This window comes from Streptomyces kronopolitis, from assembly GCF_050953795.1.
Taxonomy (GTDB): Bacteria; Actinomycetota; Actinomycetes; order Streptomycetales; family Streptomycetaceae; genus Streptomyces; species Streptomyces kronopolitis_A.
On the sequence record NZ_CP191850.1, the window covers coordinates 4,450,565 to 4,507,574 of the forward strand.

A 57,010-nucleotide genomic window follows, 5' to 3' on the forward strand; every position below is an offset into this window, starting at 1 on the left:
TGTTCCCGGTGGCCCCGGTGACCAGGATGGCGCCACGGGCCGACTCGGCCGGGGGCGGTGTGGGCTGGTCGTTCATGAGACTCCGTCAGGGTGTGGGGCCGGGCGCATGGTGGGTCGGGGGCGTGGTGTGCCGCCCGGGGAGGTGCGGGACTTCGCGGCGTCCATGGAGGCCGGTACGCCCAGCGGGTTCCAGTAGTCGCGGTAGCGGGTGATGCGCCCTTCGGCGGCCGTCATCACGACGACGTAGTCCCCCTCGTACGGAGCCCCGCTCGCCATGATCCGGCCGGTGGCATGCATCTCGACCACGATGGTGTCCGGGCGCCCCGTCCGGTGGATCTCGACGTACGGAAAGGCGTGCAGATCGATGGGGTCGGGGTAATCCCGCAGATACGCGGCGACCGCCGTCCTGCCCTCCAGCCGCTTCGGATAGCGCTCCGGCGCGAACGGAAACTCGAAGACGGCGTTCTCGTCACACAGCGCCACCCACCCCTCGATGTCCTTGTCCAGCAACATCCGCAGCCCACGCCGAAAGAGATCCGCCGGGCCGGTGGTCGATGGGGCGGCGGCTGGTGGGTCGGTGGCCGGTGGAGAGGCGTCCGGTGGGGGCGCGACGGGGGAGGCGGTGTCCGGCGGGGACGCGGCGGGGGAGGCGGTGTCCGGCGTGGGGGATGTCGGCGTTCGGTGCGCGGTGGGTGGCGCCGGCGCTCGGGACGCGGTGGTCGGCCTCGGCGGTCGGGATGCGTCGGGTGTCCTGCGGTCGTGGTGGGCGGCGTCGTTCATGGGATGCCTCGCCTCTACACTGACGGGGATGCGATGCGGACCATCGGTCCGTTTCCTGTCGTCGTGACTATACGGACCGCCGGTCCGTTTCGTAAAGGGGAGGTCGGAGGCCGTCATGCCCGAACGCAAGGCGCGCGCGGACGCGCTCCGCAACCGTGAGGCCGTCCTGACGGCAGCCGATGAGCTCTTCGCCCGCAGCGCCAGCCCCCGGAGCGTGTCGATGGACGACATCGCGGCGGCGGCCGGCGTCGGCAAGGGCACCCTCTTCCGCCGCTTCGGCGATCGCACCGGTCTGATCCGCGAGGTGTTCGAGGCACGCATCGAGCCGCTGCGGCATGCCGTGGAGGAGGGGCCGCCGCCGCTCGGCCCCTCGGCCGCACCACAGGACCGGGTGCCCGCACTGCTCGACGCCCTCCTGCGCTTCAAGCTCGACCACCGCCATCTCTCCCTCGCCCTGGAGGAGGCAGGCAGCGGCAGCCCGTACGAGGGAGCGTCCTACGCGTGGTGGCACGGCGTCCTCCGCGAAACGCTCGAGCGGCTGCCGGGGCTGCCGGGGCTGCCGGGGCTGCCGGAGAGGCCGGAGAGGCCGGAGGCCGCTGAGGGTGCGGGGTCCGCTGAGGGCATGGGGGCGGCTGAGGGCGTGGGAGCCGCTGGGGGGCACGGTGAGGCGGGCGCCGAGAGCGGCGACGCGGACAAGGACGCACGCGGAGACGCGTCGCGCGACCCGGCGGGGAACTGCGACTTCACCGCGCACGCCCTGCTGGCCGCCACCCGCGCCGACCTGGTCGAGTACCTCACCGACCAGAAGGAACTGACGCCCGACCAGATCCGAGCCCGCCTGGCCGCTTACGTGGGCCGGGTACTCGGCGAGGGGCGGACGGGCTGACGTTGCCCTTCCTGCCGCACGCGGCCTTTCCTGCCGCACGCGGCCTTTCCTGCCTAACGAGGCTGTCTCGGGCTGACGTGGTTGGTTCGGGCCCGGCGCAGCCTTCCCGGCCCGACGCGGCCCGACCGCTCTTCAGCCGGGCGGCATCAGCCCGGACAGCGTCGCCTCCACCAGGCCGCGGGCGTACGACGCGTCCAGCGGGCCCGGCCGGAACACCAGCCGGTACATCATCGGCGCCACGATGTGGTCCATGACCACCTCGGCGTCCGGCGCCGGTTCGCCCCGGTCGGCCGCGCGGGCGAGGATGACTCCCACCTGCTCGGCGGCGTAGGCCGAGCACTGACCCGCGTTGCTGCCGTCCGGATCACCGGCGAGCGCGTCACGGATGTAGGCACGGCCCGGGGGCGAGGCCATCTCCTCCAGGAACTGCTCGGCCCAGGCCTCCAGGTCGGTGCGCAGCGCTCCGTGATCGGCGGGCTCCGTCTCCGGGCGGAGGCGCTCGACGGCCACGTCGGACAGCAACTCCTGGAGGTCCCCCCATCGTCGGTAGATCGTCGACGGGGTGACACCGGCGCGGGCGGCGATCAGGGGAACGGTCAGCGCGTCACGGCCCTGTTCGGCCTCGAGGTCACGCACGGCGGTGTGCACCGACTCCTGGACGCGGGCGCTGCGCCCTCCGGGGCGGGTCATCGGCCTGGGGCTCATGTCTCCACCTTACGGCTTAAGGCGAAGGAGTTGCTTCAAGGGGGCCGCGGGGGCCAAGGGAGACAAGGGGGCCAAGGGAGCCACGTATCCCGGGAGCGAATGCTGAGGCCCACAGCTCCCGCTCCCCCGAACCCGCACCGCGGCCCCACCCCGCGACGCACCACGGCACCCACCCTGCGACCCGCACCGCGGCACCCTCCCCGGGTTCCGCATCGCGGCACTCACCGCCCTGGAGCGAACGGAGCTGCCCCCTACCGGAGCACGGGCCCAGGCACTCACCCCCAGCGCCCCCACCTGATACTTGGGCGCGTCGGTGCATCAGGCGGCCACCGGAACGGTTCGGCCGGCACCGTCGGACGCGGCCTCGTAGGCGCGGCCCACCCGCAGCACCGTGGCCTCGTCGAAGGGGCGCCCCATCAGCTGGAGACCGGTCGGCAGCCCCGTGCCATCGGGGCCGACGGGCAGGGACAGCGCGGGTATGCCGGTGATGTTGGCAGGTGCGCAGAGCCTGACGTAGGCGTCGGAGACCGACTCCACCGAGCCGTCCGGCCACTGCACCGTCTCCTGTCCGGCCCTGACGGCGGGTATCGGCACGCTGGGCGCGGCGACCACGTCGACCTGCCGGAACAGCTCGGCCCAAGCCTCGCGCATCAGGGCACGGGAGCGCTGGGCGCGCAGATAGTCGCCCGCCGGGAAGAGCGTGCCGGCCTCCAGCAGGACCCGGACGTCCTCGCCGTAGCGCTCCGGCACCGAGCGCAGCGTCCGCTCATGGGCGGCGGTGGCCTCGGGCACCATGAGCCCCCACTGCGTCGCCTGGAGGTAGCGGACCATCGGGATGTCGATGTCCACGAGCTCGGCTCCCTGCGCCCGCAGTTGCTCGATGGCCGCCCGCACCGAGGCCTCCACGCCGGGGTCCACGCGCTCGAAGTAGTGCTGACGGGGGATGCCGATGCGCAGCCCCGCCAGATCGGTGCTCTCGGGGGACGCGAGGTAGGGCGGGTACGAGGCCGGAGTGCCGGTGCGGGCGGCGGGGCCCGGTATGCCCGCCGGGCCGGGGCCGCCGGGTGGGCTGTGGTGGCCGACCAGGGCGGTGAGTACGAGGGCGGCGTCCTCGACCGTGCGGGTCAGCGGGCCGACGTGGTCCAGCGACCACGAAAGGGAGGTCACGCCCTGGAGCGGGAGCAGGCCATAGGTGGGCTTGAGGCCGACCACACCGTTCAGCGCCGCCGGGACCCGGATGGAGCCGCCGGTGTCCGTACCGAGGGCGAAGGTGGCGGCTCCCGCGGCCACGGCGACGGCCGAGCCGCCGCTCGACCCGCCGGCGACGCGGGTGTGGTCCCTGGCGTTGCGGGTCTGCGGTGTCGTCAGGCCGTAGCCGAATTCATGGGTGTGCGTCTTGCCGACCAGGACCGCGCCGGCATCCGAGAGCCGGGCGGCCACGGCGCTGTCCGTGGCCGGCGGGTGCGGTGCGCCCACCCGCGAACTTGCCGTGGTGGGCAGCCCGTTGGCGTCGATGAGGTCCTTGAGTCCGAACGGGATGCCGTGCAGAGGGCCGCGGTGGAGGCCCGCCGCGATCTCCCGTTCCGCCTGCTGGGCCGACCGGCGCGCGGTGTCAGCGGCGAAGGTGACATACGCGCCCAGGTGGGCCTCCACCGCGTCGATCCGGTCGAGCACCGACTCGGTCAGTTCCACGGGGGAGAGCTCTCCCGTCCGGATCGCGCCGGCCGCGCCGGCCAGGGTCAACTCATAGGGCTGCACGGGAGGTTCCTCCAGCCTGGTAGACGGGGGCGGGTGGCGTCTGCCCGAGGTCCAGCTCACGCAGCACGCCGACGACGGAGTGGATGTGGTTCGCCGTGGCGGTCACGGCGGCGAGGCGGTCGTCTGTCAGGGGGAGTCCGGCGCGGAGGGCCCAGCGGGCGCCTTCCTGTGGGGTGAGTTCTGCGGCGGTCATGCCCGGCCTTTCGTGGTTCTGCGCGTGCCTTCGCGGGCTGCGCACACTTCTCGTTCCGTCGCGGGGCAGGGAGTTGGGAGGCGGCGGTGATGTCTCGGAAACGGCTAAAGCTAACCTTTTGCTTTAGTTCACCATAGACTCCGGGCCCGCTTAACGCAACGGGTTCGCTTTTATTTGTGGAGGGAGGGGGTCGGGCCTCGCCGGCCGGGGCGCCGTGGCTCAGCTCGTCAGGAGCTGCCGGCGCCGGTACGACCCGGCGAGCCCGTCCGCGCCGACGACGGTCACCTGCACCTTGTCCGGGTGGGTGCCGTGCGCCAGCACCTCGGCCCGGGCGGGCGACGGTGTCGCCAGGGCGCCCCGGAGGGCCGCGGCGTGCACGGCAGGACCGCCCTCCGAGGGGATGGGTGAGGCGCGGTGACTGGCGGTGCACGGTGCCCGCTGCCGGCGTGGTGGCCGAGGGTGTGCCATCACGCAACGCTGTGTGAGGCCACGACTTGCGAGCCGACCAAAGCCCGGCGGCACGGTCGGCTGCGGGGCCCCCACCGCCCCCACCCCGCCAGTCTCACCCGCGCCCACCCCCGCCCCGACCAGCCTCGACTTCCCCTCAACTGGCCACTCGTGACTGGGTGAAATTCCGGTCGCGGGGGCTCCGCGGCCTCGCTGACGGCTGTCGGAAGGTGCGGTAAATCGGTACCCGGAGAGTAGCCGCCCAGCACCCTTTGTGATGTTTGAGAAGAATATTGGCTTATGTCTGAATTTTCACGCAAATCGGCTTGTTGGAGACAGGTGAGCGTCGTAGCTTGGGAGTTGTCGTAGCCGGTATCGGTTCGACAACAAGGAACACACTACGAGGAGGCGAAGATGAGCTTCCGTAAGGTCTTCCCGAGAAGGCGTAGGCGTGACCACGACCGCCGTGGCCGCGGCCGCGGATACGACGACTGCGGGCGCGGACGCCGCAGGCGCAATGGACGAGGCCGGGACCGCAGGCGCGGTTACTGACTCAAACCCCTGAGTTCGAGGCTGGCTCGCGTACCGCGCGGGTCCGCCTCGTTGGTTAGGGGGCCGTGCCACGTGGCCCCGGTCAACAGCCGAAGCAGCAGCGACGAGACGAGTCGCGACCATGCATCTGCGCAGCTCACGCCGGCGCCGAGAGCGCCTCGAAGCGCCTCAACGAGGTGCGGAACCACCACCCATGGGAGGGGAATCCCCTCTGCCGGACAGCGATTCTCCGGCCATCTACGCTCCGGACAGCGATGCTCCGGGCAGGGGCACGCCGGGCAGCGAAGCCGGCGACAGAGCCTCTCCGAGCGGGCCTCTTCCGGACCGTGACGCTGACGACTACGGAGACCGTGACGACTCCGGGCTCCCAGGGGCCGCCGCACGAACCTGGCGGCGACCGCCCTCGGACACGGACAACGTGTTCCACCAGCTCGTCGTCGACACCTCGATCAGCACCCGGCGAGTGGGCTTCAAGGAGTCCGTACGCCGCTTCTGGCCGCTGACCCGCGGCGACCGGCGCTGGATCGTGCTGGTCTGCCTGAGCGCCATCGTGGCCGCGCTCGCGGAGACCGCGGCCATCCTGCTATTCGCCGAACTCACCGACAACGCCCTGCAGAAGGGCTCGGTCAGCGCCTTCTGGGGCCCCGCCGGCCTGTGGCTCGCGGTGGCCGTGGCCGGCGCGATCGTGGGATATCTGGGCAACTCGCTCGCCGCCTGGACGGCCGAACGCTTCGTCATGCGGCTCAGGGCACGGGTCTTCGCCCATCTGCAGAAGCTGCCCCCGCACTTCTTCCAGCGCAACCGCCGGGGTGACCTGGTCGAGCGCATGACCGGCGACGTGGACGCCATCGAGCAACTGGTGGTCACCGGGCTCGTGCAGGCGGTCTCGGCCGGCTTCGCCGTCCTCTTCTACGCCGGTGCCGCGCTCTGGCTGCGCTGGGACCTGGCGCTCGCCACCTTCGCCCTGGTCCCGCTGTTCCTGATAGCCGCCAGCCGCTTCACCGGCCGGGTCAAGGAGGTCTCCCGCCGGGAACGCGTCGCGGACGGCGCCATCACCTCCGTGGTGGAGGAGGGGCTGGTCAACGTCGTCCTGACGCAGGCCTACAACCGGCAGCGCGACGAACAGGCACGGCTCCGCCGGGAGGCCCGCCGCTGGCTGCGGGCCTCGGTGACCAGCGCCCGCCTCAACGAGCTGTACAGCCAGCTGGTCGAGGTCCTCGAAACGCTCTGCGTGCTCGCCATCATCGGCCTGGGCGCCTGGGAGATCTCCGCCGACCGGATGTCCCTGGGCCAGCTCCTGGCCTTCGCCGCCTTCATCGGCTACCTCTACCCGCCGATCCGCGGACTGGGCCAGCTCGGACTGACCGTCACCGAGGCCACCGCCGGAGCCGAGCGACTGCTGGAGATCCTCGACGCCCGGCCCGCCGTCACCGACCCGGAGCCCTCCGACGTCGTGCCGGCGCCCAAGCGCGCGGTCGGCGCCGTCGAGGCCTGCGGGGTCGGCTTCCGCTACCCCGGCAATACGGACGAGGCCCTCCACGACTTCTCGTTCAGCGCGGTACCCGGGGAACTCGTGTGCATCACCGGCCCCAGCGGCGCCGGAAAGTCGACCCTGGCCGCCCTGCTGCTGCGCTTCTACGACCCGGACACCGGCAGCGTCCGGCTGGACGGCATCCCCCTGAACCGGCTGCCCCTCGCCCAGATACGCAGCAACATCACCCTGCTGCCCCAGGAGACCCTGGTTCTGCACGACACCGTGGAGGAGAACATCGCCTGCGGGCGCGACGTCACCCACGACGAGGTCGTCCGCGCCGCCCGGGCCGCCGACGCCCACACCTTCATCACCGACCTCCCCGACGGCTACGAGACGGTCATCGCCCCCGGCACCTCCCGGCTCTCCGGCGGTCAGCTGCAACGCGTCGCCATCGCCCGCGCCATGCTGCGCAACGCGCCCGTACTCCTCCTCGACGAGCCCACCACCGGCCTGGACACCCTCGCCACCCAGCGCATCCTCGGGCCGCTGCGCCGCCTGGCCGAAGGCCGCACCACCCTCGTGATCACGCACGACCTGGCGCTCGCCGCGGACGCCGACCGCGTTCTGGTCCTGGACAAGGGGCGCCTGGTGGAATCCGGCACCCACGCCCAACTCCTGTCCCGCCGCGGCCTGTACGCCACGCTGTTCCACACCCGTCCCCCACAGCGCAACGGCACCACGCACGCCTCACCCACCGTCCGCCCCGTCGCCGACGGAGACCGACAGGCCGGGTGACGGGCGGGCCGGGGGACGGCTGAGCCTGCCATTACCCACCGTCCCGCGCGTCCCACCCCCTCCGTCACCCGTGGTACACGGGGTGACACCCAGCGCGTCGGTCCCACCGGCCCCGCCCGCCGGGCCCAAGATGGTCCCGTGAACCAGGAGCGCGCGTGACGAGGCCGGCCACAGCCGGGAGTGACAGCGCCGCTGGAGCCCGCCACCTCCGCCGGGCGGTCGGGTTCTGGGGGCTGATGTTCATCTCCCTGGGATCGATCATCGGTTCCGGCTGGCTGCTGGGTGCCCTCACCACGGCCGCCATCGCCGGACCGGCGTCCCTGGTCTCCTGGGTGCTCGCCTCGGCGATGCTCGCCGTGCTCGCACTGGCCCACGCGGAGCTGGGCGCCACCTACCCGATCGCGGGCGGCACCGCCCGCTTCCCCTTCTTCGCCTTCGGCCCCCTGGTGGGCTTCACGGCGGGCTGGATGTCCTGGCTGCGCTCGGTCCTGATCTCACCGATCGAGGTCGAGGCCACGCTCTCCTACCTGGACCGCATCGGCTGGGTCCGCGACCGGGTGCAGATGCTGCACCCGAACGGCACCCTCACCGCCGCGGGCCTGGTCGTCGCGACCTGCTTCATGCTGCTGTTCACCGTCATCAACGTCCTCGGCGTACGCCTGCTGTCCGGGATCAACTCGGTCACCGCCGTGGTGAAGACGGCGGTACCGCTGCTGACCGTGGTGGTGCTGATGACGCTCGCCTTCCACGGCTCGAACTTCACCGCGGGCGGCGGCTTCGCACCCCACGGGGCGCACGGCGTCTTCGCGGCGCTGCCCGCCGGAGTGGTGTTCGCGCTGCTGGGCTTCGAGCAGGCCATCCAACTGGCCGGTGAGGCCCGCAATCCGCAGCGGGACGTCTCCCGCGCGGTGATCGTGGCCATGGCGGTCGGCACCGGCCTCTACCTCCTGCTGCAGATCGCCTTCATCGCCGCCCTCGACCCCGGCGTCCTCATCCACGGCTGGGACAACCCGGTGGGCAAGGGCAACTTCGGGCCCTACGCCACCCTCGCCACCACCATCGGGGCCGGCTGGCTGGCGACCATCCTCTACGTCGACGCCGTGATCTCCCCGGCGGGCACCGGCCTGGTCTACATGGCCGGCGCCGCCCGGCTCACGTACGCCATGGGCCGCGAGCGGGTCCTGCCCCAGCCCCTCACCCAGCTGGGCCGCAGCCGGGTGCCGGTCGTCTCGACGCTCCTCGCCTTCGTGGTCGGCGAGCTGGCCTTCCTGCCCTTCCCCAGCTGGCAGGCCTTGGTCGGCCTGGTCACCTCGGCCGCGGCGATCATGTACGCGTTCGCGCCGGTGTCCCTGCACGCGCTGCGCGTGCGCGACGGCGGCCGCCACCGCCCCTACCGCCTGCCCCGCGGACCCCTCATGGCCCCCGCGGGGTTCGTCTTCGCCAACTTGATCTTCTACTGGTCCGGTTACGAGGCGGACTGGAAGCTCGGCCTCGCCGCCCTGCTCGGTTTCGCCGTCCTCGCGCTCACCCGCCGCGGCATCCCGGTGGGCGAACGCAGCGGCCTGCGCGGCAGGTCGGCCGCCTGGATCTGGCCCTGGCTGGGCGGCATGGTCCTCATCGGCCGCCTGGGGCGCTACGGCGGCATCCGCGCCCTGCCGGACTGGTGGGACCTGGTCATCGTGATCGTCTTCAGCCTCGTCATCCACTACACCGCCGTGCGCCTCGCGATGCCGCCCGAGGCGGTGAACGCGGCCGTCACACGCGAGGAGGAGGGCGAGTCGGTACCCCCGCAGGCCGCCCCCGGGCGCTGACCGGCCGGACTCAGCCCCCCTCCGCCCGCGTCACGCGCTCCTCGGTCCGCTCCGAGCACGCATCGCAGGCCGCCTCGGCGCCCAGGCCGTCGAACGCTGCCGCTACCGCCTCGGCAGGCGGCGCTGCGCCCACAGCTTGACGTCCTTCCACTCGCGCGAAAGCCCGGCGAAGACGTCCCGGCCGTCGTCCGCCGCCTCCGCCACGAGGGCGGCCAGATCCGGTGTCCGGCTCAGGAACAGCGGATCGCGGGCCCGTACGGCGGCCCGCACGGCCAGGAACGGGACCGGCGGCTCCGGGACCATGCGGCCGCGGTGGTCGGTGACCTGATCGCCCAGCGGGAACTTCCCGAACATCACCCCGACCGGGCCGTAGAGGTTCTTCAGCGCCCAGTGCGGCCACGCCAGCACCTCCCGGCCGGCGCCGAACACCGCGAGGTTCTCGCAGACCAGCGCACCACGGGGGCGGCTCAGCTGCGTCCGGACCCACTCCGCCGCGCGCACCCCGGCCCGGAAGATCTCCGCCTCGACATCCGCCGGATCCCCGGCCGCCTCGTACACCGTCCACGCCGTCAGCCCGTGCTCCACGGAGGGGCTGAGGTAGGGGCAGTGGACGGACATCGCCCGCACATAGTCGGTGATCTCCACCGTCGTGGGGCGGGTGGTGCGGCTCTCGACGAGCCGGAGCGCGCCGGCGGCGGGGCGGCGTGTTCCGTCCGTGTGCACGGCGGTCATCGGGCGGCCACCTCCGGCCGGGGGAGAGGGAGGGTGTGCACGGGATCAGCCCTTCGGTCGTCGTGGAGGAACGGGGGTGTCCGGGCGGGCCGCCGACGGTGCGGCGGGGCGGCGTTCAGCGCTCCTCGGCGCCGGCCGGGGCGCGGGGCGGCACGGTCAGCAGTGGCTTGAAGTAGTCCTTGGGGTGCGGCTCGCCGATCAGCCGGCCGTCGGCCTCGACCCAGGCGTGGGCGGCGAAGGGATGGGTGCGTACGCCCGTGCACCAGGTGGGCCACACCCCGCGGGCCCGGCACAGCAGCGCGGTGGCGAGGGAGCGCTGCAGACAGTTCTGCCCGGCACAGCGCAGGCTCACCGCCACGACCTGGTCGCGAGCCCGCCGGGCCTGGCCGGCATCGGCCGGCGCCGCCCCGCGGCGGGCGAATTCGAGGACGGTGCGCAGCCGTACCGGTTTCAGGCGGGCCAGCGGCCGCGCGATCCCGACGGCGAGCAGCGGCAGCAGGCGGCGCCGCAGGGGGAGCCGGGCGCGCCGGTCCAGCGCCATGGACTGGCTCATGGGGCCACCGTCAGCTCGGCGCCGCGCAGTTGCCCGACCACCGCGTCGACGTCGTGCCGGGCCCGCTGCGGGTCGATGCCGTGGGCGGCGGCGAGGCCGTCGGCGATCGCCTCGGGCGTGTCCCCGTCCAGCAGGCGCTGCAGTACGCGGCTGCCGGTGACGTTGAGCTGCCAGTAACGGCCGGTGCGCTGATGCAGCAGCACCGTGCCGTCGTCGGTGTCCGTCATGGAGACGTCGGGATGAAGCCGCATACGGGTCAGACCTCCGAGGTGACAGTGCCGTTGCCGGCACGGGGAGCGGTGCCGGGGCCGCCGGCGGTGCGCAGCCAGGTCTCGCAGCCGAGCAGGCTCTCCAGCGCCTGGGCGGTGGTGTTGTCCGGCTGCGGCCCGCCCAGCCGCAGCCGGAGCGCGGCGGTGTCGATCAGCCCGCGGGCCGCCAGCGCGGAATCGTCGAAGAGGTCCAGAACGGCGGGCAGGTTACGGCGCAGCCCCCGTCTGATGTCCTCGCCGAACTCGCCCTTGGTGGACCGCGCCCGGATCGCGTCCGGCACGAGACCGTCCGTGGCATCGGCCAGCAGGGGCTTGTACCGCCAGGGCCCGGCGTGCCGGTGCGCCGGGACGCGCAGCACGGCGTCGAGGACGGTGTCGTCCAGATACGGCATGTCCAGCTCCACCCCGGCCTCGGCGTACAGCCCGGCCAGCAGCCGGTAACTGGCCGTATTGGAGCGGATCATGAGCACCATCGTGTGGGTGGCGAGGTCCTCGGCGAGCGGGCGCGCACCCTCGGCGGCGCGGCGCAGCGCGTCCCGGGCCAGCGCGACGCCGTCGGGGGTCATCCAGGGCGCCGCCCGTACGGGCCCCAGGCCCCAGCCCAGCGCCGGGCGGCGCAGCGGCGGGCGGGGCGCGGTCAACAGCTCGGCCTGGTCCCGCCACCACGCGGGCAGACTTCCCGGCTGCGCGAGCGCGGCGAGCGTCGCCTTCAGCGGCCAGCGTTTCAACGCGCAGTGCGCCCGTACGTGCTGGAGGGCCGTCACCGGGTTGCGGCGCAGCAGCGCGTGCAGATAGGTCGGCATCGGGGAGAACAGCTCGTCGCCGCCGTGCCCCGCCAGATGCCGGCGGGAGCCGCGGTCCGCGAGCAGCCGGGCGCCCCACCGGATCCGGGCCGTCGCACGGGTCAGCGAGACGGGCTCCTCGGCGGACACCGCGCGGCCGGGGTCGGCGAAGATCTCGGGGAGCTCGTGCTGCGGCACGACGAGGTGCTCGGCGCGGTCGAGCAGCCGCGACGCATGCCCCGCGTACGCCGCGTCGTCGTTGCCCGCGTCGGCCTCGCCCCAGCGGAAGGTCAGCAGCCGGGGCGTGTGCCGGGCCGCCAGAAAGCACAGGGACGTCGAATCCAGCCCGCCGGACAGGTCCGCGCTCAACCGGCCTTCCCGGGGCGCACCGCGGTCCACCACGGAGAGGAGGGCGTCCCGCACCGCCGCTGTTCCGTCGCGTGGCGACCAGTCCGGTGTGGGCGGACTCCACCACACCGCTTCCCGGTCCCGGTTGCCGTCCCACAGCAGACAGTTCTCCGGGGCGAGCGTGCCGATGCCCGACCATGCACTGCGCGCGTTGGCCGGATAGGGCACCTGCAATCCGCACGCGACATGCAGCGCCAGCGCTTCCTCGTCGACCCCGGCCCCGGTCATCGCGGCGAGCACAGCGGACCGGTCCGCGGCGACCCGCACACCGTTCACCCGGGTGTGGAAGACGCGCCGCAGCCCGGAGGCGCTGCCCTGCAGCCGGACCTTCCCATCCACCGAGGCCACGACATGGCAGGACCCCAGCAGCGACGGAACGGCCCGCTCCAGATCGGACATCCGGGAGACGCGGGCGGCGATCCGCGCCAGCCCGTCCTCGGTGACCGGGCACGACCCGAACACGGCAAGCCGTACCGGCCCGGCCGAGGCCACCCGCATCTGATCGCGGGACCACTCACCGACCAGCCACGGCCGCCCGGAGGCGTGCGCGACCACGCCGGCCCGCGCGAACGGCACGAGCGCCCGGATCTCCGCACCGTCGGCGGTATCGGGCAGGACCACGAACCCAGCACTCAACTACGCCATCCCCCCGCCGGCCGCCGGCCGAAGAGCGCGCCGTGGGGAAGCACCGCATGCCTCGACTCCACGGGCGGGCCGCAGCCCTCATCGATGAGAAGGAGACCGGGCTCCGCACACGCAGGCCCGGCTCCCCCGTCGGTCACCACTCCCGGCAGACGGTTTACCAGTAGTAGTTGAAGAACCAATCGGGCGACGTACCGTGCCAGTTGCCCAGGGTGTCTTCGGTGAACTCGCCGACCTCGACCAGCATCGGTGGAATGTATTCCGTGGGCGCCTGCTCGGACTGCTCGGGCATTGCCACCTCCGTAATTTGCCACCAGCAACGGACTTGCTGATGGCGGAACGTAGCACCGCGCCGAACATCGCCTCTGTGATCCACATCACACGAACTACCCGGTGGAATGCGCGTAGTTCGCAAGATTTCCAGCTCTGAGTGCGCGCCGCCCACAAAACCGGAGGACGAAAAAACTCGTCCTCCACGCACCCGCGGTACCTCGTGACCACCGCGGCCACGTCGACGCTGCTGCCACCCCGCCCCGGACCCGCCCGCACCCATGCCGTTCCGGGCGTCCCGCGGCAGCGGCGCACTCCCGCCCCACCCCTCCGCCGGCGCACCGAACACGCCCCACCCGGCACTCTCACTCCGCTCACCACCACCGCGTACGAGCGCCCCCAAATGCCGCGGTCACGCCGTAGCGAAACACGAGCACGGCACGCCCGATGCCATTCACCCCCACACATCACACAAGCAAAGGCGAGATCGAGCCATCCACCGACAATCCGTCGAACGGGAAAACCGGCAAAGCCCGTTCGACGGTTTACCGCGGCGGCTGCTCCAGGAATTCCTGGCCCCGCTGATGGAATCGGCAACGTGGCGTGGAACTCGCGCTGGAGGGACCGTCACGAGCGCTACGTGAGGTCGAGGAGTCCAGTGCGCCTTGCCAAAGCGGGCAGGCGAAACAACACCACCCGCTGGGTCCTCTGCCCCAGGAGATCACCACCCGGCGCGATACGAAGGACGCCAAATCTCCCGCCGGCCGGTACCCCCGGTCAAAGGAGGCTGCCACCCTGGGAGTTCGAGGCGGCCGCCGGTACCTGCCGTGTCCCATCCGCGCTCCGGCCGACGCCACCGATTGGCTGTTGTTCCGGCTGGCGGCGGGTTGTCACGGAGCGACGCGGGGGAGCGGGGGAGCGGGGGAGGGGTGGAAGCGGCCCGGGGTGTTCCTCGCCGCAGCCGCTTGCCCTCTGGGTTCGCACGCGAACTACCGCCCCCCATAGTGGCGTTGACTCTCCTGCGCGCCCTGTTGAGTGTCAGTGGCCGTTCCTATGGTGGAGGAATGGCTAATGGGGTGTGGCACACCGGATATGGCATAGAGATCAATCTGTCCCTGCCCGACCTCGGTCACCCGGGACGTCCCGATCTGCTGCGGGAGATCACCGCCAGGGTCTCCGATCGCGACCCGCAACTGCTCGAATGCCTCGCACACCACGACGGACGGGAATGCCTGTCGGAGACCGGCGGGAAGTCTCCGTGGATGTTCATCCGCCGGGGCCGGGTCGGGGGCAGACGACCGCTCGTGGCCTCGCACCTGCCGATCACGCACAAGGCGACTCCGGCGGAGAGCGCCCAGCACAAAGCCACCAAGGAGCGCATCGTCGAGACCGCCGGGCGCTACGGCCTGGACGCCGAGGCCGAGATGCCCATGGCCAACCGGCGGAGCATCTCGGACGCCGTCGTCACCGGCCCCGGCGGCCTCAGGATCGGCTGGGAGATCCAGTACCACCACCTCAGCCCCAGCAGCGTGCACCGGCGCTCGGTCAACGCGGTGGAGCACGGCATCACCCCGCTCTGGGTGGCGAAGGACCGGACGGCTTCACTGATCGACCGGGCTCCCTGGGCACGCGTCGATGACATGCCGTGGAAGGACATCGCCGACGGCAAGGAGATGGTGATCCGCGGCGGGTACCGGCACCTCGAGACCTGGAAGTGCCTACCGAGCAGGGAGCGCCACTGTCTCCTCAGCGAGGGCGCCGGCCATTGTGGCGCGGTGCACGCCGACTGGTTCGTGCCCGCGCTGTGCCTCCCGCAGAAGAAGCCGGTCTTCATCGAGGATCTCGTCCTGCAGAGCGCGACGGGGCAGAGCGTGCCGGTCTACGTGCCCAGCCGGGGGAGCGGCCGTGCGGGGCGCCACATGTGGGTGCCGGCAGCCGATCGTGCGCTGTGGGAGGAGATCGTCGAAGAGAAGACGCCCTTGCCCGCAGCACCGGTCGAAGAGGACGACGACGCGGTCACCTTCGCCGAGCAGGAGATCGACCGTACCTGCCGGGCGGGCGAGGACAACTGGTCCGTCGGTGACGCCCGGCCTCTTCGTGATCTCGACCAACCGACCGGTGGCTTCACCCTCCCCCGCCTGCCGGCCCCACGCGTCTGCGACCCGATACGGATCACTCCCGTCGAGCGGGCGGCGGCCTCCGCGGCGCTGGGCTGCCCGCCTTGGGAACTCGGGCTGTGCGCCGGGTGCAGCCAGCTGATGCGGCGGCACGGGCAGAACGCGGCCATGTACTGCAAGGCGTGCCGCGCTGTACTCAACGGGCGATAGCCCGGAACTGCCGCCGCAACGTTGAAGGGCCCCACCGCAAGCGGTGGGGCCCTTCAACGTTGTGCCCGGTGAGAGCACTGGCGGAGGATACGAGATTCGAACTCGTGAGGGGTTGCCCCCAACACGCTTTCCAAGCGTGCGCCCTAGGCCACTAGGCGAATCCTCCGCCGCAAACAATACAAGACGTTGGGGAGTGCTCGCGAACATGATCCGGAGGAGGGGGTCCGGGAGGGGGCGGAGTGGGTCGGGGGCGGGGGTCCGGGTCGTTTCCGGGGCCGGGGATCCGCTACTGTGGTGCGCAGCCCCTCACGTGGCGCTATCTGACTGAACTCCCCCAGGGCCGGAAGGCAGCAAGGGTAGGTCGGCTCTGGCGGGTGCGTGGGGGGCGCTTGCGTTCGCGGGCCGGTGGGTTGTCAGTGCGGCCCGATATCGTCGTATGCGTGTCGTCCCTCGCGCTGTACCGCCGCTACCGCCCCGAGACCTTCGCCGAGGTCATCGGGCAAGAGCACGTGACCGATCCGCTGCAGCAGGCATTGCGGAACAATCGCGTCAATCACGCCTATCTGTTCAGTGGGCCGCGTGGCTGCGGCAAGACGACGAGCGCGCGGATCCTGGCGCGCTGCCTCAACTGTGAGGAAGGTCCCACCCCCACGCCCTGCGGGACCTGCCAGTCGTGCGTGGACCTGGCCAGGAACGGCCGGGGCTCGATCGACGTGATCGAGATCGACGCGGCGTCGCACGGTGGCGTGGACGACGCCCGTGAGCTGCGGGAGAAGGCCTTCTTCGGGCCGGCGAGCAGCCGGTACAAGATCTACATCATCGATGAGGCGCACATGGTGACCTCGGCGGGCTTCAACGCCCTGCTGAAGGTCGTCGAGGAGCCGCCGGAGCATCTGAAGTTCATCTTCGCGACCACCGAGCCCGAGAAGGTCATCGGGACGATCCGGTCGCGTACGCATCACTATCCCTTCCGGCTGGTGCCGCCCGGGACGCTGCGCGAGTACCTGGCCCAGGTGTGCGGCCAGGAGGACATCCCGGTCGCGGACGGCGTGCTTCCGCTGGTGGTGCGCGCCGGTGCCGGGTCGGTGCGTGACTCGATGTCCGTGATGGACCAGCTGCTCGCCGGTGCCGCCTCCGACGGTGTGACCTATGCCATGGCGACGGCGCTGCTGGGCTACACCGACGGATCGCTGCTGGATTCGATCGTGGAGGCCTTCGCCGCGGGGGACGGGGCGGCGGCCTTCGAGGTCGTGGACCGGGTCATCGAGGGCGGCAACGACCCGCGGCGCTTCGTGGCGGACCTGCTGGAGCGGCTGCGGGATCTGGTGATCCTGGCGGCCGTGCCGGACGCGGGGGAGAAGGGGCTGATCGATGCCCCCGCCGATGTCGTGGAGCGGATGACGGCGCAGGCGTCCGTCTTCGGGGCGGCGGAGCTGAGCCGGGCCGCCGACCTGGTCAACACGGGCCTGACGGAGATGCGCGGGGCGACCTCGCCGCGGCTGCAGCTGGAGCTGATCTGCGCGCGGGTGCTGCTGCCGGCGGCGTACGACGACGAGCGGTCGGTGCAGGCACGGCTCGACCGGCTGGAGCGCGGCGCCGGTGGCGCGCTGCCGGGCCGGGCCGGTGGCGCCGCGGGCCCCGGGGGCGACCCCGGCCCCGGGGCCCCGCCGGTGGTGGCGTCCGGTGGCGGGCCCGCGGCGGGCTATGTGCCGGGGCCGGAGGCACATCCGCCGATGCCGCCCGCCGGCCCGTCCGGCCCGGCCGCGGCGCGTGCCGCGGTGCGGGGCGCGGCGAACGGCGGCCAGGGGGGCGGCGCGGCCGCTCCGGGGCCGCAGACGGCAGGAACGGCGGCGTCCGGCGGGCCGGCGGCCGCACCCGGCCCGGAGCAGCCGAGCGGCCCCGCGGGGCCGCAGCAGAGCGCCCCGGTGCAGCCGCAGCAGCCTTCCGGACAGGACGGCGGCCCCGCGGGCGCGGGCGCCCGGCCCGGGGCCTGGCCGGGCAGTACGGCCAAGGGCACCGGCGCCGGCGGCGGCAGCCCCGCGGGCGGCGCCGGACGGCAGCCCGGTGGCTGGCCCACGGCCGTGGCGCCGGGGCAGGGCGGGGCACCCGCCGCCTCCGGGCCCGCCGCCGGGCCCGCGGAGCCGGCCGGCCCGCCCGTGGCCCAGCAGCCCACCCCTCAGCAGCCCGCCCCGCAGGCCGCTGCGGCCCCGGGAGCGGCGCAGGGTGCCGCCCAGGTACGGCAGATGTGGCCGGACATCCTGGAGGCGGTGAAGGACCGCCGGCGCTTCACCTGGATCCTGCTGAGCCAGAACGCCCAGGTCTCCGGCTTCGACGGCACGACGCTGCAGATCGGCTTCCCCAACGCCGGCGCCCGCGACAGCTTCGCCAACGGCGGCAGCGAGGACGTCCTCAAGGACGTGCTGGCCGAGCGGTTCCAGCTGCAGTGGCGGGTCGAGGCGATCGTCGACCCGTCGGGCGGCGCCGGTCCGCCGGCCGGCGGCACCCCCCGCGGCGGTGGTGGCGGCTTCGGCGGCGGAGCCCCCGCGGCCCCGCCGCAGGGCGCCCCGCAGGCCCCGCCGCAGCAGAGCGGCCCGGCGGCGCCCCCGTCGTCCGGGGGCAGGTACGGAGCGGGCGGTGAGGCGGCCGGTGGCAGCGGCGGCGGAGGCGGCAGCCAGGGCGCGCGGAGGGCCCGGGAGGCCGTGTCGCCGGCGGCGTCCGCGGGCGGCGGCCAGGGCGGGCCCGTGGCGGAGCCCGCGTACACGCCGCCGGAGCCCCCGCCGACGTCGATCGAGTACGACATGCCGGCCGAGGACGACGCCGATCTCGTCGACTCCGCGCTCAGCGGTCACGACCTGATCGTCCGCGAGCTCGGCGCGACGGTGATCGAGGAGTTCAACAACGAGTAGACGGCGCCCACAAGCGCCGCGGACCGGCCGCCGAGCAGGTCAGCAGACGTACACCGGACGTACATCCGTGCTCCTCCCTCCGGCGTAGGGCGCGGGGGCGGTGAAACACGTAGGCTCGGGCTACCGCACCAATCGTTGTCGTATGGCAGGAGTCACGTCGTGATCCCCGGTGGTCAGCCCAATATGCAGCAGCTGCTTCAGCAGGCCCAGAAGATGCAGCAGGATCTCGCGGCCGCCCAGCAGGAGCTCGCGGAGACACCCGTCGAGGGCTCCGCGGGCGGTGGCCTGGTCAAGGCCACGGTGACCGGCTCCGGTGAGCTCACGGGCCTGGTCATCGACCCCAAGGCGGTCGACACCGACTCCGCGGAGGAGACGGCCGAGACGATCGCCGACCTCGTCCTGGCGGCGGTCCGGGACGCCAACGCCAGTGCCCAGCAGCTGCAGCAGCAGAAGCTCGGCCCGCTCGCCCAGGGTCTGGGCGGTGGCGGAATCCCCGGTCTCCCCTTCTGAGGAGTAGCCAACTAGCGTACGCAGCACGGCAGAAGAGAAAGAAGACGTTCCGTGTATGAAGGCGTGGTCCAGGACCTGATCGACGAGCTGGGCAGGCTGCCCGGCGTCGGTCCCAAGAGCGCGCAGCGGATCGCCTTCCACATTCTTCAGGCCGAGCCGACCGATGTCCGCCGGCTCGCGAACGCGCTGATGGAGGTCAAGGCGAAGGTCCGGTTCTGCGGCACCTGCGGCAATGTGGCGCAGGAGGAGCAGTGCCGGGTCTGCCTGGACCCGAGGCGCGATCCGGCGGTCATCTGCGTCGTGGAGGAGCCCAAGGACGTCGTGGCGATCGAGCGGACGCGTGAGTTCCGCGGTCGCTACCACGTCCTCGGCGGGGCGATCAGCCCGATCGAGGGTGTGGGCCCCGACGACCTGCGGATCAGGGAACTGCTGGCCAGGCTCGCGGACGGCACCGTCACCGAGCTGATTTTGGCCACCGACCCCAATCTGGAGGGCGAGGCCACGGCCACCTATCTGGCCCGCATGATCAAACCCATGGGCCTGAGAGTGACGCGACTGGCCAGCGGACTGCCGGTCGGGGGCGATCTGGAGTACGCGGACGAGGTCACGCTCGGGCGGGCCTTCGAAGGGAGGAGACTTCTCGATGTCTGATGCCACGCTGCACAACGCGACACAGGACCCGGACGACTTCGCCGTATCGATCTCCGACTCGATCGAGAGCTTCATCGTCGCGGTGACCGAGGTCGCCAAGGGCGACGAGCCGGACAGCGCGGTGCCCTTCCTGCTGCTGGAGATCTCCCAGCTGCTGCTGACCGGCGGCCGCCTGGGCGCCCACGAGGACTTCGTCCCCGACGAGCGCTACGAGCCGGACATCGGCCCCGAGGCGGACGTCGACGAGCTGCGTGAGCGCTTCGCGACCCTGCTCGACCCGGTGGACGTCTACTCCGAGGTCTTCGACCCGTACGTGCCGCGCAGCGAGCCGGTCGCCAGCCGCATCTCCGACGACCTGGCCGACATCATCACCGACCTGCGCCACGGCCTGGCGCACTACCGCGCGGGCCGGGTCAGCGAGGCCCTGTGGTGGTGGCAGTTCTCCTACCTCTCCAACTGGGGCCCGACCGCCTCGGCCGCCCTGCGCGCGCTGCAGTCGCTGGTCGCCCACGTACGCCTCGACCAGCCGCTGGTGGAGCTGGACGGGCTGGACACCGACAGCGACGTCACCGGCGACGAGGAGCGGCTCGCCGAGGAGGCCGGCAAGGTCATGGCGGCGGAGATCGCGGGCCCGCTGGGGCTGCGCGGAAGCTGAGCCCGGGGGCGGCCGTCCGGGGCCGCGCGCCCCGTCCGGCGCCCGCCGCCGGGGCGCACGAGGCGCCAGGCGCCGACCGCCCCGTGATGCCTCGCGCCGTGGCCGGACCCTGTGAGCTGGGTTACGTTTTCGTGTGTACCGAGCTGGAGCGGGCATGTGCTCGCCGGGCAGGCGCAACGGTGCGCCGTGTGGATACCGCCCGCGGGACGCGGAACTCACGAGTTCAGGTGGCCATGGTGATCACGCCGATCACGGTGGTCAAGGAGTGAGTCACGCGTCTCACGATGCGGTATCAGCAGGGCGGATTCCGCTTGCTCGTTAGACTGAGCCGACCGCAGTACCCCCATTTCCGGGGGTCCGGGAGGAAACTCCCGATGAGACAGTTGCGAGGAGCGCACGTGGGCCTTGTCGTGCAGAAGTACGGCGGCTCATCCGTTGCGGATGCCGAGGGCATCAAGCGCGTTGCCAAGCGAGTCGTCGAAGCCAAGAAGAACGGCAACCAGGTTGTCGTGGTGGTTTCGGCGATGGGCGACACGACGGACGAGCTGATCGATCTCGCGCAGGAAGTGTCCCCGATTCCGTCGGGGCGCGAGTTCGACATGCTGCTGACCGCCGGAGAGCGGATCTCCATGGCCCTGCTGGCGATGGCCATCAAAAACCTCGGTCACGAGGCGCAGTCCTTCACCGGGAGCCAGGCCGGTGTCATCACCGACTCCGTGCACAACAAGGCACGGATCATCGATGTCACGCCGGGCCGTATCAAGACCTCCGTCGACGAGGGCAACATCGCCATCGTCGCCGGCTTCCAGGGCGTGTCCCAGGACAAGAAGGACATCACGACGCTGGGCCGCGGCGGGTCGGACACGACCGCTGTCGCGCTGGCGGCCGCCCTGGACGCCGATGTCTGTGAGATCTACACCGATGTGGACGGTGTCTTCACCGCCGACCCGCGGGTCGTGAAGAAGGCCCGGAAGATCGACTGGATCTCCTTCGAGGACATGCTGGAGCTGGCCAGCTCCGGATCCAAGGTGCTGCTGCACCGCTGCGTCGAGTACGCACGCCGTTACAACATCCCGATCCATGTCCGCTCGTCCTTCTCGGGACTGCAGGGCACGTGGGTCAGCAACGAACCGCAAGGGGACCAGCCGATGGAGCAGGCAATCATCTCGGGCGTCGCACATGACACCTCCGAGGCGAAGGTCACGGTCGTCGGGGTTCCGGACAAGCCGGGCGAGGCCGCGCGCATCTTCCGTGCGATCGCGGACTCCGAGGTCAACATCGACATGGTCGTGCAGAACGTGTCCGCCGCGTCGACCGGTCTGACCGACATCTCCTTCACGCTGCCCAAGACGGAGGGCCGCAAGGCCGTCGCGGCCCTGGAGAAGACCCGTGCCGCGGTCGGCTTCGACTCGCTGCGCTACGACGACCAGATCGCCAAGATCTCCCTGGTCGGCGCGGGTATGAAGACCAACCCGGGCGTCACGGCGACCTTCTTCGAGGCGCTGTCGAACGCGGGCGTGAACATCGAGCTGATCTCGACCTCCGAGATCCGCATCTCGGTCGTCACCCGCGCCGATGACGTGAACGAGGCCGTGCGCGCCGTCCACACCGCCTTCGGACTCGACACGGACAGTGACGAGGCCGTGGTCTATGGCGGCACCGGGCGATGATTCCGGCCGAGGCGGGCCGTCCGTCCCACGCTGACTCGGCGGGGGCGGACGCCCGCCCGGCCGCCCGGCCTCAGCTCGCCGTCGTCGGTGCCACGGGCACCGTCGGCGGCGTTCTGCTGGGCATCCTCTCCGAGCACGCCGACATCTGGGGCGAGATCCGGCTGATCGCCTCTTCCCGCTCGGCCGGCCGCAAGCTGACCGTGCGGGGTACGGAGGTCGAGGTCGTCGCGCTGAGCGAGGAGGCCTTCGACGGTATCGACGTGGCGATGTTCGACGTCCCCGACGAGGTCTCCGCCCAGTGGGCGCCGGTCGCGGTGTCCAAGGGCGCGGTGGTCGTGGACAACTCCGGCGCGTTCCGGATGGATCCGGACGTGCCGCTGGTCGTCCCCGAGATCAACGCGCACGCGGCGCGGGTGCGCCCGCGCGGCATCATCGCCACCCCGAACTGCACGACGCTCTCGATGATCGTCGCGCTGGGGGCGCTGCACGCCGAGTACGGGCTGAGCGAGCTGATCGTCTCCTCCTACCAGGCGGTTTCCGGGGTGGGGCGGGCCGGCATCGACACCCTGCGGGGACAGGTGTCCGCGGTGTCCGGCACGGAGCTGGGGACCGCGCCCGGCGATGTGCGGCGGGCCGCCGGGGACACCCTAGGGCCGTTCCCGGCGCCGATCGCGCTCAACGTGGTGCCCTGGGCCGGCTCGCTCCAGGAGGACGGCTGGTCCTCCGAGGAGCTCAAGATCCGCAACGAGTCCCGCAAGATCCTCGGGATGCCGGACCTGCCGGTCACCGCCACCTGCGTACGGGTGCCGGTGATCACGACCCATTCGCTGTCCGTGCACGCCCGCTTCGAGAACGAGGTCACGGTCGGCGGCGCCCACGAGATCCTCGCCGCGGCTCCCGGGGTGGTCCTGTGCGACGATCCGGCAGAGGACGAATACCCCACCCCCTCCGATGTCGTCGGCACGGATCCGACCTGGGTCGGGCGGGTGCGCCGGTCGCTGGACGACCCGCGGGCGCTGGAGCTGTTCGTGTGCGGGGACAATCTGCGCAAGGGGGCGGCGCTGAACACCGCACAGGTCGGGGAGCTGGTGGCGGCCGAGCTGCGAGGCCGGAACCCCCGGGGGTAGCGGGCGCGGACGGGGGCTCGCGCCCTGTGGAGTACGCGACTTGGCGCGATCGGTCGCCGTACGCCGACCATCTGGGAGATACTTTGCGAGGCGTGTGAAGATTATGTGAGCGAATCGCCGGTACCCCTCTCTTGATCTGGGCTGACGATCCGTTCGACCATGCGCTCCCCGCCACGCTGCAACCGGCAGTCGGGCGGGGCGCGTCTTTGTGGCCGCCCCTCAGGGGGTGGCCCGAGGGACCCGCGGGCCGCACGGTGAGCTCCGGTCGGCGGGCATGCGCGTCGGGGAAAACAGGGCATTCAGGAAGAGCTGGTACGCATGAGGGCATTTGATGCATCGTCAAAAGCGGTGCCTTGCGCGTACAACCCTTGTGGGGGGAAGCGTGTCCAACAAGCGTGGCAGAGGTACTCGGATTCACCATCGCCCCAGCGGGCGCAGCGGCAGGTGCGGCAGTGCGCCCGCCGCTCTCCCGCATGTCCGGGAGCATGCCGGTGATCGCTCCCTGGCCCACCGCGCGTCCCGCACAGATCCCACCGCAACGCGGGGAATCTGACGACGCGATGGCAGCGGGCACCACGGTCGACCACCTCACCGAGACCTATCGCGCGCACTACCGCTCCCTGCTGGGGCTCGCCGCGCTGCTCCTCGACGACACCGCCTCCTGCGAGGACGTCGTCCAGGAGGCCTTCATCCGCGTGCACTCCGCGCGCGGACGGGTGCGCGAACCCGAGAAGACCCTCGCCTACCTCCGGCAGACCGTCGTCAACCTCTCGCGCTCCGCGCTGCGCCGCCGCATCCTCGGGCTCAAGCTGCTCTCCAAGCCGATGCCCGACATGGCGAGCGCCGAGGAGGGCGCGTACGACCTGCTGGAGCGGGACCAGCTGATCCAGGCGATGCGCGGCCTCCAGCGCCGGCAGCGCGAGGTGCTGGTGCTGCGCTACTTCGCCGACATGACCGAGGCGCAGGTCGCCGAGACGCTGGGTATATCGCTCGGCTCCGTCAAGGCCTACGGGTCGCGGGGCATCGCGGCGCTCCGCGTCGCCATGGAGACTCCGGCATGAACGGCACGACGTCCGGCCGGTACGACCCGTACGACTCGCGCGGCACGCACGAAGCCAGCCCCCCGCGCACCGCACACACCCCGAACACCCCGATCACCCTGAAAAACAGCAGCACTTCACCTCACCTCACAGACCCCATGCACCACCGCACACCCCACGGCAACCGGCTCGCCCCGACCGGCCCCCCGCCTCCCGGCGCCCCGTACGGCTCGCCTGACGAGCACCGGCGCCCGGGCGCCCCCGGCCAGGAGGGGCGGCACGGCCCGGCCGGCGCGCGGGGCAGGCCCGGCGAGACGACGCGCGGGCTGTGCGCGGTGCGTACGGCACAGGGGCCCGGAGGCGGCGGACCCGAGGACGGCCACCGGCGCGGCCTCCCGTACGGGAAAGGGGCGAATTCCGGCCAAGAATCCGGCAACGGCGATGACATCGCTGTCGAGGCCGGCACGCCGGATGCCGCCGCACCGGACACGGCAGACACCGGTGACGCGGCCGACCACTCGCCGTACGACGAACACGGCAGGCGCGCCTACGACCACGACGAGGGGCACGCCTACGACAGCCGCGGCAGCCGCCCCTACGACGGCGATGACACTCATGCCTACGACCGCGCGGCCTTCGGCGGCAGCGGCCTAGACGACGGCCCCTTCGGCGGCGGGCGCGGCGGCTCCGGCGAGGGGCCCGGATCCGGCCATCCCACGGGCGGCTTCGGCGGCGAGGACGACCTGCGGCGGCTGCTGCAGTCCCGCGTCGGCGACCTCGAACCGTCACCGGACGCACTGGAGCAGCTGCGCCGTGCCGTGCCCGCCCGCCGGCAGCGCCGCCGCCATGCCGTAGTGGGCGCCGCGGCCGCGCTGCTGCTCGGCGGCACGTCCATCCCCGCCATGGTCCATGTGGCGAACCTCGCCGACAGTTCCGGGGACCGGCCCGCCAACACGGCGAGCAGCCGGCACACCCAGGGCGGCGCCGAGGGCGTGCACGGCGAGGGCACCGAGCAGGCCGGACCCCGGCCGCCCGGCGCGGACGGCGGACTGCCGGGCGCGGACCGGCACGGCGGCCGGGACCGGACCGCGGGCAAGCACGGCGCGGGCCACGGGGCGGGCGCCGGCACCCCCGCCCCGGACGAGACCATGGACGTCACCTCGCCGGTCTGCGGGCGCGAACAGCTCGGCCAGGGCACCAGCACGGTCGGCACCGCCGACTCCGCGGGCCGCGTCTACGGCGCGTTCCGGGTGGTCAACACCTCCAGCACCGCCTGCTCCGTGGAGGGCGGCGGCACCGTCGGCGTGGTCGCCCAGGGCGCCACCAACCCCGACCGCATCCATGTCGTCGACCACACCTCCGGCGACGAAGCCACCGGACTGCCCGACCCGGCCACCACCCCTGACCAGCTTGTTCTCAAGCCGGGGGAGTCGTACGAGGTCAAGTTCGCCTGGATCCCGCAGTCCGGCGGCGGCACCACCGGCTGCGCCAACCCCGGGCCCTCACCGACCCCCGAGCCCACCAAGGACGCCGGACAGTCCGCGGACACCGGGTCCACGGCGGCGGGCGACGGCGGCGGCCAGGCGGGCGGCGACACGGGCTCCGGCGACAGCGGGGCGGCGGCCGGCGGCATCGTCCTCAGCCACACCCCGGAGGCCGGCGAGCCCGCCGCGGCCGACGCCAAGGTCACGGACGCCTGCGCCGGGACCGTGTACCGCACCGAAGCGCTGGCGGCGCCGCGGTAGCCGTGGTCCGGCGGAAGTGCCAGGTCCCGGTGGGCGGGGCCCGGTGCGGAGGGGGCGGTGCGGCCCGGCCGGGTGGGCCCCGTACCGTTAATGGCGTGTACCGGTTCCTGCTGACCCCGCGGTGGTGGGGAATCAACGTGTTCGCCGTACTGGCGATTCCGCTCTGCCTCTTCATGGGGAGCTGGCAGCTGAGCCGCTTCGAGGGCCGCGTCCAGGACCACCAGCAGCAGGAGAGCCGCTCCGCCCGCGCCAAGGCGGCGGCCGCGCGCCCCCTGGAGAGTCTGCTGCCCGTCGACACGGTGACCTCCGGTCGCCAGGCCAGCGCCCGCGGGCACTACGACGCCGGCCACCAACTGCTCGTACCGGACCGCACCCTGAAGGACAAGCGCGGCGAGCGGCAGGGTTTCTACGTCCTTGATCTGCTGCGTACGGACGGCGGCAAGGCGCTCCCGGTCGTCCGCGGCTGGCTGCCCGGCGACGCCGCCTCGAAGGCCGACACGGCGAAGGTGCCCGCGCCGCCCAAGGGCGAGGTGACGGTCACCGGGGCGCTGCAGGCCTCCGAGAACCAGGGCACCGACGGCGTGCAGGCCGGCGGCGGGCTGCCGCAGGGACAGCTCGGCATGATCAGCGCGGCGTCGCTGGTCAACATCGTGCCGTACCCGGTCCACGACGCGTGGATCACCCAGACCGATCCGCAGGCGCCGCTGCACGCGGTTCCGCCGGCCGCCGCCGAGGGCAGCGGGCTGGACCTGAAGGCCTTCCAGAACCTCGGCTACACGGGCGAGTGGTTCGTTTTCGCGGGCTTCGTGGTCTTCATGTGGTTCCGCCTCTTCCGCCGCGACGCCGAAGCTGCCAAGGACCTGGCGCTGGGCATCGTGCCGGAGGGGGACGAGGGCGCAGCGGGCGGCGGCGCGGGGGCGGCCTCGGCTGGGGGTTCGGCCGGGTCCGAGCCGGAGAGCGACCGGGCCGAGGGCTCCGGGGCGGGCCGGGGCGAGGAGCGAGCCGCGGAGCAGGGCGAGGCGGCGCGGGCCGGGCAGGTCTGAGGGTCGTCCGGTGCCGTGGCGGACACCTGCCGCTGCTGCAACCGTGTTGCACCTGGTCAGAGGGCGTACCACGGCAGTAGCTGCAATGGAGCAGCCGTGCCACGGTGGGCCGTATGGCAGGCAACCACACGCACCCGCACGGCCATGAGCACGCGCGCCGTGACCACCGCCACCATGATCACGTGCCCGGTCGCCGTCATGAGGGCGTCGACGGCGGGCCCGGCCCGGACGGCGAGCAGGTGTCCGGGGGCGGCGGGCAGCCGTCCCAGGGGGGCGGGCAGGTGTCCGGGGGCGGCGGGCAGGACTCCCGGCCTCAGCCGCCGCACCGCTTCCGTCGCTGGTCGCGGCTGCGCCACCGGCTCGCCCACCTGGTCACCCCGCACAGCCATGCGTCCACGGACAAGGTCGACGCCGCGATGGAGGCCTCCCGCGAGGGCCTGCGCACCCTGTGGCTCTCCCTGGGCATCCTGGGCCTGACCAGCGTGATCCAGCTGGTGGTCGTCGCGCTGTCGGGATCGGTGGCGCTGCTCGGCGACACCATCCACAATGCCGCCGACGCACTGACCGCCGTCCCGCTGGGCATCGCCTTCGTGCTCGGCCGACGGGCCGCGAACCGCCGCTACACCTACGGCTACGGCCGTGCCGAGGACCTCGCGGGCATCGCCATCGTGCTGACGATCGCCGCCTCCTCGGCGCTGGCCGGCTACGAAGCCGTGGACCGGTTGCTGAACCCCCGCGAGGTCACCCATCTGTGGGCCGTGGCCGCGGCCGCCGTCGTGGGGTTCGTCGGCAACGAGTGGGTGGCCCGCTACCGCATCCGCACCGGCCGCAGGATCGGCTCGGCCGCCCTGATCGCCGACGGTCTGCACGCCCGTACCGACGGCTTCACCTCACTCGCCGTCCTTCTCGGCGCGGGCGGCGCGGCCCTCGGGTGGCGGGCGGCCGACCCCCTCATCGGCCTGCTGATCACCGCCGCGATCCTCATGGTGCTGCGCGACGCGGCCCGGGAGGTCTACCGGCGGCTGATGGACTCCGTCGACCCCGAGATCATCGACGCCGCCGAGGGAGCGCTGCGTTCCGTGGACGGTGTCCGCGGCATCGGCCAGGTCCGGATGCGCTGGATCGGTAATACGCTGCGTGCCGAGGCCGACATCGTCGTCGACTCCCGGCTGACCGTGGTGCAGGCGCACGCCCTCGCGGTAGCCGCCGAACACGCCCTCATCCACGCCGTCCCCCGCCTCACCGCGGCGACCGTCCACACCGACCACACCACCCCCAACGGGACTGACCCGCATGTGGTGTTGGCTCACCATGGTGTGGGTGTGGGTGTGGGTGTGGGGGAGGGAGCGGGATTGGGCGTGGGGGCGGGTGTGGGAGGGGGAGTTGGGGTGGGGGCGGGGTGAGGTGGCCGGGTCGGCTGCTTTCCCCTTCTTCCTCCCCCCCGGGGGCCCGCCCCCTCCCACCCACCTCCACCACCACCTGCCCATGGCCGACTTACGGCCCGGACCAACCCCAAGCTCCAGCCAGGGGACGGCCTCAGCCCAAGCCTCAGCCAGCGCCGGCCTAGAGCCGGGCAACCGATGCCGGCCCAGCCCCCAGCGCCCAGACCCCAGCCCCGTGCCGGTCTCAGCGCAGGCCCAGGCTCAGCCGCGAGCCCAGCCCCAGCCAGGTGCCGGTCTCAGCAAAGGCCCAGCCCCACGCCGGCCAAGCCCCGGCCACCCTCAGCCCCAGCCCACCGGCGCGCACCCCCGACGCGGCCGCCCCGGAGCAACAACCGTCCGTCCGCAACCCCGGGATTCCCAGCCCGTCAACTACTCCTTCGCACCCACATGGCGCTGGGCGAAGTCGAGTTCCAGGCGGACCTGCTTGATGCGTTCCTCCACGACGAGGGAGCCGTGGCCGGCGTCGTAGCGGTAGACCTCGTGGGGATGGCCGCGGCCCTCCAGGCGCTTCACGTAGTTCTCCACCTGCTGGATCGGGCACCGCGGGTCGTTGACGCCCGCCGAGATGTACACCGGCGCCCGCACCGCGTCCACATAGGTCAGCGGCGACGATGCCTCGAAGCGGTCCGGGACCTCCTCGGGCGTGCCGCCCAGCAGGGTCCGGTCCATGGCCTTGAGGGCTTCCATCTCGTCGTTGTACGCCGTGACGTAGTCCGCGACCGGGACCGCCGCCAGGCCCACCGCCCATGCCTCCGGCTGCATGCCGAGCCCCAGGAGTGTCAGGTAGCCGCCCCATGAGCCGCCCGCCAGCACCAGCCGCTCCGGGTCGGCCAGTCCGGAGGAGACCGCCCACTCGCGTACCGCCGCGATGTCCTCCAGCTCGATCAGCCCGACGCGATGCTTGAGCGCATCCGTCCAGGCGCGGCCGTAGCCGGTCGAACCGCGGTAGTTGACGCGGACGACCGCGAAGCCGTGGTCCACCCACGCCGCGGGCGACGAAGCGAAAGCGTCGCTGTCGTGCCAGGTCGGGCCGCCGTGGATGTCGAACACCGTCGGGAAGGGGCCTTCGCCCGCGGGCTGCTGCACCAGCGCGTGGATGCGGCCGCCCGGGCCCTCCACCCAGACGTCACGCACCGGGACCGACCCGGGGGCCTTCATACCCGGCGGGTCCAGCACGACCTTGCCGCTCGTCGAGCGCACCTCCGGGGGCTGCGCCGCAGACGACCAGAGGAACTCCACCGTGCCGTCGGGACGGGCCGTCGCTCCCGAGACCGTGCCGGCCGGGGTCTCGACCCGGGTCAGCGGACGCCCGGCCGCGGATCCCGCGGTCCCGCCCGGCTCTCCCAGCTCGTAGCGCCACAGTTCGCTGCGGGCCTGGAACTCGTGCTCCACCAGCAGGGCCGACCCGTCGGGGTACCAGTCGGCGCCCACGTCTCCGGGCAGGTCGATCTCCAGGGCGGTCTCCACCCCGGTCAGCGGGTCCCAGACCATCGGCTCCCAACGGCCCCGGCGCTGGTGCCCGACCAACAGCCTGGTGTCCCCGTCGACGGGGGCGAAGCCCATCACCGACAGGCCCAGCTCCTGGGTCCCGCCGGCGGTGTCGTCGAGCTCGGCGACCGTGGAGCCGTCGGGCCGGACGACGCGGATCGCGGAGTGCATCGCATCGCCGTGCTCGGTGTGCTCCAGGGCGATCAGCGAGCCGTCGTGCGAGAGATCGCCGACGCCCGCCGATTCGCGGTGCCGGTAGACCTCCACAGGAGATTCACCGGGCCGTACGACATGGACCGTGGAGCCCTCCTCGTCCGTGGAGCAGCCGACGATCGCGGTCCCGTCCCGGCCGATCGCCAGTCCTCCCGGATAGGCGGCGGCGATCCCCGGAGTGGCCGGCTCATCCGGGCCGCCCTCGAAGGGCTGCCGCATCCAGACGCCGAACTCGTCGCCGTCGGTGTCGGAGAACCACCAGATCCACCGGCCGTCCGGCGACAGCGTCCCATCCGTCGTGCCGTTCGGGCGGTCGGTGACCTGCCGCTGCGCGCCGGTCGAGCGGTCCCAGGAGTACAGCTCGAAGGTGCCGGTGGCGTTCGAGACGAACAGGGAGCGGTCCGGGGCGTCCTCGGCCCAGTCGGGCAGCCCGATCCGCGGCGCGCGGAAGCGCTTCTCCCAGTCCGGCATCGCGTCCGCCGCGCCACCGGAGCCCGCCGCCGGCCTCTCGGCTCCCGCTATGGGTCCTGCCGAGTCCGTCGTCCCGGACCCCTGGTGGGTAGGGGGCGTCAAAGATGTCGGGTCGGTGGCGTGAGCTGGGCCTGCGGTCGTCTCGTCAGTCATGAGCCCATTCTGCGCCCGGCGCCGCGAATCCGTCGGCGAGGGTCACCAGGCTGTGGATAACTTCGCCGAATGCGACAACAAACGCCCCTTGACGACGTGCGGGAGGCCGATCGCCCGAGGTGGGACGTGTGCGGCACCCACCTCATGCCTCCTCCGCCCCCCCAACCCGGCCACCTGCGCAGGCCACCCGCCATTCCCCGCCCCTACCGCAGAAACAGCCCCAGGGCCCCGTCGAGCGACCAGCTCTGCCAGCTCACGGCGAGCAGCCCCGTGACCGAGATCAGCCCCATCATCAGGTTCTGCCCCTGCTCCGCCCAGTCGTGGATCATCAGCACGAGGTAGATCAGGTTGAGCACGGCCCCTGCGACCAGGGCTATCGGCGTGAGGAACCCCACGATCAGCCCGAGGCCGAGAGCGAGTTCCGCGTAGGCGACGAGATACGCCATCAGCCGTGGATGGGGCTTCACGAAGCGCGCGAAGCTCCTGCGTACCGGGGGCCACCGGTGATCCGCCGCGATGCCGGCCGCCCAGGTGATGCCGCCGCCGGCGAACCAGGTCTTCTTGTCCTTGTGGCGCCAGCTCTCCAGCCACCACAGCCCGAGGCCGATGCGGAGCACGGCGAACCACTCGGTGCCGCTGAGCCAGATCGTGTGCATGCTGCCCCCTCGCCTCACCACTTAGCTGACGATGTGTCAGTTCAGCGGACGGCGTGCGAACGCGCAAGGGGTGGAGTTCCCGGCCGTGCCTTGTCGTCGAAGGGGGTAGCCCATAACCTCGGAACTGATGGGTCGTCAGAAACCGGTCCCGGAGTGTGAGGGTGTGACGCACCGGCGGGCAGTTGGGGGTACAGCGTGAGCAGCATCGACAGCGGCACGGCGGAGCTACCCAAGGTCATCAGCGTGGACGATCACGTGATCGAGCCCGCGCACCTCTTCGAGACCTGGCTTCCGAAGAAGTACCGCGACAAGGGGCCGAAGCCCTTCACCGCCGGGATCGGAGAGCTGGAGTACGTCGGGGGGAAGTACCGCTTCACCACCGACCCCGAGGGCCAGATCACGGACTGGTGGCAGTACGAGGGCCTGATCTTCCCGTACAAGCGCATCATCGCCGCCGTCGGCTTCTCGCGCGACGAGATGACCCTGGACGGGATCACCCGGGAGCAGATGCGCCGCGGATGCTGGGACCCCAAGGCCCGGCTGGCGGACATGGACCTCAACCACGTGGAGGCGTCGCTCTGCTTCCCCACGTTTCCGCGCTTTTGCGGCCAGACGTTCGCGGAGGCCGAGGACAAGGAGGTCGGGCTCGCCTGCGTCCGGGCGTACAACGACTGGATGGTGGAGGAGTGGTGCGGGGACAGCGGCGGCCGGCTGATTCCGCTGTGCCTCATCCCGCTGTGGGACGTCGACCTCGCCGTCGCCGAGATCCGGCGCAACGCGGCACGCGGCGTACGGGCGGTGACCTTCAGTGAGATCCCGACGTATCTGGGCCTGCCATCCATCCACTGCGGGTACTGGGATCCGTTCTTCGCCGCGTGCGAGGAGAACGGCACCGTGGTGAACATGCACATCGGCTCGTCGTCACAGATGCCGGCGGCCTCGCCGGACGCGCCTCCGGCGGTGCAGGCCTCGCTGAGCTTCAACAACGCCATGGCCTCGATGATGGACTTCCTGTTCAGCGGCGTCCTGGTGAAGTTCCCCCGGCTGAAGCTCGCCTACAGCGAAGGGCAGATGGGCTGGATCCCGTACGCCCTGGAGCGCGCCGACGACGTCTGGGAGCAGCACCGGGCGTGGGGCGGGGTGAAGGACCTGATCCCCGAGCCGCCGTCGTCCTACTACTACCGGCAGATCTTCTGCTGCTTCTTCCGGGACAAGCACGGCGTCGAGGCGATCGAGACGGTGGGCGTCGACAACGCGACGTTCGAGACCGACTACCCCCACGTGGACTCGACCTGGCCGCACACGAAGCAGGTCGCCGCCGAACACGTGGCGGGCCTCCCGGAGGACGTGACCTACAAAATCCTCCGCGGCAACGCGATCCGGATGCTGGAACTGCCGCTTGATCAAGGGTGATGTGAGGGGTGGGGTGCAGGGCTCGGCCGGCGTCGCGTCCAAGGGGAGGCCGTCTTCCTCGGCGGAGTCCACTCCGATTTCCAGGAAGAAACGCCCCCCGGAACAGGCGACACCACCCCCGACCCCAACCACGCAAATGCCCGACCGCTGGCGACGGGGGATGCACCAGCGATCGGGCTGGGGGCAACACTAACAAGGCTGCTCGGGCGGCGGGAGCCAACTTCCCGGCTGCAATGTCGTGTTGTGACGGGGATCACGTGACATGGGCTGTCGAGGGCGGGAAACGGGGGCTGAAGGGGCGTGTGGGTGTGGTGAGTGGAATATTTCCGTCCGGTACCGGTGCAAATCGGGTTCGGTCGGGGGCGGCTCCGTCACCCGTCGCACAGTGACGTGTAGGAGAGGCGGGGCAGGTACTCGTGCCACGTCTTCGGCGTCAGAACGCCCCGGGTGGTCGCGCAGATGCGGTGGATCGCCTCGTCGGAGTCCAGGTTCCACAGCCGTACGGAATCGGCGCCGCTGGAGACGCCGAGCAGATGGCTCGTGGGGCTGAACGACAGGAAGCTGCCCGTCTTGGCGTCCGGGTTCATCGAGGGGCCCAGGGGAGTGGCCCGGTCGGGGTGGGTGACGTTCCAGAGCTGGACGCGGTCGTCGTTGCCACTGCTGGCCAGGGTGTGGCCGTCCGGGCTGAACGTCAGCGACACGATGGCTTCGGTGTGGCCCTTGAGGGTGGAGAGCCGGGTGGTCTGGGAAGGGTGGGTGACGTTCCAGAGCCGGACGGTGTTGTCGTCGCTGCCGCTGGCCAGGGTGTGGCCGTCCGGGCTGTAGGCGAGCCGGTTGACGGGGCCCAGGTGCCCCGTGAGGGGGGCGCCGAGCGGGGTGGCGTGACGCGGGTCGGCCACCCGCCAGAGCCGGACCGTGGCGTCCGCGGCGCCGCTGGCCAGGGTGCGGCCGTCCGGGCTGAAGGCGAGGGAGTTGACGTAGCCCGTGTGGCCGGCGAGCGGCGCGCCGAGCGGGCGCACGCGGGACGGGGCGCTGACGTCCCACAGCTGAACGGTGCGGTCCTCGTGGGCGGTTGCCAGGGTGCGCCCGTCCGGGCTGAAGGCCAGCGCGCCGGCGCCCGCGTAGCGCGTCCGCAGCGCGACGGGCGGTCCGCAGGGGCGGGGCCGGGCCGGATCGGTGACGTTCCACAGCCGCACCGTGTGGTCGGCCGTCAGTGCCGCGAGCATGTGGCCGTCCGGGGAGAAGGCCATCGACCGCACACCCCCCTTCCCGGGGGTGAACGGTGTGCCCAGCAGGGCGGGCCGGCGGGGCGTGCGCACGTTCCACAGGCGCGCCCGGCCGTCGCGCGCGGCCGTGGCGAGGACCTGTCCGTCCGGGCGGAATGCCCCGATACGGCCGATCATGTCCGACGCCGGTATCGACCACAGGCGGGCCTCGTTGTCGCCGCTCCCGGTGGCGAGGGTGCGCCCGTCGGGGCTGAAGCTCACCGCGTACATCTCGCCACTGCTGCCCGCGAGCGGCTCGCCGACCTGCGAGGGGTACGCCGGATTGCGGACGTTCCACACGCTGGCGGTGCTGTCCGCGCTGCCGGCGGCGAGCATCGTCCCGTCGGGGCTGAAGTCGACGGACCACACGGGGCCGGTGTGGCCGGTGAGAGGCGCACCGAGCGGTTTCGGCCGCCGTGGCGCGGCCACGTTCCAGAGCCGGATGGTGTCGTCCGCGCCGCCGCTGGCGAGGGTGCGGCCGTCGGGGCTGAAGGCCACGGAGTGCACGGTGCCCTCGTGACCCCGCAACACCGGGGCGAGCGGCGTCGGATGGCGCCGGTCGGCCATGTCCCACAGTCTGATCGCGTGGTCGTCGCCGCCGGCCGCGAGCGTGTGTCCGTCGGGGCTGAACGCCACGGAGCGCACCGCGTCGGTGGGGCCGGTCAGGGGGGCGAGCGGCCTCGGCCGGTGCGCGCCGCGCAGGTCCCACAGGTGGACGGTGTGGTCCTCGTCGGCGGCGGCCAGCGTGCGTCCGTCGGGGCTGAAGGCCAGCAGGTAGACCGAGCCGCCGTGGCCGGTCAGGGGCGCGCCGACCGGACGCGGATAGCCGGGGTCGCGCACGTCCCACAGCCGGATCGCGCCGTCGTCCGACGCGCTGGCGAGGGTGTGTCCGTCCGGGCTGAAGACGGCGGTGCTCACCCAGCTCGTGTGGCCGGTCAGCGGCTTGCCGAGGGGCAGGGGGCGCGCCGGGTCGGCGACGTCCCACAGCCGTACGGTGCGGTCGTAGCTCGCGGTGGCCAGAATCCGTCCGTCCGGGCTGAACGAGGTGAGGTAGACGGCGCCGGTGTGGCCGAGCAGCGGCGTGGCCAGCGGCGCGTTCACCGTCGAGATCAGCCGGCTGTCCGTCCCGGCGTCGTCCGGCCGCAAATGGTGCGCCACCAGGTCGAGCCGGGCGGAGAGCGAGGGATCCGTGTACTGGGCGCGGTCGGCTTCGGCGAGCACCTGCGCGAACACCGCGTCGTCCCGCTGCCGCCAGGCGACCACCGCCGCACCGGCCGCCAGCACCGCAAGGACGGCCAGCGCCGCCACCGCACCGCGGCCGATCCGGACCGTGCGCCTGCGCAGCCGGACCGAAGCGGCCAGGAACTCCGCCGCGTTCCGGGTCAGAAAGGTGTCACCGGCGGACCGCGCCCAGGAACGGGCCTGTTCCAGCCGCGAACCCCGGTAGAGCAGCGAGGCGTCGCGGTGCGAGCCCTCCCAGGCCCGGCCGTCCTCCTCCAGCCGCTGGCGCAGCAGATTGCCCTTCCTGTCCTCGTCGATCCAGTCGCGCAGCCGGGGCCAGGCGTGCAGCAGCGCCTCATGGGTGATCTCCACGGCCTCCGCGTCGAGCGTCACCAGCCGGGCGTGCACCAGCGCTTCGAGCGACTCCGCCGTCCTGCGCGGATCCGCGGACTCCTCGGCCAGTTGGCGCCGCGTCCCCCGCCGGCGGGTGGCCCGGGTGTCCTCGCCGAGCCGGACCAGCCGCAGGAGGAGCAGCCGCGCGGCCGTGCGGGCGGTCGGGCCGAGACCGGACCAGGCCCGCTCGGCGGTCGCCGCCACCGCGCCCTGGATGCCGCCCGCCGCGCGGTAGCCGGCCAGCGTCAGCCGCCCCGCCGTGCGCCGCTGCCAGGTGGCGAGCAGCGCGTGGGACAGGAGCGGCAGCACCCCCGCGTCGTGCGCGCCGCCGAGGCCGCCGGCACTGACCTCCCGGACGATCAACTCCGCCAGCCCCGGTTCGAGTTCCAGCCCCACCGCCTTGGCCGGACCGGTCACCGCTTCGCGCAGCTCCGCGGCGGTCAGCGGACCGAGCACCATGTGCCGGTGCTGCAGCGCGTCGGCCAGTTCGGGATGGCCCAGACACTGCTCGTAGAAGTCGGCGCGGATGCCGAGGACGACGAGGACGGGGGCCGGATCACCCGGGGCCGCGGGCGTGCAGGCGGCGTGCAGAAGCGCGAGGAACGTGCGGCGGCTCGCCTCGTCGGAGCAGAGCGTGAAGGCCTCCTCGAACTGATCCACGACGAGGACCGGACGGGCCCCGGAGGGCGCCGTGCGCCGCGCCCACGCCGCCGCGGCCTCCCGCACCGCCCGCGCGTGGTGCGGAGCGCGGGGCTCCTGCCCCGCCGGCTCCGGCGCGACGGTGGCGAGGGGAGCCAGCTCCGGTATCCGGCGGGTCAGCTCCGCGACCGGATCGGCGCCCGGCACCAGCCGCAGTACCTCCCTCGCCCGGCCGCTCCCGTCGCCCAGCGCGCCGTCGTGCACGGCGGGTACCAGACCGGCGTTCAGCAGCGAGGACTTCCCCGCCCCCGAGGCGCCCACGAGCATGACCAGACCGCCCGACTCCTGCGCCGCGCGGAGCTGGGCGACGAGGGCGGCGGTGCTCCGCTCCCGTCCGAAGAACCACCGGGCGTCGTGCCGGCGGTACGCGGCCAGCCCCTGGTAGGGGCACACACCGGGCACGGCCGGGGCCTCGGCCGGGAGGCGTTCCTCGTCCTCCGCGGGGGCCGCCGCGCGGTCGCCGACCGCGCGTTCCCACAACAGCTGCCACTGCGCCAGGTCGTACAGGCCCGCGGACACCGGCGCGGGCCGCACCCGCCGTGCCTGGGGGATCAGGACGTGCAGCACCGCGGCGAGGGCGGCGAACTGGGCGGGTACGTTCCTGGCCCGCCGCCAGTCACTGATCCGCTGCACGGACACCCGCACCGGCCGCCCGCGTTCGTCGACCCGGTGCAGCCGGACGACCGCTTCGGCCACCTTCTTGAGGGGAGGGTTGCCGGCCTCCTTGTAGAGCAGCGCGAGACGTTCCGCGAAGGCCGTGCGTGCCCCTGAGCCGGAACTCAAGGTCTCCACTCCTTACTTCCCCCCGCGCCTGGACATCCGGACCGGAAAACTCACCTTATCTGGCTGACCTGCGACGATGCCGTCGGCCCGATGCCACGAGCTCCTCCGGAAGAGCCACACCTGACAGGATCACGACGCAGCAGCGCAGCACGCGGCGTCGCCCTCACAGGCCACCGTCCGGCGCTCGGAAAGACAACCCCCGGGGCAAGGTCTCGTAGCTTCCGCCGGAGTGACGCCGGCGGTCACGGAACGGGCGCAGGAGCGTGAGCCCCCCTGGCGCGCGGGCCCCGCCAGGTACTGCCGCCACGACGACCACGGGTGCCGCCAGGCTCGATCCGCGCCGGTACGGGGGGCGCGGATCGGCGCAGCCGCGCCCTTCGGTACCGGTCCCCACGAGGGGAGGGACCGGTACCGAACGGCGCGGCACGGGGGAGTGTGCGCGGGCCGGGGACGGCAGTGGCGGTCAAGTGGTTCTCGGAGGGGCGGCGTTGTTCCGCCCGCCGACTGTGGCGCGGATCACTTCGCGTCCGCGCCCCGCACGTGGGAAAAACCCCTGAAGGAGCGTCAGTGGGCGGCGCTCACGGGCGCGCACTTCCCGTCTTCTCCCAAGCCTTCCGCCCCACCCGGGCGGAGAACACGTCAGGCCCGGTTTCCGTTTCCGGAAACCGGGCCTGAACTGCTACTTCTCAGTCGGGGTGGCGGGATTTGAACCCACGACCTCTTCGTCCCGAACGAAGCGCGCTGCCAAGCTGCGCTACACCCCGAAGCAACGAGCTCTACTTTAGCGGACCGATCCCCGTAGGTGAAATCCGGTTCCCGCGAAGCCGGGGAGCGGGCCTGACCTGGTCGATCCCGATGACGATCAAGGGGAGGAGGCAGCCGGCCAGTCCGATGCCGAGCGCGGTGGCGGCGCCGGGCGACGGGGCTCCGGCGGCGGCCGGGAAGGCGAGGGCGAAGGCGAGGTAGAGGAGGGGGTAGACCGGCCACTGCCAGGTACAGGCCGCACGGAAGCCGCGCGGCGCCGTCAGCAGGAGCCAGTCGGCGAGGGCGGCCAGGGGCGTCGCGAGGTAGAGGAGCTGGTGTGCGAGTGCCTGGGGGACGGTGGGGGCGGCGGCGTGCGGCAGGGCGAAGGCCGTGGAGTCCGCGGCGGGGAGGGCGTGGTGGAGAAGGGCAGGGAGGAAGAGGAAGGGCAGCAGCGCGCCGGTGAGTCGGGGGCTCACCACGCGGCGGCCGTTCCAGGCGCGGTGGGCCGCGGCGGCGAAGACCAGCGCGGCGGCGAGGTTGGCCTGCACGGGAAAACGGGCGAGGAGCGCGGCCGGGGCGGTGGCGCCGGCGGCCGCGAGGAGCGTGCCCGTGAGCGCGGCCGCGCTGATGAGGGCACGGAAGGCGGCCGCCCGGGGGCGGCGGATCCGGGGGGCGACGGCCGCTGCCGGGGTGCGGGCGGCGGCACCGGCGGGACCGGTGGCGTGGCGCGTGGACTGCGAGGTCCGGGTGGGGTCGGACATTCCTCCACGTTACGGCGATGATCAGCGGGCGCGGGAGCCCCCGTCCGGCAAAACTCCGGCCCGGGGGAGCCCGTGGCAGGGCCCTTCGCCGCCGCGGGCGGGTGCCGGCCCGAGCAGCGGCATGGATTCCCGGGCCCCGGACCGCGCCGGCGCCGGGACGGCCGGCGTCAGCGCCCCGACCGCCTCAGTCCCCCGACCGTGTCAGCCCGTACGGCGGCACTGCCCGCCCGGCTCGTGTGCGCCGGCCGCCGACCGCGTCACCCTCCGTCCCGACCGGACCCGCTCCGGCGTGCTGCCTGCCGGCCCTCAGCCCCGCTCGGTCAGCGTCAGCAGGGTGGCCTCCGGGGGGCAGGCGAAGCGGACCGGGGTGTACCGGTTGGTGCCGCAGCCGGCGGAGACGTGGAGGAAGGACGTGTGGCCGCCGGCGGTGTGGGTGGACAGGCCCTTCACCCGGTCGGGGTCGATGTCGCAGTTGGTGACGAGGGCCCCGTAGAAGGGGATGCAGAGCTGGCCGCCGTGCGTGTGGCCGGCCAGGACCAGCGGGTAGCCGTCGGCGGTGAAGGCGTCCAGGGAACGCAGATAGGGGGCGTGGACGACGGCCAGGGAGAGGTCGGCGCCGGACTCCGGGCCGCCGGCGACCTCGGCGTAGCGGTCCCGCTTGATGTGCGGGTCGTCCAGGCCGGTCAGGGCGATCTCGATGCCCTCCAGCTTGAGGCGGCCGCGGGAATTGGACAGGCCGACCCAGCCGGCCGCGTCGAACGCGTCGCGCAGGTCCTCCCACGGGTTGTGGACCGCCCCCACGACGGGCGCGTTGCCGTTGAGGCCGTGCCGCCCCCTGACCCGCTCGACCAGATAGCGGGCGGGGTTGCGCAGCTTGGGTCCGTAGTAGTCGTTTGAGCCGAAGACGTAGGCGCCGGGGAACTCCATCAGCGGGCCCAGCGCGTCCAGCGTCTCCGGCACGCCCTCGGTGTCGGAGAGGTTGTCGCCGGTGTTGACGACGAAGTCGGGGCGCAGCCCGGCGAGCGACTGCAGCCAGCGCTGCTTCTTGCGCTGTCCGCTGACCATGTGGATGTCGGAGACCTGCAGGACGCGCAACGGCCGCATGCCCCGGGGCAGTACGGGCACGGTCACGCGCCGCAGGCGGAAGGAGCGGACTTCGAAGCCGGCGGCATAGGTCAGGCCGGCCGCGCCGACTGCGGTCAGGGCCAGGGGTACTCCGTATCGCGCGCGCATGCTTCCATCGTCGCAGAGTGACGGGGGTGGGTGCAGCGCACGGGCGGGCCGGGGTCCGCCGGGTGGGGGTAGGGCCGTTGCCCGGCGGGAAAAGGCGCGGCGGTTGTCGGTGGGTGGGGGCATACTCGACGGCATGACCACGCTCAAGTCCAAGTTGCGGGATGACCTCACCGTCGCGATCAAGGCGCGCGACGAGCTGCGTTCCTCCACCCTCCGCCTCACGCTGACCGCGATCCAGAAGGAGGAGGTCGCGGGCACGGTGGCACGCGAGCTGTCCGACGACGAGGTCGAGAAGATCATCGCGCGCGAGGCGAAGAAGCGCCGGGAGGCCGCGGACGCCTTCTCCCAGGCCGGCCGCGCCGAGCAGGCCGAGCGGGAGCGCGCCGAGGGCGGGGTGCTCGCGGACTATCTGCCCCAGCAGCTGACCGACGAGGAGCTGGCGGGCCTGGTCGCGGCCGCCGTCGCGGAGGCCAGGGCCGGCGGCGCCGAGGGGCCGCGGGCGATGGGCGCCGTCATGAAGATCGTCAACCCCCAGGTGGCCGGCCGCGCCGAGGGTGGTCGGGTGGCCGCGGTGGTGAAGAAGCTGCTGGCCGGCTGAGCGGCGGCGGTCCTTCCGCCGGAACGCCGAGGGGCGCCCCCGTGGTGGGGGCGCCCCTCGCCGCGTTCCGTAGGGGCGACCGGCACATGCCCTACGGGCCGACCGGCCGCCCACGGGCCAACGGGCCGTCTACCAGCCGCCGTTACCGCCGCCCAGAATGTCCGGGAAGCCGGGGATGTGCAATCCGCCGCCGTGCTTCTTGCCGTGGCCGCCCCGGCCGGGCTTGTGCGGCCCGGGGCCCTTGTCGCCGTCGTCGCCCCGGCCCTTGTCCTTGACGGGATCGTCGATCGGGACGGTGGGCAGCCCGGGCGCCGGCCGGCCGTCCAGGGCGCCGGTCATGGCGTCCCGCCAGATGGGTCCGGGGGTGTCGGCGCCGTAGACCTTGTCGTGCGGCACCCCGCCGATGGTGATGTCGTACATCTTGCGCTTGTGCTGCGGGTCGCCGACCCAGACCGCACCGGCCGCGTTCGGGGTGTAGCCCACGAACCAGGCGGCGTAGCGGCTGTCGCTGGTGCCGGTCTTGCCGGCGCTGTCCCGGCCGTGGAGGCCGGCCTCCTTGCCGGTGCCGTCCTCGACCACGCCCTTGAGCAGGGTGTTGACCGTGTCCGCGGTCTTCTTGGACATCGCGCTGCGGCAGCTGGTCTGCGGGACCCGCATCGCCCGGCCCCGCGCGTCGGTGATCGACTCGATGGCGACGGGGGAGCAGTACTCCCCGCCGTTGGCGAAGGCGGCGTACCCGGCGGCCATGGTCAGCGGCGACATCTCCTGCACGCCGAGGGTCATCGACGGCACCTGCTGCAGCGGCTTGCCGTCCGCCCGCTCGATGCCCATCTTCTGGGCCATCTTCACCGCGGGGCAGATGCCCATGTCGCTGATCAGCTGCACGAAGTAGGTGTTGACCGACTTCGCGGTCGCCTCCTTCATGCCGTACGGGCCGACCTCTTCCTTGTTCTCGTTCTGGGTGGTGTCGGTGCCCTGCCACTCGCCGTCGCAGGTCTGCACCGGGCTCGGATACGGCATCCGGTACGGCGAGGGGTACTCCTGCTCGGGACTGGTCCCCTGCTCCAGCGCGGCCGCCGCGATCACCGGCTTGAAGGTCGAGCCGGGCTGGTACCCGGCGCCCCCGCCCATGCGGTGGTCGACCGAGAGGTTGATCACGGTCTGGTTCGCGCCGAAGCCGTACGGGCGCGACTGGCCCATGCCGAGGATCTTTCCGGTGCCCGGCTCGACGATGCTGGCGGCGCCGGCGACCGGGTCGTCGTCGTAGACGTGCTCGGCGAGCGAGGACTGGATCGACTTCTGGGTCTGCGGGTCGAGGGTGGTGCGGATGGTCATGCCGCCCTCGTTCCAGCGCTTCGCCCGGATCTTCCGGGTCTTTCCGAAGGACTTGTCGCCGAGGAAGGTCTTGCGGATGTAGTCGCAGAAGAAGCCGGCGCCGTCGGTGGCGGTGATGCAGCCGTTCTTGGGGCGGCTGACCGCCAGCTCGATCGGCTTCTTGGCGGCCGCGTCGGCCTGCGCCTGCGTGATGTCCTTCAGGTCGGCCATCCGCTGCAGGACGGTGTTGCGCCGCCGGGTCGCCTCCTGCGGGTCGTTGACCGGGTCGTAGCGGCTGGGCGACTGGACGAGACCGGCCAGCAGCGCCGACTCCTGGAGGTTCAGGTCCTTGGCGTCCTTGCTGAAGTAGCGCTGCGCGGCCGCCTCGACGCCGTAGGCCTGCTGCCCGAAGAACGTGATGTTGAGGTAGTTCTGCAGGATCTTGCGCTTGCCGAGTTCCTTCTCGACCTGGATCGCGTACTTCAGCTCTTTGATCTTGCGGCCGATGGTCTGCTGGGTGGCCTGCGCGACCTTGTCCGGGTCGTCGCCCGCCTCCTCGACGAAGACGTTCTTCACATACTGCTGGGTCAGCGTCGAGGCGCCCTGGGAGACGCCGCCCGACTGGGCGTTCTTGTTGACCGCCCGCAGGATCCCCTTCAGGTCGACGGCGCCGTGCTGATAGAAGCGCGCGTCCTCGATCGCCACGATCGCCTTCTGGATGTACGGCGACATGTCCTTGATGCCGACGACCGTGCGGTCACGGGAGTAGACCTTGGCGATCTCACCGCCGTCGGCGTCCAGGATCCTGGTCCGCTGGCTGAGGGGCGGGGTCTTGAGGTTCGCCGGGATGTCGTCGAAGCCCTCGACGGTTCCCTTGGCGGTGAGACCGAGCGCCCCGGCCGCCGGGAGCGCGAGACCGGCGAGCACCGCTCCGGCCAGGACGCTGACACCGAGGAACTTGGCGGCCTGCTGCGTCTTGGACAGACCTCCGCCGTCGCGCTTCTTAGGCATGAGGGCACCCTACGTTCTTCATCCGCCGGACAGGGGTGCACCTGTTCGTTTAGCCTGTTCTCGGCTGCCCAGCTGAACGGTTACGCATGAGTTCGTCAACCCCCACTCCCTGCGGACCGCGCCCCCACGTGTCCGTGTATGACGACAAAACTCCCGTGTCAGGGCGGTGAACTATCCCGCCTTGGGTGCAAAGTGAGGTATGCCCTGCGGTCACTCCGTTGGGTGATCTGCCGCATACGCATAGTCCGTTCGGACCATTCAAGATTGGGCCCGAAGGGGGTGTTGCGCCCTGCCTGCCTTCCGTAACGTCCTCAACTGGCAACGGTGAATATGCCGATTGCCGCCGTGGGGGAGCCTCGATTCGGGAGAGGACGGCGCCAGCATGAGCTGGGTAACCGACTGGAGTGCACAGGCAGCCTGCCGCACTACCGATCCGGATGAACTGTTCGTTCAGGGAGCGGCGCAGAACCGCGCCAAGGCGGTGTGCACCGGATGCCCGGTGCGCACGGAGTGCCTGGCCGACGCCCTGGACAACCGGGTGGAGTTCGGCGTGTGGGGCGGGATGACCGAACGCGAGCGGAGGGCGCTGCTGCGCCGCCGCCCGACCGTGACGTCGTGGCGCCGGCTGCTGGAGACAGCGCGCACGGAGTACGAGCGCAGCACGGGCATCCTGTCCGTGGACTGTGAGGACGAGATGTTCGACGCGTTCGCCGCGGTCGGGTAGCCCCGGCGGCCGGCCGGGAGACCGGAGAAGAGTCGGAGCAGTCGGAAGAGCCGCTGGAACTTGGCCGAGAACCTTCGGCCGATGGCTCGGTCCGGTCGCGCTCGGTCCGCTCGTCGGACCCGGTGGTGGGCGAGCGGTGGAAGGGGGGTGGCTGAGCCGGCGTATGTACGGCTCAGTCGTCGGTGTCGGTAGCGATTTGCCGGCGGTGCTGGTCGGTCTTCGCGGTCGTTCAGTCGTCGGTGTCCGTGAGGTTCTGTGCCAGACGGTCGCCGATGGCACGCAGTCCCGCGAGGTCATGGACATCGCCGGGCAGCGCGGCGACCTCCGTCACCGGAACTTCGGGATGCAGCGCGGTGAAGCGATCCCGCGTGCGTCGTTCGCGTGCGAGCACCTGCATGCGTTCCGCGTGCAGTCGGAGCAGCCCGGCGGCCAGTTGCGCTGCCGAGGCCGAGGTGGGTGTCACATGCTCCGCCGTGGCGGGGGAGAGGCCGCCGGCGGTACGTGGTCCAGCCTTCCCGGCGTCGAGATCCACAATGCCGTCGGCTTCAAGATTATTTTCTGCGGGGGCGGTGGACGCCGGGTGGGTGTCCGCCCCGTCCGCATGGGTGTCCTCGGCCCGCTGGTCCGTCAGGGCCTCCGCGGCGGCCAGCGCGCGCTCGGCGCTGAGTTGGGACGCGCCGCTGCCGTGCACGCGGTTCAGCACCAGACCGGCCAGCGGCATCTGCTCGGCGGCCAGCCGCTCGACGAAGTACGCCGCCTCGCGCAGCGCGTCCCGCTCCGGCGCGGCCACCACCAGGAACGCCGTGCCGGGCGCCTGCAGCAGCCGGTAGGTGGCGTCCGCGCGGGTGCGGAAGCCGCCGAACATGGTGTCCATGGCGGCCACGAACGTCTGCACATCGCGCAGGAGTTGGCCGCCCATGAGCTTGCTGAGGGTGCCGGTCATCATCGACATGCCGACATTGAGGAACTTCATGCCGGCCCGGCCGCCGACCTTCGCCGGGGCCATCAGCACCCGGATGAACTTGCCGTCCAGGAAGGAGCCGAGACGCTTGGGAGCGTCCAGGAAGTCCAGGGCGGAGCGGCTCGGCGGGGTGTCGACGACGATCAGGTCCCACTCGTCGTTCGCGCGCAGCTGGCCGAGCTTCTCCATCGCCATGTACTCCTGCGTGCCCGCGAAACCGGCCGACAGGGACTGGTAGAAGGGGTTCTCCAGGATGGCGCGGGAGCGGTCGGCGTCCGCGTGGCCCTCGACGATCTCGTCGAAGGTGCGCTTCATGTCCAGCATCATCGCGTGGAGTTCGCCGCCCGCGGACTCGTCGACGTCCTTGACCCGGCGCGGGACGTTGTCCAGCTCGGAGATGCCCATGGACTGGGCCAGCCGCCGGGCCGGGTCGATGGTCAGCACGACGACCCGGCGGCCGCGCTCGGCGGCCCGCACGCCCAGCGCCGCGGCGGTCGTCGTCTTGCCGACACCGCCCGAGCCGCAGCACACCACGATGCGGGTGTGCGGGTCGTCGATGAGTGCATCGACCTCCAGCCGCGGGGCCGAGGCGTCCAGCGTCGTGGTGTCCGCGGTCATATGGGCCCCTGTTTCCGCAGGTCTCTCGCCAGGCGGTAGAGCCCGGCGAGGTCCACTCCCTCGGGGAGCAGCTCCAACTCGTAGGTGGGCAGGCCGATGGCGGTCAGTTCGGCGTACTCGGCGCGCTCCAGCTCGACCCGCTCGGCGTGTTCGCGGGCCTGCTCCAGCAGGGGGTCGATCAGCCGGTCCGCCAGGCCGCCGCGGCGGGCGCCGCCCAGACCGGCCTGGGAGAGCGCCTTGGCGACGCCTGCCCGGGCGCCGCGGGCGGCGATGTCGAGATCGCCGTTGTCCAGCAGCGCCGGGCGGGTCATGTTGATGACGATGCCGCCCACGGGGATGCCGGCGGCGCGCAGCTCCGCGACGCCGTCCGCGGTCTCCTGGACCGGCATCTCCTCCAGGAGCGTCACCAGGTGCACCGCGGTCTCGGGCGATTTCAGGACGCGCATCACGGCCTGCGCCTGATTGTGGATCGGCCCGATCTTCGCCAGGCCGGCCACCTCGTCGTTGACGTTCAGGAAGCGGGTGATGCGGCCGGTCGGCGGGGCGTCCATCACCACGGCGTCGTAGACGAACCTGCCGTTCTTGTCCTTGCGGCGGACGGCCTCGCACGCCTTGCCGGTCAGCAGGACGTCCCGCAGGCCCGGCGCGATGGTGGTGGCGAAGTCGATCGCGCCGAGCTTCTTCAGCGCCCGGCCCGCGCTGCCGAGCTTGTAGAACATCTGGAGGTAGTCCAACAGGGCGCGTTCGGCGTCGATGGCGAGGGCGTGCACCTCGCCGCCCCCGCGTCTGCCGCCGCCCCGGGGCACCTCGCCGCCGGACTCGGTCCCGGCGGCCGCCCGGAGCGCCGCGCCGTCCGACGCCGGAGCCACCGCGATCTTGCGTTCCTCGTAGGGAAGCGCTTCGGTTTCGAACAGCTGGGCAATGCCCTGCCGGCCCTCGACCTCGACCAGGAGGGTACGGCGTCCCTCGGTGGCCAGGGCGAGGGCGAGGGCGGCGGCGACCGTGGTCTTGCCGGTGCCGCCCTTGCCGCTGACGACATGGAGCCTGCTCACGCCAAGGAGCCTAACCAGTCTGCGTCCCGAGTACGCCCGGGATGGCGCCCGGGACACCCCGGAGATCTGCCCGCGGTCCCTCGGGGACGCGTCAGGGATGTGCCGTAGGGGGCGGGCGGCAGGCGTGCGGGAGGGGCGGGGACGGGCTGCGGCACACGGCGTCCACCGCTGCCGTGGACACGTATTACGCTCGCCCCATGACCAAGTGGGAATACGCGACCGTGCCGCTCCTCGTGCACGCGACGAAGCAGATTCTGGACACCTGGGGCGAGGACGGCTGGGAGCTGGTCCAGGTCGTCCCCGGCCCGAACAACCCCGAGCAGCTGGTGGCCTACCTGAAGCGGGAGAAGCAGGCGTGAGCGCGGTGGAGGAGAAGATCGCGACGCTCGGTCTGAAGCTGCCGCAGGTCGTGCCGCCGCTGGCCTCCTACCAGCCCGCGGTGCGCTCCGGCGCCTATGTGCACACCTCCGGCCAGCTGCCGATGGTGGACGGCGCGCTGCCGGCCACCGGCAAGGTCGGTGCCGAGGTCAGCGCGGAGCAGGCGAAGGAACTCGCCGCGACCTGTGCGCTGAACGCGCTGGCCGCCGTGAAGTCCGTGGTGGGCGACCTCGACCGGATCCAGCGGGTCGTCAAGGTCACCGGCTTCGTGGCCTCCGCGCCCGACTTCACCGGTCAGCCGGGCGTGCTCAACGGCGCCAGCGAGCTGCTGGGCGAGATCCTCGGCGACAAGGGCGTGCACGCCCGGTCCGCGGTGGGCGTGGCGGTGCTCCCGCTCGACTCGCCGGTCGAGGTCGAGATCCAGGTGCAGATCGCCGAATAGTCCGGTCGTGGGGGCGGTGACGTCCGCCCCGTGTGCCGTGCCCCGGAGGGCCCCGCGTCAGCAGGGGCCCTCCGGCGCGAAAGTGGCCCTCGAACATCCGCGCGCGAGCGCATAGCATCCGGCCATGGCGTCCACGACCAACGGCCAGTGGTACCCGCCGGAGTGGCCGGACCGCATCCGGGCACTCGCGAACGGCGAGCTGACCCCTGCCGAGCCCCGCAGGGCCGCGACCGTTCTGCTGCTGCGGGACTCCGCCGCCGGCGGCCCCGCCGTCCACATGCTGCGCAGACGCACCTCCATGGCCTTCGCCGGGGGCGCGTACGCCTATCCGGGCGGGTCCGTCGATCCGCGGGACGAGCGCCCGGTGGCCTGGGCCGGCCCCTCGCGCGCCCAGTGGGCGGTCCGTATGGGCGTCGATCCGGCCACCGCGCAGAGCATCGTGTGCGCCGCGGTCCGCGAGACGTTCGAGGAGACGGGCGTGCTGCTCGCCGGCGCCTCGGCCGATACGGTCGTCGCCGACACCAGGGGCGAGGACTGGGAGGCGGACCGCGCCGCCCTCGTCGCCCACGAACTGTCCTTCGCCGACTTCCTGGGCCGCCGCGGACTGGTCCTGCGCTCCGACCTGCTGGGCGCCTGGGCCCGCTGGATCACCCCCGAGTTCGAGCCGCGGCGCTACGACACCTGGTTCTTCGTCGCGGAGCTGCCCGAGGGACAGCGGACCCTCCCCCAAGGACCCGAGGCGAGCCCCCGGGGCGCACCCGCCTCGGCCCCCGGCGCGTCCACCGAGGCGGATCTCGCGGTCTGGATCCGGCCACAGGAGGCGGCCGACGGCTACGACCGTGGTGAGCTGCTGATGATGCCGCCGACCATCGCGACGCTGCGCGGACTCCGGCCGTACGCCACCGCCGCCGACGCGCTGGCCGCCGCGGAGGCCCAGGACCTGACGCCGGTGCTGGCGCGGGCCCGGGTGGTGGGCGGCGGGATCGAGCTGAGCTGGCCGGGGCACGACGAATTCACCAAGCACATCGCGCAGACGGACACGGGATCCGGCGCTCCCGGGGGCGCCGACGGCCTCCCGGACCGCTCCGGCCCCCCGGGAGGGACCCCCGCATGACCGATCCGACCGCTCTTCCCGGCCGGCCGCGTGGCGGGGCCCTCTCCGGGCAGGCCACCGCGCGCGCCCACTGCGTGCTGGCCCCCAACCCCTCGCCGATGACGCTGGACGGCACCAACACCTGGATCGTCGCCGAACCGGACTCCGACCTCGCCGTCGTCATCGACCCCGGGCCGCTCGACGAGGGCCACCTGCGGGCCGTCATCGACACCGCCGAGCAGGCCGGCAAGCGCGTCGCGCTGACCCTGCTGACCCACGGTCACCCCGACCACGCAGACGGCGCCGCCCGCTTCGCCGAGCTGACCCGGACGGCCGTACGGGCGCTCGACCCGACGCTCCGTCTGGGCGGGGAGGGGCTCGACGCGGGCGATGTCATCACCACCGGCGGCCTGGAGCTGCGGGTGGTGCCCACCCCGGGTCACACCGCCGACTCGCTCTCCTTCCACCTCCCGGCCGATCGCGCGGTCCTCACCGGCGACACGGTCCTGGGGCGCGGCACCACGGTGGTCGCCCACCCCGACGGGCGGCTGGGCGACTATCTGGACTCGCTGCGCCGGCTGCGCGCGCTCACCGTCGACGACGGGGTGGCCACGGTCCTGCCGGGCCACGGGCCGGTGCTGAACGACGCCCAGGGGGCCGTGGAGTTCTATCTGGCACACCGCGCGCACCGGCTCGCCCAGGTGGAGACCGCCGTCGAGGCCGGCCACCGCACCCCCGGGGAGATCGTCGCGAGCGTGTACGCCGATGTCGACCGCTCCCTGTGGCCGGCCGCCGAGCTGTCGGTCCGGGCGCAGCTCGACTACCTGGGCGAACACGGACTGATCGACGGCTGACGCCCTGGTCGGGCCGCGGCCGTCCGGCGGCGGGTGCACCGTCACCGGTCCGGTGGGCGGGGCGCCTTCGCCCCGTGGACGGCCAGGTACTCGCCGGCCAGCCAGGGGGCGAGGCCGGCGAGCAGCTCGTCCAGCAGCTCCGGGTGGGCGGCGGGCGCCCGGGCGGCGTGCGCGGCGGCGCGCATCTGGCCGGCCCACGCCGGGTAGTAGTGGCCGAAGACCTCCGCGGACTCGGCGAGGTCACTGGTCCAGCCGCCCCAGCGCGGCATGACCAGGGTGAACCCGGTCCGTACGAGCCGCCGGGTCACGCCCCGGGTCAGCCGGGTGCGCTCGGCCTGCGTGGTGGCCGACGCGGCCCGCTCGCGCAGCCGTGGCAGGTCGCGGAAGAGATCGCCGTTGAGCTCGCGGGCCAGGAGCGAGGACGGGCGGTAGCGGGGCAGCCGGGCGGCGAGGTCCGGGCCGCTGAGCGGTGTGCACAGGCAGGCCACGAACCATCCCAGGTCGTGGCGCTCCGGCGCGCTCAGCAGACGGGCCTCGCTGAACAGCAGGATGCCCGCGCCGTCGATCTGCGGAAAGGCGCCGTCGAGGCTCTCCTCGACGGCGCGGGCGGCCGCGCGGTCGGCCTCGGTGGGCTCGGTCCGCAGGGCGAGCAGCGCGTCGAGGTCGGAGACCCCGGGGACGGCGGTGCCGCGCGGGATGCTGCCGTAGAGGTAGCTGCTGTGCAGGCGCGCCGGGCCGAAATGCGCGGCGAGCCGGTCGCCGAGCCCCGCCACCACGGGTGCGAACCGCGCGGGCACGCGGTCCGGCGAGCCCTCCCGTACGCAGCAGCCGTCCTCGTCCGTCCCGGTGCCGTGGATCATGAGCGCCACTCTGGCGAAGCGGCCGGCGGTGGCGCGAGCGATTTACGGTCCCGGGGCGGCCGCGCGGCCACCGGGGCCGCCGCGTGTCCTGACCGTCCCGGGGTGCCCTGCGGTCATGACGAAGGGCCCCGCCGGAGCGGGGCCCTTCCAGGCAGTCCGTGCGCCGGGTCAGCGCGAGCGCTTGGCCAGCCGCTCGACGTCCAGCAGGATCACGGCGCGCGCCTCCAGGCGCAGCCAGCCGCGGCCCGCGAAGTCCGCGAGCGCCTTGTTGACCGTCTCGCGGGAGGCGCCCACCAGCTGGGCCAGCTCCTCCTGCGTCAGGTCGTGCACGACGTGGATGCCCTCCTCGGACTGCACACCGAAGCGGCGCGACAGGTCGAGCAGGGCGCGGGCCACCCGGCCCGGCACGTCCGAGAAGACCAGGTCGGACATCTGGTCGTTGGTCTTGCGCAGGCGGCGGGCGACCGCCCGCAGCAGCGCGGTGGCGACCTCGGGGCGGGCATTCAGCCAGGGCTGAAGGTCGCCGTGCCCCAGCCCGAGGAGCTTGACCTCGGTGAGGGCGGAAGCGGTGGCGGTGCGCGGGCCCGGGTCGAAGAGCGAGAGCTCTCCGATCAGCTCCCCGGGGCCGAGGACGGCGAGCATGTTCTCCCGGCCGTCCGGGGAGGTGCGGTGCAGCTTCACCTTGCCCTCGGTGACCACGTACAGGCGGTCGCCGGGGTCCCCTTCGTGGAACAGGGCGTCGCCGCGGGCGAGCGTGACCTCTCCCATTGAGGCGCGCAGCTCGGCCGCCTGCTCGTCATCGAGCGCCGCGAAGAGCGGTGCGCGCCGCAGAACGTCGTCCACGAGATCTCTCCTTGTCGACATGCTCCGGGGGACTGTGGTCCCCATCATGCCGGAATGCAAAACAGTGCGATCAATCACAAGTTTGCCGGACCGGTGCCCCGAGCCATAAGGCAGGGGGCCGATTGGAGTCACGAATACCGGCGATCAAGCCGGATGTCGGTGGCTGGCCTTAGTCTGGCCGAGTGTCCAATACGCCGGTGAGAGCAGAGGACTGGGGGGCCGGTCGGGTGAGTGCGGGGCGTGATTCCGCTGTGGGCGAACAGCCGTCCGGTCGCGCCTCGGATCCGGAGGAACGGAACAAATCAACCCCCGGCGACGCGTCCGTCCGGAAGCCCGCCGTCCGGATACCCGGCGCGTCCCGCGCGTCGACGCAGCACACCACCGCACCGACCGCCGCGCACAAGAGCCCGGTAGGCAAGAGCTCGGCAGGGAAGAAGGCCGCCGTGAACGAAACACCCGAGAAGCCGGCGGCCGCCAAGAAGGCCACGGCGAAGAAGACCGCCACGAAGAAGACCGCCACGAGGACCGTGGCGAAGAAGGCCGCGGCCAGGAAGGCCACGGCCGGGACGTCCGCCCCCGCCGGGAAGGCGACGGCGAAGTCGGCCGCCAAGACGGCCGCCGGGAAGAGCCCCGCCAAGAAGGCCCCCGCCAAGAAGGCCCCCGCGCGCAAGCCCGAGTCCCGGGTCGCCATGGTGCGCCGGGCCCGCCGGATCAACCGCGAGCTCGCCGAGCTGTATCCGTACGCCCACCCCGAGCTGGACTTCACCAACTCCTTCGAACTGCTGGTCGCCACGGTCCTGTCCGCGCAGACCACCGACCTGAGGGTCAACCAGACCACCCCGCGGCTGTTCGCGGTCTGCCCCACCCCCGAGGACATGGCCGCCATGGACCCCGAGCGGCTGGAGGAGCTGATCCGCCCGACCGGCTTCTTCCGGGCCAAGGCGAAATCGCTGCTGGGCCTGTCCGCGGCGCTGCGTGACCGCTTCGGCGGCGAGGTGCCGGGCCGCCTGGAGGACCTCGTCACGCTCCCCGGGGTCGGCCGCAAGACCGCCAACGTGGTGCTGGGCAACGCCTTCGGCGTCCCCGGCATCACCGTCGACACCCACTTCGGCCGCCTCGCCCGGCGCTTCGGCTGGACCACCGCCGAGGACGCCGAGAAGGTCGAGGCGGACGTCGCCGAGATCTTCCCCAAGAGCGAGTGGACGATGCTCTCGCACCGCGTGGTCTTCCACGGCCGCCGCGTCTGCCACTCCCGCAAGCCCGCCTGCGGCGCCTGCGCCATCGCCCCGCTGTGCCCCGCGTACGGCGAGGGCGAGACGGACCCGGAGAAGGCGAAGAAGCTGCTGAAGTACGAGCTGGGCGGCCGGCCCGGCCAGCGGCTGAAGCCGCCGGCCGACTACCCGGGGCAGCCCGCGCCCCCGATGGCGCCCCCGGCGGCCGCCTCGTGAGGGCGGCCGTCCAGCGGTGACCGACGATCCACGCCAGGCCTGGAGGGGGCGCGTATGAGAAGTGCACGGGAGCAGCGGTACGACGAGGAGGCGGGCATGGGTGACACGGCGTCCGGACCGGAGATCCCGGTCTCCGCCGACGGCCTGCCCGACTGGCTGGCCCCGGTGGCCCGCGCGGCCGCCACGGTCCAGCCGCGCCAGCTCAGCCGCTTCCTGCCGCCGGAGAGCGGCGGCCGGCAGTCCGCGGTGCTGATCCTCTTCGGCCACGGCCCCCGCGGCCCCGAGCTGCTCCTGATGGAGCGCGCCGGCACCCTGCGCTCCCATGCGGGCCAGCCCTCCTTCCCCGGTGGCGCCCTCGACCCGGAGGACGGTGACGCCGAGGGGCCCGGCCCGGTGCGGGCGGCGCTGCGCGAGGCCCGCGAGGAGACCGGCCTCGATCCGTCCGGCGTGCAGGTCTTCGGGGTGCTGCCGCGGCTCTACATCCCCGTCAGCGGCTTCGTGGTGACACCCGTGTTGGGCTGGTGGCGCCGGCCCAGTCCCGTGGGTGCGGTCGACCAGGCGGAGACCGCACGGGTGTTCACGGTTCCCGTGGCGGATCTCACGGACCCGGCGCATCGGGTGACGACGCGCCATCCCAGTGGCCACACCGGCCCCGCCTTTCTTGTCGAGAATGCTCTGGTCTGGGGTTTTACGGCCGGAGTGATCGACCGGATCCTGCACTACGCGGGCTGGGAGATTCCGTGGGACCGTGACAAGGCGGTCCCACTCGACTGGCGCTCGTGAGACGGTGTCCGGCGTGAACGTCCTGGACATCCTGCTGCTGGTCGCGGCCGTGTGGTTCGCGATCGTCGGCTATCGGCAAGGCTTTGTCGTCGGCATCCTGTCCGTGATCGGCTTCCTCGGAGGCGGCCTGATCGCGGTCTATCTGCTGCCCGTGATCTGGAACGAGATCACCGGCGATGCCACCCCCGGCACCTTCGCGGCCATCGCGGCGGTCGCCATCGTCATCGTGTGCGCATCCGTGGGCCAGGCGCTCACCACCCATCTGGGCAACAAGCTGCGCCGCCACATCACCTGGTCACCCGCCAGAGCGCTGGACGCGACCGGCGGCGCGCTGGTCAACGTCCTGGCGATGCTGCTGGTCGCCTGGCTGATCGGGTCGGCGCTGGCCGGTACGTCCCTGCCGACGCTCGGCAAGGAGGTCCGCAACTCCAAGGTGCTGCTGGGTGTGTCCCGGGTGATGCCCCAGCAGGCCAGCACGTGGTTCGCCGACTTCTCCTCGGTCCTCGCCCAGAACGGCTTCCCGCAGGTCTTCACGCCGTTCTCCAACGAGCCGATCAACAATGTGCCCGCGCCCGACCCGCAGCTGGCCACCAGCCCGGTGGCGGCCCAGGCCCGGCGCAGCATCGTCAAGGTCGTCGGCACGGCCCCCGGTTGCGGCAAGGTCCTGGAGGGCAGCGGCTTCGTCTTCGGCCGGCATCGCGTGATGACGAACGCCCATGTCGTCGGCGGGGTGCGCCAGCCGACGGTCCAGGTGGGCGGCGAGGGCCGCACGTACGACGCCAGGGTCGTGCTCTACGACTGGCAGCGCGACATCGCCGTCCTGGACGTGCCGCAGCTGAACGCCCCGGCCCTGCGGTTCGCCGGACCGGACGCACGCAGCGGCAACAACGCCATCGTCGCCGGCTTCCCGGAGAACGGCGGCTATGACGTCCGCGCCGCCCGTATCCGCGGCCGCATCCAGGCGAACGGCCCGGACATCTACCACCGCGCCACGGTCCGCCGTGATGTCTACTCCCTCTACGCCACGGTCCGGCAGGGCAACTCCGGCGGTCCGCTGCTCACCCCGAAGGGTGAGGTCTACGGCGTCGTCTTCGCGAAGTCGCTGGACGACTCGCACACCGGTTACGCCCTGACCGCGGACGAGATCCGCGCGGACATCGCCAAGGGGCGTACGGCCGAGCAGCAGGTCGACAGCCAGGGCTGCGCGATCTGAGTCAGCGGGGGGCGAGCCGGGCGCGGGGGGCGGTGTTCTCCGCGCCTCGCCGGCGGCGTGTCAGGTACGGGAATGGCGTAGTCGCGCGCTCATCCAGCGCGCTCTGCGGCGCAGGATCCGCGGGATGCCCATCGGGTGCGCCGGGTCGGGGGACGGTCCGGATGTGAGATCCGGGGTTCCCCTGTCCTGAGTACCCACTACAGCGGCACTGCTGCGGCGGTTGCGTGCCACGTCACGGTAGTCGTGCGTCCAGCCCATACTTTCGACTCTGCCCCGCCCCAAGGTCGGTAACCGCCTCGGAGGCCGCCAATTGGCCTATGCGTCGGGCAATTGGCTGCTCGTCATACGAGCGTTCGAGAGGGGAGCGCGGGTGCCCCGTTCGGCCGTGCGATCCGTCCTCCCGGCGGGCGGCGGACGTCCGGACGGGCCGGGGCTTTCAACGGTGCGGCCCGGGGCGTGTGTTGCCCCGGCCGCACGGTGTACGCGGTGTGTCAGCGGTCCGGTTCCGGGTCCTTCAGCCAGTTGATCAGCTCCGTGGAGAACGCCACCGGGTCCTCCTCGTGCGGGAAGTGCCCCAGGCCGTCGAACAGCCGCCAGCGGTAGGGCGCCTCGACGTACTGACCGGAGCCGGCCGCGCTGCGGGTGCGCATCACCGGGTCCAGGGAACCGTGCAGATGCAGTGTCGGCACGCGTACCGGGCGCTTCATCCGGCGGTTGAACTGGATGCCGTCGGGGCGGGCCAGCGACCGCACCATCCAGCGGTAGGGCTCGATGGAGCAGTGTGCCGTGGAGGGGATGCTCATCGCCCGCCGGTAGACAGCGAGCGCGTCCTCGTCGGGCTGCCGGGGCCCGGACCAGTCGCGGATCATCCGGCCCACCAGCTCCGCGTCGTCCGCCGTCAGGCTGCGTTCGGGCAGCCAGGGGCGCTGGAAGTTCCAGATGTGCGAACTCCGGGCGCTCTGCCGGACGTCGGCGAGCATCGCCGAGCGCCAGCGGCGCGGATGCGGCATCGAGGACACGGCCAGCCGGCGCACCAGCTTGGGCCGCATCACCGCCGCCGTCCACGCGAGATAGCCGCCCAGGTCGTGCCCGACGAGCGCGGCGTCCGGTTCGCCCAGGGACCGGATGACGCCGGTGATGTCCAGGGCGAGATTCGCCGGGTCGTAGCCGCGCGGGGTGCGGTCGCTGCCGCCGACCCCCCGCAGGTCCATCGCCACCGCGCGGAAGCCCGCCTCGGCCAGGGCCGGGAGCTGGTGTCGCCAGGTCCACCAGAACTGCGGGAAGCCGTGCAGCAGCAGCACCAGCGGGCCGTCGCCCAGCTCCGCGATGTGGAAGCGGGCGCCGTTGGCCGCGACATCGCGGTGGGACACCTCTTGCCCGCCCGGGACGTCGATCCGGACGACCGAGGCGGTGCTGTCAGGGGCTGTCATACCGATGAGCGTGTCACAGACTCCAGCATCGGGTGTTCCACCGGCGCCACACGCGGGTGCGGCTTGGCCTTCTGGAGCACCGCAGCGGTCTCCTTGGCGGAGCTGATGGAGCGCTCCGGCTTCTTGATCTTCTTCATCTTCGCCACCGCGAGGAGGGACAGCAGCCCGGCGACGACCAGGAAGGCGCCGCCGACGATCAGGAAGGACCAGGCGAGCCCGAGGCCGAGGTTGTGGATGCCGTACGCGGCCGCGAAGCTCAGCACCGGCAGTGCGAACAGGGCCAGCGCGCCCGCCACCGTGAACGCGGCGCCGCCGATGCCCGCCCGCTTGGCATCCTGCCGGAACTCCGCCTTGGCCAGCGCGATCTCGTCGTGCAGCAGCGCGGACATCTCGGCCGTGGCCGTGGCCACCAGCTGTCCGAGGCTGCGTTCCGTGCCGTTGTCGGCTGCGCTCATCGCCGTCTCCCTCTTCTCGTCACCCGGAAGCAAAGCCTCTCAGATCATGCCGGACCATCGTCTCCGGCGTGCGTGCCGGAGGCCAGTTCGGCAAGCCGCCGGTGTTCGGCGGCCTTGGCTTCGTGGATGGCGGCCATCCGCAGGTGGTACTCGGGCTTGTCGAGTTCGTAGATGTCCGGGATGCCGTCCTGGTCCTCGTCCCGCTCCTCGTCCTCGCACAGCGCCTTGTACTTGGTGTTGCGGACCTTGAGGAGGATGCCGGCGAAGACGGCCGCCAGCAGCGAGCCGATCAGCACCGATGCCTTGATCTCGTCGGTCAGGACCGGGTCGCCGGAGAAGGCGAGTTCGCCGATGAGGAGGGAGACGGTGAAGCCGATGCCGGCGAGGGAGGCGACGGCGAAGACATCCGGCCACTTGAGGTCGGGGTTGAGCTGGGCCCTGGTGAAGCGGGCCGTGCACCACGTGCCGCCGAAGATGCCGAGCGTCTTGCCCACCACCAGGCCGAGCACGACGCCGAGCGTCTCCGGCCGGGTGAAGACGTCGTGGACCGCGCCGCCGGACAGGGACACGCCCGCGGAGAAGAGGGCGAACAGCGGCACCGCGAAGCCGGCCGAGAGCGGGCGGACCAGATGCTCGATGTGCTCGCCGGGTGATTGGCTCTCGCCCTCGCGCCGGGTGCAGCGCAGCATCAGGCCCATCGCGACGCCGGCGATGGTGGCGTGCACCCCGCTGTTCTCCATCAGAGCCCAGATGGCCAGCGCGAGCGGGACGTAGATGTACCAGCCCCGGACGCCCTTGCGCAGCAGCAGGTAGAAGAGCAGCAGGCCGGCGACGGAGAGCCCGAGCGCCAGGAAGTTGATCGTCGAGGTGAAGAAGACCGCGATGATCAGGATCGCGAAGAGATCGTCGACGACCGCGAGGGTGAGCAGAAAGGCGCGCAGCGCGGCGGGCAGCGACGTGCCGATCACGGCCAGGACGGCGAGGGCGAAGGCGATGTCGGTGGCGGTGGGGACCGCCCAGCCCTGCAGCGAGCCGCCGCCGAGACCGTTGACCGTGACGTAGACGACCGCGGGCATCGCCATGCCGCAGATCGCGGCGATCACGGGGAGCGCGGCGGCCCGCGGGTCGCGCAGCTCACCGGCGACCAGTTCGCGCTTCAGCTCGATGCCGGCCACGAAGAAGAAGACCGCGAGCAGCCCGTTGGCGGCCCAGTGCTGGACGGAGAGGTCCAGGCCCAGCCAGGACGGGCCGAGGTGGAAGCCGCGGA

The 57,010-nt window shown here is 72.4% G+C and carries 47 protein-coding genes, 2 tRNA genes, 1 other RNA gene and 1 pseudogene (2 of these 51 cut by a window edge); 25 read left to right on the forward strand and 26 right to left on the reverse strand.

The genetic code is table 11. From position 1 onward, the window contains the following. A protein-coding gene (locus ACQP17_RS19690) for an NAD(P)H-binding protein (RefSeq protein WP_433857454.1) crosses the window boundary here: on the reverse strand, positions 1-76 show its 5' portion. Its footprint begins 827 nt before the window's first position; the window shows 76 of its 903 coding nt (coding positions 1-76); its start codon is at positions 74-76; the stop codon falls past the left edge of the window. Next, complete coding sequence (locus ACQP17_RS19695) at positions 73-513, reverse strand: nuclear transport factor 2 family protein (RefSeq protein ID WP_433857455.1); 441 nt, start codon at positions 511-513, stop codon at positions 73-75. Before ACQP17_RS19695 ends, ACQP17_RS19690 begins: the two co-directional genes overlap by 4 nt. A 382-nt stretch (positions 514-895) precedes the next feature. On the opposite strand from ACQP17_RS19695, the pseudogene ACQP17_RS19700 reads away from it, so the two are divergent. Further along, a pseudogene (locus tag ACQP17_RS19700) lies at positions 896-1,330 on the forward strand (TetR/AcrR family transcriptional regulator); the annotation flags it as partial. Positions 1,331-1,798: 468 nt separating this feature from the next. Here the strand turns inward: ACQP17_RS19700 and ACQP17_RS19705 are convergent. From ACQP17_RS19705 to ACQP17_RS19720, 4 genes are all read right to left on the reverse strand, one after another. Further along, positions 1,799-2,371 (reverse strand): TetR/AcrR family transcriptional regulator, encoded by a 573-nt coding sequence (locus tag ACQP17_RS19705; RefSeq protein ID WP_433857456.1) that lies wholly within the window; start codon positions 2,369-2,371, stop codon positions 1,799-1,801. A gap of 318 nt (positions 2,372-2,689) precedes the next feature. Then, positions 2,690-4,129 carry an amidase gene (locus ACQP17_RS19710; protein WP_433857457.1) on the reverse strand — a complete coding sequence of 480 codons (1,440 nt, stop codon included), beginning with the start codon at positions 4,127-4,129 and terminating at the stop codon, positions 2,690-2,692. After that, positions 4,116-4,322, reverse strand: a complete 207-nt coding sequence (locus ACQP17_RS19715) for a hypothetical protein (RefSeq protein WP_433857458.1) — start codon at positions 4,320-4,322, stop codon at positions 4,116-4,118. Before ACQP17_RS19715 ends, ACQP17_RS19710 begins: the two co-directional genes overlap by 14 nt. A gap of 219 nt (positions 4,323-4,541) precedes the next feature. Further along, positions 4,542-4,700: a hypothetical protein gene (locus ACQP17_RS19720; protein ID WP_433857459.1), complete on the reverse strand. Its 159-nt coding sequence runs from the start codon at positions 4,698-4,700 to the stop codon at positions 4,542-4,544. 1,084 nt (positions 4,701-5,784) lie between these two features. On the opposite strand from ACQP17_RS19720, the gene ACQP17_RS19725 reads away from it, so the two are divergent. Beyond that, positions 5,785-7,590, forward strand: a complete 1,806-nt coding sequence (locus tag ACQP17_RS19725; RefSeq protein ID WP_433859949.1) for an ABC transporter ATP-binding protein — start codon at positions 5,785-5,787, stop codon at positions 7,588-7,590. A 155-nt stretch (positions 7,591-7,745) separates the two neighbouring features. Beyond that, the gene (locus ACQP17_RS19730; RefSeq protein WP_433857460.1) at positions 7,746-9,401 is read left to right on the forward strand and encodes an APC family permease; all 1,656 of its coding nucleotides are present in this window, start codon (positions 7,746-7,748) and stop codon (positions 9,399-9,401) included. A 102-nt stretch (positions 9,402-9,503) separates the two neighbouring features. Here ACQP17_RS19730 and ACQP17_RS19735 read toward each other — a convergent pair whose 3' ends face one another. The 5 genes from ACQP17_RS19735 to ACQP17_RS19755 form a co-directional block, all read right to left on the reverse strand. Then, a complete protein-coding gene (locus ACQP17_RS19735; RefSeq protein ID WP_433857461.1) occupies positions 9,504-10,133 on the reverse strand; it encodes a hypothetical protein in 630 nt (209 codons plus the stop codon). 115 nt (positions 10,134-10,248) lie between these two features. Further along, complete coding sequence (locus tag ACQP17_RS19740) at positions 10,249-10,686, reverse strand: lasso peptide biosynthesis B2 protein (protein WP_433857462.1); 438 nt, start codon at positions 10,684-10,686, stop codon at positions 10,249-10,251. Beyond that, positions 10,683-10,937, reverse strand: coding sequence for a lasso peptide biosynthesis PqqD family chaperone (locus ACQP17_RS19745; RefSeq protein ID WP_433857463.1), 255 nt, complete (start codon positions 10,935-10,937; stop codon positions 10,683-10,685). Before ACQP17_RS19745 ends, ACQP17_RS19740 begins: the two co-directional genes overlap by 4 nt. 5 nt (positions 10,938-10,942) lie before the next feature. Then, positions 10,943-12,766, reverse strand: a complete 1,824-nt coding sequence (locus ACQP17_RS19750; protein WP_433859950.1) for a lasso peptide isopeptide bond-forming cyclase — start codon at positions 12,764-12,766, stop codon at positions 10,943-10,945. Between the two features lie 178 nt (positions 12,767-12,944). Next, the gene (locus ACQP17_RS19755) at positions 12,945-13,079 is read right to left on the reverse strand and encodes a lasso RiPP family leader peptide-containing protein (protein ID WP_329148588.1); all 135 of its coding nucleotides are present in this window, start codon (positions 13,077-13,079) and stop codon (positions 12,945-12,947) included. Between the two features lie 1,042 nt (positions 13,080-14,121). Here ACQP17_RS19755 and ACQP17_RS19760 point away from each other — a divergent pair. Then, positions 14,122-15,384, forward strand: a complete 1,263-nt coding sequence (locus ACQP17_RS19760) for a hypothetical protein (protein WP_433857464.1) — start codon at positions 14,122-14,124, stop codon at positions 15,382-15,384. Between the two features lie 78 nt (positions 15,385-15,462). On the opposite strand, the gene ACQP17_RS19765 is transcribed toward ACQP17_RS19760, so the two are convergent. Next, positions 15,463-15,550, reverse strand: a tRNA-Ser gene (locus tag ACQP17_RS19765). A gap of 131 nt (positions 15,551-15,681) precedes the next feature. On the opposite strand from ACQP17_RS19765, the gene ffs reads away from it, so the two are divergent. The 11 genes from ffs to ACQP17_RS19820 all read left to right on the forward strand — a co-directional run bounded on the left by ffs (position 15,682) and on the right by ACQP17_RS19820 (position 28,134). After that, positions 15,682-15,780: signal recognition particle sRNA small type (gene ffs / locus ACQP17_RS19770), an RNA gene on the forward strand. Between the two features lie 44 nt (positions 15,781-15,824). Next, positions 15,825-18,290: a DNA polymerase III subunit gamma and tau gene (locus ACQP17_RS19775; protein ID WP_433857465.1), complete on the forward strand. Its 2,466-nt coding sequence runs from the start codon at positions 15,825-15,827 to the stop codon at positions 18,288-18,290. 159 nt (positions 18,291-18,449) lie between these two features. After that, positions 18,450-18,800 carry a YbaB/EbfC family nucleoid-associated protein gene (locus ACQP17_RS19780; protein ID WP_093484352.1) on the forward strand — a complete coding sequence of 117 codons (351 nt, stop codon included), beginning with the start codon at positions 18,450-18,452 and terminating at the stop codon, positions 18,798-18,800. Between the two features lie 51 nt (positions 18,801-18,851). After that, positions 18,852-19,451, forward strand: a complete 600-nt coding sequence (gene recR / locus ACQP17_RS19785; protein WP_018089931.1) for a recombination mediator RecR — start codon at positions 18,852-18,854, stop codon at positions 19,449-19,451. After that, positions 19,444-20,106, forward strand: coding sequence for a DUF5063 domain-containing protein (locus ACQP17_RS19790; protein ID WP_433857466.1), 663 nt, complete (start codon positions 19,444-19,446; stop codon positions 20,104-20,106). Before recR ends, ACQP17_RS19790 begins: the two co-directional genes overlap by 8 nt. Before the next feature lie 398 nt (positions 20,107-20,504). Further along, positions 20,505-21,776: an aspartate kinase gene (locus tag ACQP17_RS19795; protein ID WP_069572832.1), complete on the forward strand. Its 1,272-nt coding sequence runs from the start codon at positions 20,505-20,507 to the stop codon at positions 21,774-21,776. Next, complete coding sequence (locus ACQP17_RS19800; protein WP_433857467.1) at positions 21,773-22,903, forward strand: aspartate-semialdehyde dehydrogenase; 1,131 nt, start codon at positions 21,773-21,775, stop codon at positions 22,901-22,903. The genes ACQP17_RS19795 and ACQP17_RS19800 overlap by 4 nt, the downstream gene beginning before the upstream one ends. A gap of 485 nt (positions 22,904-23,388) precedes the next feature. Next, the gene (locus tag ACQP17_RS19805) at positions 23,389-23,964 is read left to right on the forward strand and encodes a SigE family RNA polymerase sigma factor (protein WP_364873100.1); all 576 of its coding nucleotides are present in this window, start codon (positions 23,389-23,391) and stop codon (positions 23,962-23,964) included. Continuing rightward, positions 23,961-25,688 carry a hypothetical protein gene (locus ACQP17_RS19810; RefSeq protein ID WP_433857468.1) on the forward strand — a complete coding sequence of 576 codons (1,728 nt, stop codon included), beginning with the start codon at positions 23,961-23,963 and terminating at the stop codon, positions 25,686-25,688. The genes ACQP17_RS19805 and ACQP17_RS19810 overlap by 4 nt, the downstream gene beginning before the upstream one ends. Before the next feature lie 95 nt (positions 25,689-25,783). Then, the gene (locus ACQP17_RS19815) at positions 25,784-26,731 is read left to right on the forward strand and encodes an SURF1 family protein (RefSeq protein ID WP_433857469.1); all 948 of its coding nucleotides are present in this window, start codon (positions 25,784-25,786) and stop codon (positions 26,729-26,731) included. Positions 26,732-26,844: 113 nt separating this feature from the next. Beyond that, a complete protein-coding gene (locus tag ACQP17_RS19820; RefSeq protein ID WP_433857470.1) occupies positions 26,845-28,134 on the forward strand; it encodes a cation diffusion facilitator family transporter in 1,290 nt (429 codons plus the stop codon). 408 nt (positions 28,135-28,542) lie between these two features. On the opposite strand, the gene ACQP17_RS19825 is transcribed toward ACQP17_RS19820, so the two are convergent. Continuing rightward, the gene (locus ACQP17_RS19825) at positions 28,543-30,345 is read right to left on the reverse strand and encodes a S9 family peptidase (protein WP_433859951.1); all 1,803 of its coding nucleotides are present in this window, start codon (positions 30,343-30,345) and stop codon (positions 28,543-28,545) included. Between the two features lie 356 nt (positions 30,346-30,701). Then, positions 30,702-31,154: a DoxX family membrane protein gene (locus tag ACQP17_RS19830; RefSeq protein ID WP_433857471.1), complete on the reverse strand. Its 453-nt coding sequence runs from the start codon at positions 31,152-31,154 to the stop codon at positions 30,702-30,704. 195 nt (positions 31,155-31,349) lie between these two features. On the opposite strand from ACQP17_RS19830, the gene ACQP17_RS19835 reads away from it, so the two are divergent. Next, positions 31,350-32,567, forward strand: coding sequence for an amidohydrolase family protein (locus ACQP17_RS19835; protein ID WP_433857472.1), 1,218 nt, complete (start codon positions 31,350-31,352; stop codon positions 32,565-32,567). A gap of 371 nt (positions 32,568-32,938) precedes the next feature. On the opposite strand, the gene ACQP17_RS19840 is transcribed toward ACQP17_RS19835, so the two are convergent. From ACQP17_RS19840 to ACQP17_RS19855, 4 genes are all read right to left on the reverse strand, one after another. Then, a complete protein-coding gene (locus ACQP17_RS19840; RefSeq protein ID WP_433857473.1) occupies positions 32,939-36,937 on the reverse strand; it encodes an AAA family ATPase in 3,999 nt (1,332 codons plus the stop codon). Positions 36,938-37,618: 681 nt separating this feature from the next. Beyond that, positions 37,619-37,692: transfer RNA gene (locus tag ACQP17_RS19845), tRNA-Pro, on the reverse strand. A gap of 12 nt (positions 37,693-37,704) precedes the next feature. Continuing rightward, positions 37,705-38,433, reverse strand: a complete 729-nt coding sequence (locus ACQP17_RS19850; RefSeq protein WP_433857474.1) for a Pr6Pr family membrane protein — start codon at positions 38,431-38,433, stop codon at positions 37,705-37,707. A 306-nt stretch (positions 38,434-38,739) separates the two neighbouring features. Beyond that, positions 38,740-39,666 carry a metallophosphoesterase gene (locus ACQP17_RS19855; RefSeq protein WP_433857475.1) on the reverse strand — a complete coding sequence of 309 codons (927 nt, stop codon included), beginning with the start codon at positions 39,664-39,666 and terminating at the stop codon, positions 38,740-38,742. 133 nt (positions 39,667-39,799) lie between these two features. On the opposite strand from ACQP17_RS19855, the gene ACQP17_RS19860 reads away from it, so the two are divergent. Further along, positions 39,800-40,264 carry a GatB/YqeY domain-containing protein gene (locus ACQP17_RS19860; protein WP_433857476.1) on the forward strand — a complete coding sequence of 155 codons (465 nt, stop codon included), beginning with the start codon at positions 39,800-39,802 and terminating at the stop codon, positions 40,262-40,264. A 129-nt stretch (positions 40,265-40,393) separates the two neighbouring features. Here ACQP17_RS19860 and ACQP17_RS19865 read toward each other — a convergent pair whose 3' ends face one another. Beyond that, entirely contained in the window at positions 40,394-42,589 is a 2,196-nt protein-coding gene (locus ACQP17_RS19865) for a transglycosylase domain-containing protein (RefSeq protein WP_433857477.1), read from the reverse strand. 382 nt (positions 42,590-42,971) lie between these two features. Between ACQP17_RS19865 and ACQP17_RS19870 the strand changes: the two genes are divergently transcribed. Then, a complete protein-coding gene (locus tag ACQP17_RS19870) occupies positions 42,972-43,313 on the forward strand; it encodes a WhiB family transcriptional regulator (RefSeq protein ID WP_364873074.1) in 342 nt (113 codons plus the stop codon). Positions 43,314-43,542: 229 nt separating this feature from the next. Here ACQP17_RS19870 and ACQP17_RS19875 read toward each other — a convergent pair whose 3' ends face one another. Beyond that, a complete protein-coding gene (locus tag ACQP17_RS19875; RefSeq protein ID WP_433857478.1) occupies positions 43,543-44,892 on the reverse strand; it encodes an ArsA family ATPase in 1,350 nt (449 codons plus the stop codon). After that, a complete protein-coding gene (locus ACQP17_RS19880; RefSeq protein ID WP_433857479.1) occupies positions 44,889-45,944 on the reverse strand; it encodes an ArsA-related P-loop ATPase in 1,056 nt (351 codons plus the stop codon). The genes ACQP17_RS19875 and ACQP17_RS19880 overlap by 4 nt, the downstream gene beginning before the upstream one ends. A 197-nt stretch (positions 45,945-46,141) precedes the next feature. On the opposite strand from ACQP17_RS19880, the gene ACQP17_RS19885 reads away from it, so the two are divergent. From ACQP17_RS19885 to ACQP17_RS19900, 4 genes are all read left to right on the forward strand, one after another. Then, the gene (locus ACQP17_RS19885; protein WP_003975360.1) at positions 46,142-46,303 is read left to right on the forward strand and encodes a DUF4177 domain-containing protein; all 162 of its coding nucleotides are present in this window, start codon (positions 46,142-46,144) and stop codon (positions 46,301-46,303) included. Beyond that, complete coding sequence (locus ACQP17_RS19890) at positions 46,300-46,764, forward strand: RidA family protein (protein ID WP_433857480.1); 465 nt, start codon at positions 46,300-46,302, stop codon at positions 46,762-46,764. Before ACQP17_RS19885 ends, ACQP17_RS19890 begins: the two co-directional genes overlap by 4 nt. A 124-nt stretch (positions 46,765-46,888) precedes the next feature. After that, a complete protein-coding gene (locus ACQP17_RS19895) occupies positions 46,889-47,878 on the forward strand; it encodes an NUDIX hydrolase (protein ID WP_433857481.1) in 990 nt (329 codons plus the stop codon). Further along, positions 47,875-48,711, forward strand: a complete 837-nt coding sequence (locus ACQP17_RS19900) for an MBL fold metallo-hydrolase (RefSeq protein ID WP_433857482.1) — start codon at positions 47,875-47,877, stop codon at positions 48,709-48,711. The genes ACQP17_RS19895 and ACQP17_RS19900 overlap by 4 nt, the downstream gene beginning before the upstream one ends. 41 nt (positions 48,712-48,752) lie before the next feature. On the opposite strand, the gene ACQP17_RS19905 is transcribed toward ACQP17_RS19900, so the two are convergent. Continuing rightward, positions 48,753-49,571 (reverse strand): nucleotidyltransferase, encoded by an 819-nt coding sequence (locus ACQP17_RS19905; protein WP_433857483.1) that lies wholly within the window; start codon positions 49,569-49,571, stop codon positions 48,753-48,755. 168 nt (positions 49,572-49,739) lie between these two features. Beyond that, positions 49,740-50,414, reverse strand: a complete 675-nt coding sequence (locus ACQP17_RS19910; protein WP_006604164.1) for a Crp/Fnr family transcriptional regulator — start codon at positions 50,412-50,414, stop codon at positions 49,740-49,742. A 443-nt stretch (positions 50,415-50,857) separates the two neighbouring features. Here ACQP17_RS19910 and nth point away from each other — a divergent pair, with 443 nt between their 5' ends. From nth to ACQP17_RS19925, 3 genes are read left to right on the forward strand one after another with little or no spacing between them, the layout of a single operon-like run. Further along, complete coding sequence (nth, locus tag ACQP17_RS19915; protein WP_433857484.1) at positions 50,858-51,862, forward strand: endonuclease III; 1,005 nt, start codon at positions 50,858-50,860, stop codon at positions 51,860-51,862. 54 nt (positions 51,863-51,916) lie between these two features. Continuing rightward, positions 51,917-52,645 carry an NUDIX hydrolase gene (locus tag ACQP17_RS19920; RefSeq protein WP_433857485.1) on the forward strand — a complete coding sequence of 243 codons (729 nt, stop codon included), beginning with the start codon at positions 51,917-51,919 and terminating at the stop codon, positions 52,643-52,645. 13 nt (positions 52,646-52,658) lie between these two features. Continuing rightward, on the forward strand, positions 52,659-53,858 hold the full coding sequence (locus ACQP17_RS19925) for a MarP family serine protease (protein ID WP_364873057.1): 1,200 nt from the start codon (positions 52,659-52,661) through the stop codon (positions 53,856-53,858). Positions 53,859-54,349: 491 nt separating this feature from the next. Here ACQP17_RS19925 and ACQP17_RS19930 read toward each other — a convergent pair whose 3' ends face one another. The 3 genes in view from ACQP17_RS19930 to nhaA are tightly spaced (at most 44 nt apart) and all read right to left on the reverse strand, a layout consistent with a single transcriptional unit that may run on beyond the window. Further along, on the reverse strand, positions 54,350-55,288 hold the full coding sequence (locus tag ACQP17_RS19930; RefSeq protein WP_433857486.1) for an alpha/beta fold hydrolase: 939 nt from the start codon (positions 55,286-55,288) through the stop codon (positions 54,350-54,352). After that, the gene (locus ACQP17_RS19935; protein ID WP_433857487.1) at positions 55,285-55,743 is read right to left on the reverse strand and encodes a phage holin family protein; all 459 of its coding nucleotides are present in this window, start codon (positions 55,741-55,743) and stop codon (positions 55,285-55,287) included. The genes ACQP17_RS19930 and ACQP17_RS19935 overlap by 4 nt, the downstream gene beginning before the upstream one ends. Before the next feature lie 44 nt (positions 55,744-55,787). Then, positions 55,788-57,010, reverse strand: the 3' portion of a protein-coding gene (gene nhaA / locus ACQP17_RS19940; protein ID WP_433857488.1) for a Na+/H+ antiporter NhaA. 172 nt of this gene lie beyond the right edge of the window; only the last 1,223 of its 1,395 coding nucleotides appear in the window; the start codon falls outside the window, past its right edge; the stop codon is at positions 55,788-55,790.

What these genes read in the sequence shown, in the direction of transcription:
- ACQP17_RS19695 (WP_433857455.1), bottom strand. Translation starts at nt 513, where the DNA reads ATGTTGCTGGACAAGGACATCGAGGGGTGGGTGGCGCTGTGTGACGAG.
- ACQP17_RS19705 (WP_433857456.1), bottom strand. Translation starts at nt 2,371, where the DNA reads ATGAGCCCCAGGCCGATGACCCGCCCCGGAGGGCGCAGCGCCCGCGTC.
- ACQP17_RS19715 (WP_433857458.1), bottom strand. Translation starts at nt 4,322, where the DNA reads ATGACCGCCGCAGAACTCACCCCACAGGAAGGCGCCCGCTGGGCCCTC.
- ACQP17_RS19735 (WP_433857461.1), bottom strand. Translation starts at nt 10,133, where the DNA reads ATGACCGCCGTGCACACGGACGGAACACGCCGCCCCGCCGCCGGCGCG.
- ACQP17_RS19740 (WP_433857462.1), bottom strand. Translation starts at nt 10,686, where the DNA reads ATGAGCCAGTCCATGGCGCTGGACCGGCGCGCCCGGCTCCCCCTGCGG.
- ACQP17_RS19745 (WP_433857463.1), bottom strand. Translation starts at nt 10,937, where the DNA reads ATGCGGCTTCATCCCGACGTCTCCATGACGGACACCGACGACGGCACG.
- ACQP17_RS19755 (WP_329148588.1), bottom strand. Translation starts at nt 13,079, where the DNA reads ATGCCCGAGCAGTCCGAGCAGGCGCCCACGGAATACATTCCACCGATG.
- ACQP17_RS19760 (WP_433857464.1), top strand. Translation starts at nt 14,122, where the DNA reads ATGGCTAATGGGGTGTGGCACACCGGATATGGCATAGAGATCAATCTG.
- ACQP17_RS19790 (WP_433857466.1), top strand. Translation starts at nt 19,444, where the DNA reads ATGTCTGATGCCACGCTGCACAACGCGACACAGGACCCGGACGACTTC.
- ACQP17_RS19800 (WP_433857467.1), top strand. Translation starts at nt 21,773, where the DNA reads ATGATTCCGGCCGAGGCGGGCCGTCCGTCCCACGCTGACTCGGCGGGG.
- ACQP17_RS19805 (WP_364873100.1), top strand. Translation starts at nt 23,389, where the DNA reads ATGCCGGTGATCGCTCCCTGGCCCACCGCGCGTCCCGCACAGATCCCA.
- ACQP17_RS19810 (WP_433857468.1), top strand. Translation starts at nt 23,961, where the DNA reads ATGAACGGCACGACGTCCGGCCGGTACGACCCGTACGACTCGCGCGGC.
- ACQP17_RS19820 (WP_433857470.1), top strand. Translation starts at nt 26,845, where the DNA reads ATGGCAGGCAACCACACGCACCCGCACGGCCATGAGCACGCGCGCCGT.
- ACQP17_RS19825 (WP_433859951.1), bottom strand. Translation starts at nt 30,345, where the DNA reads ATGCCGGACTGGGAGAAGCGCTTCCGCGCGCCGCGGATCGGGCTGCCC.
- ACQP17_RS19830 (WP_433857471.1), bottom strand. Translation starts at nt 31,154, where the DNA reads ATGCACACGATCTGGCTCAGCGGCACCGAGTGGTTCGCCGTGCTCCGC.
- ACQP17_RS19850 (WP_433857474.1), bottom strand. Translation starts at nt 38,433, where the DNA reads ATGTCCGACCCCACCCGGACCTCGCAGTCCACGCGCCACGCCACCGGT.
- ACQP17_RS19855 (WP_433857475.1), bottom strand. Translation starts at nt 39,666, where the DNA reads ATGCGCGCGCGATACGGAGTACCCCTGGCCCTGACCGCAGTCGGCGCG.
- ACQP17_RS19860 (WP_433857476.1), top strand. Translation starts at nt 39,800, where the DNA reads ATGACCACGCTCAAGTCCAAGTTGCGGGATGACCTCACCGTCGCGATC.
- ACQP17_RS19865 (WP_433857477.1), bottom strand. Translation starts at nt 42,589, where the DNA reads ATGCCTAAGAAGCGCGACGGCGGAGGTCTGTCCAAGACGCAGCAGGCC.
- ACQP17_RS19870 (WP_364873074.1), top strand. Translation starts at nt 42,972, where the DNA reads ATGAGCTGGGTAACCGACTGGAGTGCACAGGCAGCCTGCCGCACTACC.
- ACQP17_RS19875 (WP_433857478.1), bottom strand. Translation starts at nt 44,892, where the DNA reads ATGACCGCGGACACCACGACGCTGGACGCCTCGGCCCCGCGGCTGGAG.
- ACQP17_RS19885 (WP_003975360.1), top strand. Translation starts at nt 46,142, where the DNA reads ATGACCAAGTGGGAATACGCGACCGTGCCGCTCCTCGTGCACGCGACG.
- ACQP17_RS19895 (WP_433857481.1), top strand. Translation starts at nt 46,889, where the DNA reads ATGGCGTCCACGACCAACGGCCAGTGGTACCCGCCGGAGTGGCCGGAC.
- ACQP17_RS19900 (WP_433857482.1), top strand. Translation starts at nt 47,875, where the DNA reads ATGACCGATCCGACCGCTCTTCCCGGCCGGCCGCGTGGCGGGGCCCTC.
- ACQP17_RS19905 (WP_433857483.1), bottom strand. Translation starts at nt 49,571, where the DNA reads ATGATCCACGGCACCGGGACGGACGAGGACGGCTGCTGCGTACGGGAG.
- ACQP17_RS19920 (WP_433857485.1), top strand. Translation starts at nt 51,917, where the DNA reads ATGAGAAGTGCACGGGAGCAGCGGTACGACGAGGAGGCGGGCATGGGT.
- ACQP17_RS19930 (WP_433857486.1), bottom strand. Translation starts at nt 55,288, where the DNA reads ATGACAGCCCCTGACAGCACCGCCTCGGTCGTCCGGATCGACGTCCCG.
- ACQP17_RS19935 (WP_433857487.1), bottom strand. Translation starts at nt 55,743, where the DNA reads ATGAGCGCAGCCGACAACGGCACGGAACGCAGCCTCGGACAGCTGGTG.